This is a genomic window from Tabrizicola soli, from assembly GCF_015999335.1.
Taxonomy (GTDB): domain Bacteria; phylum Pseudomonadota; class Alphaproteobacteria; order Rhodobacterales; family Rhodobacteraceae; genus Tabrizicola; species Tabrizicola soli.
Map to the genome: position 1 here is coordinate 1 of NZ_JAEACP010000024.1, position 57671 is coordinate 57671.

Annotated in this window: 43 protein-coding genes (1 of these 43 running past the window's edge); 13 read left to right on the forward strand and 30 right to left on the reverse strand. The window is 61.8% G+C overall.

Annotated elements, in window-relative coordinates:
* Positions 1–381 precede the first annotated feature (381 nt).
* The 13 genes from I7S92_RS19370 to I7S92_RS19430 form a co-directional block, all read right to left on the reverse strand.
* The gene (locus I7S92_RS19370; protein WP_197647163.1) at positions 382–1647 is read right to left on the reverse strand and encodes a hypothetical protein; all 1266 of its coding nucleotides are present in this window, start codon (positions 1645–1647) and stop codon (positions 382–384) included.
* The gene (locus I7S92_RS19375) at positions 1644–4778 is read right to left on the reverse strand and encodes a type I restriction endonuclease subunit R (protein ID WP_197647164.1); all 3135 of its coding nucleotides are present in this window, start codon (positions 4776–4778) and stop codon (positions 1644–1646) included. Before I7S92_RS19375 ends, I7S92_RS19370 begins: the two co-directional genes overlap by 4 nt.
* A 9-nt stretch (positions 4779–4787) precedes the next feature.
* The gene (locus I7S92_RS19380; RefSeq protein ID WP_197647165.1) at positions 4788–5414 is read right to left on the reverse strand and encodes an NYN domain-containing protein; all 627 of its coding nucleotides are present in this window, start codon (positions 5412–5414) and stop codon (positions 4788–4790) included.
* A 157-nt stretch (positions 5415–5571) separates the two neighbouring features.
* Positions 5572–5727, reverse strand: a complete 156-nt coding sequence (locus I7S92_RS19385; protein ID WP_197647166.1) for a hypothetical protein — start codon at positions 5725–5727, stop codon at positions 5572–5574.
* Positions 5727–6566, reverse strand: coding sequence for a DUF6615 family protein (locus I7S92_RS19390; protein WP_197647167.1), 840 nt, complete (start codon positions 6564–6566; stop codon positions 5727–5729). The genes I7S92_RS19385 and I7S92_RS19390 overlap by 1 nt, the downstream gene beginning before the upstream one ends.
* A 56-nt stretch (positions 6567–6622) precedes the next feature.
* Positions 6623–7024 (reverse strand): hypothetical protein, encoded by a 402-nt coding sequence (locus I7S92_RS19395; RefSeq protein ID WP_197647168.1) that lies wholly within the window; start codon positions 7022–7024, stop codon positions 6623–6625.
* The gene (locus I7S92_RS19400; RefSeq protein WP_197647169.1) at positions 7021–8334 is read right to left on the reverse strand and encodes a restriction endonuclease subunit S; all 1314 of its coding nucleotides are present in this window, start codon (positions 8332–8334) and stop codon (positions 7021–7023) included. The genes I7S92_RS19395 and I7S92_RS19400 overlap by 4 nt, the downstream gene beginning before the upstream one ends.
* A complete protein-coding gene (locus I7S92_RS19405) occupies positions 8327–9871 on the reverse strand; it encodes a class I SAM-dependent DNA methyltransferase (RefSeq protein WP_197647170.1) in 1545 nt (514 codons plus the stop codon). The genes I7S92_RS19400 and I7S92_RS19405 overlap by 8 nt, the downstream gene beginning before the upstream one ends.
* Positions 9872–9936: 65 nt before the next feature.
* Complete coding sequence (locus tag I7S92_RS19410; protein ID WP_197647171.1) at positions 9937–10611, reverse strand: hypothetical protein; 675 nt, start codon at positions 10609–10611, stop codon at positions 9937–9939.
* Entirely contained in the window at positions 10608–11615 is a 1008-nt protein-coding gene (locus tag I7S92_RS19415) for a helix-turn-helix domain-containing protein (protein WP_197647172.1), read from the reverse strand. The genes I7S92_RS19410 and I7S92_RS19415 overlap by 4 nt, the downstream gene beginning before the upstream one ends.
* Complete coding sequence (locus tag I7S92_RS19420) at positions 11612–12007, reverse strand: VRR-NUC domain-containing protein (protein WP_197647173.1); 396 nt, start codon at positions 12005–12007, stop codon at positions 11612–11614. The genes I7S92_RS19415 and I7S92_RS19420 overlap by 4 nt, the downstream gene beginning before the upstream one ends.
* Positions 12004–12243: a hypothetical protein gene (locus I7S92_RS19425; RefSeq protein WP_197647174.1), complete on the reverse strand. Its 240-nt coding sequence runs from the start codon at positions 12241–12243 to the stop codon at positions 12004–12006. The genes I7S92_RS19420 and I7S92_RS19425 overlap by 4 nt, the downstream gene beginning before the upstream one ends.
* A complete protein-coding gene (locus I7S92_RS19430) occupies positions 12243–12500 on the reverse strand; it encodes a helix-turn-helix transcriptional regulator (RefSeq protein ID WP_128515388.1) in 258 nt (85 codons plus the stop codon). Before I7S92_RS19430 ends, I7S92_RS19425 begins: the two co-directional genes overlap by 1 nt.
* A gap of 574 nt (positions 12501–13074) precedes the next feature.
* Here I7S92_RS19430 and I7S92_RS19435 point away from each other — a divergent pair.
* Positions 13075–14340 carry a tyrosine-type recombinase/integrase gene (locus I7S92_RS19435; protein ID WP_197647175.1) on the forward strand — a complete coding sequence of 422 codons (1266 nt, stop codon included), beginning with the start codon at positions 13075–13077 and terminating at the stop codon, positions 14338–14340.
* A 25-nt stretch (positions 14341–14365) separates the two neighbouring features.
* Here I7S92_RS19435 and I7S92_RS19440 read toward each other — a convergent pair whose 3' ends face one another.
* On the reverse strand, positions 14366–14965 hold the full coding sequence (locus I7S92_RS19440; protein WP_197647176.1) for a hypothetical protein: 600 nt from the start codon (positions 14963–14965) through the stop codon (positions 14366–14368).
* 522 nt (positions 14966–15487) lie between these two features.
* On the opposite strand from I7S92_RS19440, the gene I7S92_RS19445 reads away from it, so the two are divergent.
* Genes I7S92_RS19445 through I7S92_RS19455 form a run of 3 tightly spaced genes read left to right on the forward strand, consistent with a single transcriptional unit; the run spans position 15488 to position 20297 of the window.
* Positions 15488–17398 (forward strand): hypothetical protein, encoded by a 1911-nt coding sequence (locus I7S92_RS19445; protein WP_197647177.1) that lies wholly within the window; start codon positions 15488–15490, stop codon positions 17396–17398.
* Between the two features lie 32 nt (positions 17399–17430).
* Complete coding sequence (locus tag I7S92_RS19450) at positions 17431–17778, forward strand: hypothetical protein (protein ID WP_197647178.1); 348 nt, start codon at positions 17431–17433, stop codon at positions 17776–17778.
* Between the two features lie 2 nt (positions 17779–17780).
* A complete protein-coding gene (locus tag I7S92_RS19455; protein ID WP_242070293.1) occupies positions 17781–20297 on the forward strand; it encodes an Hsp70 family protein in 2517 nt (838 codons plus the stop codon).
* A gap of 237 nt (positions 20298–20534) precedes the next feature.
* Here I7S92_RS19455 and I7S92_RS19460 read toward each other — a convergent pair whose 3' ends face one another.
* Positions 20535–22247, reverse strand: a complete 1713-nt coding sequence (locus I7S92_RS19460) for a recombinase family protein (protein WP_197647179.1) — start codon at positions 22245–22247, stop codon at positions 20535–20537.
* Between the two features lie 468 nt (positions 22248–22715).
* Positions 22716–23060, reverse strand: coding sequence for a hypothetical protein (locus I7S92_RS19465; RefSeq protein ID WP_197647180.1), 345 nt, complete (start codon positions 23058–23060; stop codon positions 22716–22718).
* 150 nt (positions 23061–23210) lie between these two features.
* Here I7S92_RS19465 and I7S92_RS19470 point away from each other — a divergent pair, with 150 nt between their 5' ends.
* The gene (locus tag I7S92_RS19470) at positions 23211–23420 is read left to right on the forward strand and encodes a hypothetical protein (protein WP_197647181.1); all 210 of its coding nucleotides are present in this window, start codon (positions 23211–23213) and stop codon (positions 23418–23420) included.
* A 319-nt stretch (positions 23421–23739) separates the two neighbouring features.
* On the opposite strand, the gene I7S92_RS19475 is transcribed toward I7S92_RS19470, so the two are convergent.
* From I7S92_RS19475 to I7S92_RS19485, 3 genes are all read right to left on the reverse strand, one after another.
* Positions 23740–26229, reverse strand: coding sequence for an AAA family ATPase (locus I7S92_RS19475; protein WP_197647182.1), 2490 nt, complete (start codon positions 26227–26229; stop codon positions 23740–23742).
* A gap of 86 nt (positions 26230–26315) precedes the next feature.
* Positions 26316–27347, reverse strand: coding sequence for a hypothetical protein (locus I7S92_RS19480; RefSeq protein ID WP_197647183.1), 1032 nt, complete (start codon positions 27345–27347; stop codon positions 26316–26318).
* An 80-nt stretch (positions 27348–27427) separates the two neighbouring features.
* Positions 27428–27955: a hypothetical protein gene (locus I7S92_RS19485; RefSeq protein ID WP_197647184.1), complete on the reverse strand. Its 528-nt coding sequence runs from the start codon at positions 27953–27955 to the stop codon at positions 27428–27430.
* 120 nt (positions 27956–28075) lie between these two features.
* On the opposite strand from I7S92_RS19485, the gene I7S92_RS19490 reads away from it, so the two are divergent.
* Positions 28076–28267, forward strand: coding sequence for a hypothetical protein (locus tag I7S92_RS19490; RefSeq protein ID WP_242070294.1), 192 nt, complete (start codon positions 28076–28078; stop codon positions 28265–28267).
* A gap of 425 nt (positions 28268–28692) precedes the next feature.
* Here I7S92_RS19490 and I7S92_RS19495 read toward each other — a convergent pair whose 3' ends face one another.
* The 8 genes from I7S92_RS19495 to I7S92_RS19530 all read right to left on the reverse strand — a co-directional run bounded on the left by I7S92_RS19495 (position 28693) and on the right by I7S92_RS19530 (position 42166).
* Positions 28693–29295: a 4Fe-4S single cluster domain-containing protein gene (locus tag I7S92_RS19495; RefSeq protein ID WP_197647185.1), complete on the reverse strand. Its 603-nt coding sequence runs from the start codon at positions 29293–29295 to the stop codon at positions 28693–28695.
* Positions 29292–31124, reverse strand: coding sequence for an AAA family ATPase (locus I7S92_RS23540; RefSeq protein WP_206761126.1), 1833 nt, complete (start codon positions 31122–31124; stop codon positions 29292–29294). Before I7S92_RS23540 ends, I7S92_RS19495 begins: the two co-directional genes overlap by 4 nt.
* A gap of 5 nt (positions 31125–31129) precedes the next feature.
* Positions 31130–32323, reverse strand: a complete 1194-nt coding sequence (locus I7S92_RS19505; protein WP_197647186.1) for a coiled-coil domain-containing protein — start codon at positions 32321–32323, stop codon at positions 31130–31132.
* 3 nt (positions 32324–32326) lie between these two features.
* Complete coding sequence (locus tag I7S92_RS19510; RefSeq protein ID WP_197647187.1) at positions 32327–34201, reverse strand: hypothetical protein; 1875 nt, start codon at positions 34199–34201, stop codon at positions 32327–32329.
* Positions 34198–39090 (reverse strand): AAA domain-containing protein, encoded by a 4893-nt coding sequence (locus tag I7S92_RS23545; protein WP_197647188.1) that lies wholly within the window; start codon positions 39088–39090, stop codon positions 34198–34200. Before I7S92_RS23545 ends, I7S92_RS19510 begins: the two co-directional genes overlap by 4 nt.
* Before the next feature lie 190 nt (positions 39091–39280).
* On the reverse strand, positions 39281–39652 hold the full coding sequence (locus I7S92_RS19520; protein WP_197647189.1) for a hypothetical protein: 372 nt from the start codon (positions 39650–39652) through the stop codon (positions 39281–39283).
* A gap of 57 nt (positions 39653–39709) precedes the next feature.
* Positions 39710–39928: a hypothetical protein gene (locus I7S92_RS19525; RefSeq protein ID WP_242070295.1), complete on the reverse strand. Its 219-nt coding sequence runs from the start codon at positions 39926–39928 to the stop codon at positions 39710–39712.
* A gap of 357 nt (positions 39929–40285) precedes the next feature.
* Positions 40286–42166: a sigma-54-dependent Fis family transcriptional regulator gene (locus tag I7S92_RS19530; protein ID WP_197647190.1), complete on the reverse strand. Its 1881-nt coding sequence runs from the start codon at positions 42164–42166 to the stop codon at positions 40286–40288.
* A 298-nt stretch (positions 42167–42464) separates the two neighbouring features.
* Between I7S92_RS19530 and I7S92_RS19535 the strand changes: the two genes are divergently transcribed.
* From I7S92_RS19535 to I7S92_RS19560, 6 genes are read left to right on the forward strand one after another with little or no spacing between them, the layout of a single operon-like run.
* Positions 42465–43523, forward strand: a complete 1059-nt coding sequence (locus I7S92_RS19535; protein WP_242070296.1) for an NAD(P)-dependent alcohol dehydrogenase — start codon at positions 42465–42467, stop codon at positions 43521–43523.
* Between the two features lie 44 nt (positions 43524–43567).
* Positions 43568–45100, forward strand: a complete 1533-nt coding sequence (locus I7S92_RS19540; protein WP_197647191.1) for an ABC transporter substrate-binding protein — start codon at positions 43568–43570, stop codon at positions 45098–45100.
* 60 nt (positions 45101–45160) lie between these two features.
* The gene (locus I7S92_RS19545) at positions 45161–46027 is read left to right on the forward strand and encodes a carbohydrate ABC transporter permease (protein ID WP_197647192.1); all 867 of its coding nucleotides are present in this window, start codon (positions 45161–45163) and stop codon (positions 46025–46027) included.
* Positions 46024–46866, forward strand: a complete 843-nt coding sequence (locus tag I7S92_RS19550) for a carbohydrate ABC transporter permease (protein WP_197647193.1) — start codon at positions 46024–46026, stop codon at positions 46864–46866. Before I7S92_RS19545 ends, I7S92_RS19550 begins: the two co-directional genes overlap by 4 nt.
* The gene (locus I7S92_RS19555; RefSeq protein ID WP_197647194.1) at positions 46866–47930 is read left to right on the forward strand and encodes an ABC transporter ATP-binding protein; all 1065 of its coding nucleotides are present in this window, start codon (positions 46866–46868) and stop codon (positions 47928–47930) included. Before I7S92_RS19550 ends, I7S92_RS19555 begins: the two co-directional genes overlap by 1 nt.
* On the forward strand, positions 47923–48987 hold the full coding sequence (locus I7S92_RS19560) for an ABC transporter ATP-binding protein (RefSeq protein ID WP_197647195.1): 1065 nt from the start codon (positions 47923–47925) through the stop codon (positions 48985–48987). Before I7S92_RS19555 ends, I7S92_RS19560 begins: the two co-directional genes overlap by 8 nt.
* Positions 48988–49234: 247 nt before the next feature.
* Here I7S92_RS19560 and I7S92_RS19565 read toward each other — a convergent pair whose 3' ends face one another.
* The 3 genes from I7S92_RS19565 to I7S92_RS19575 form a co-directional block, all read right to left on the reverse strand.
* A complete protein-coding gene (locus I7S92_RS19565) occupies positions 49235–49867 on the reverse strand; it encodes a tyrosine-type recombinase/integrase (protein WP_151720936.1) in 633 nt (210 codons plus the stop codon).
* A gap of 177 nt (positions 49868–50044) precedes the next feature.
* Entirely contained in the window at positions 50045–51529 is a 1485-nt protein-coding gene (locus tag I7S92_RS19570; protein ID WP_197647196.1) for an anti-phage deoxyguanosine triphosphatase, read from the reverse strand.
* Between the two features lie 286 nt (positions 51530–51815).
* Entirely contained in the window at positions 51816–54662 is a 2847-nt protein-coding gene (locus tag I7S92_RS19575; RefSeq protein WP_354001350.1) for a DUF3427 domain-containing protein, read from the reverse strand.
* Positions 54663–55337: 675 nt separating this feature from the next.
* Between I7S92_RS19575 and I7S92_RS19580 the strand changes: the two genes are divergently transcribed.
* Positions 55338–57671, forward strand: the 5' portion of a protein-coding gene (locus I7S92_RS19580; RefSeq protein ID WP_197647198.1) for a hypothetical protein. It continues 555 nt past the right edge of the window; the window shows 2334 of its 2889 coding nt (coding positions 1–2334); its start codon is at positions 55338–55340; its stop codon lies off the right edge, out of view.

Genomic DNA, 57671 nt, shown 5'->3' on the forward strand with positions numbered 1-57671 from the left:
CGGCGTCAGCCGCTCCATCTGTTCGTCCGTAAGCCAGAAAAGGTTGCTCATCTTCACCCCCGTCAGTTCGGGAGCTTGAATCATGCAGGCCGGGTCGCCTCAAGCCAATCAATGGGTCCTGACCCTAGCTTCCCCGGAGATGGCTTCCCTGGCTGCCCCAAAAGAATCCAGCGCGCCAAGGTCGTGATTCCGCAAGCCTTTGATAATGAGTCGCTTTTTGCAGGATCGACGGGCAGGTGGCTTCCCGGTGGCTTCCCCGGTGAAAATGCCTCACGCTAGCGAACCGCCGCGCTGCGCCCCCCCGCATACGTTCAGGGCCGGGAAGGAACCAGAGGAGGGGGCCAGAGCGATTGCCATCCATGCTGCATCGGAGGACGCATTTCAGCTTCTTCGACGGACCTCGTAGTAACGTACGAACTCTTCGTCGCTCATCGGCTCGATACTGAATGCATCGCGCAGTTTGTTCCAACCGTCGCACAAGAACTTCAAGCAACGCTCCTGTTGCCAATCGCGATCGGTTTCGTCGAACACCATGTCGGCTTTTCGAGATCGGGCCAGGGCATAGCCACTCTGGATATGCCATACGGCATCCTTGATGCCTTCGATTCCGATGATGACTCGTCGGCGCTTTGAAGCGCCAAGCGCATCGAGGCAGGCCATTCCTTGATCCAGGCCTCGAGCCCAATTTGAAAGAAGGTGTGCGTACGAAATGTGGATCCGATTCTGATGCTCAGTAAGTGCGACACCATCAGACATCCAGACTTCGCCGGTTTCTTCCAAGAATGCGGCAAGGTTTCGTGCTTTGCACGTTCCGTCCTCGTCCTCACCTGCGACCCAGTATGTCACATAACCAAAGGTGCATGAACCGAAGTTGCCTCCGTTACCTGCCCCGACTGGCGCTCGAAGTCGTGCACTGTCTGGAAGTTGGTCAAGCCGAGTTATTGCGGGTCGGCCATTGGGGTAGTTGTCAGGTATGATCCGCAGCCAAGCACGCGATAGGTCGTGAGGGCGAACACGAGCAACTTCGCCGAACCCATCTGAGTGGGTCACGGGCCAATCGGCGCTCCAAAGGCCCGCAGATTTCGAGTCGCTTTTTGCACCTACTATAGGAATTGCAGCAGAGCGCGTATCGCGAACAACTTTGATATTCAGTTGAATGGCGGAAGCGAGCTGCCGGACTAAGCTCTCTCGCACGGCTTTAAATTGGTCCTTTGTGGCGGTGTTTGGCAATTCGTAGGTCAGGATCCGCCTGTGTCTAATGTCGAATGGTAGATTCTCCACGCCATATCCACTAGCAGTGTTTAGGACCGCAATGATACGCTCAAATCCAAGAGCATGCAGCGCGTAGCCAAGTTCTACCAACACGTTAGGATTTGGAATAGCCTTTCCGTCAGAGGTTTCACCAATTGGTGTTACATCTGCGATCATTACAGCAGCTTTGGCGATTTTGGTCAGAATGGTCTGACTTATGTCCGCCATACCTGGTGAAGATTTGGTATCATGGTCGAGCTCTAGTCGCTCGACATCCTCCACATCCAGTTCTGCACTTACGCGGTCGACAGCGATTGCTATCGCTTCGCGGAGGAAACTGCGGTTCGTTCTTGGCACAAAATCATTCTGCCATGACCAGAAAACGGTATCATTCATTGCTCAGCTGTTCCCGAAAGTAGAGCTTCGGCCTGCGCCAGAACACCCTGAACAGCTGCGTTCTCCAGATCTGGTGGATAACCGTACTTCCGCAGGATACGCTTGACGAGGACCCTCAGACGCGCCCGAGCGCTATCGCGGTGCGCCCAGTCGATGCTGACGTTTGCCTTGAGGCCCTTCAGCAGTTCATGGGCGATAATTTTCAGCTGGTCGTTGCCGAGAACGTCAACCGCGCTCTGGTTGTCTGCCAGCGCATCATAAAAGGCGACCTCTTCGGGCGTCAGCCCGCTTTCTTCACCGCGGCTTCGTGCGTCGCGCACATCTTTTGCCAGTGCGATCAGCTCCTGAAGAACCTCGACTGTGCTGATTGCATTGGTGTGGTAGCGCGCAATGGCTTCTTCCAGCCGCTCCGAGAACTTACGGGTCTCGATAACGTTTGATTTGCTGCGCGACCGGATTTCGTCGTTCAACAGCTTCCTGAGAGCTTCTAGCGCGAGGTTCTTCTTTTCCATCTGGCCGACTTCGGCCAGAAAATCGTCTGACAGGATGGAAATGTCGGGCGAAGATAACCCGGCTGCCGACAGTATATCGACGATTTCAGTCGAGGCGACGGCATCATTCACGATCTGACGAATGGCAAGGTCACGGTCGGCTGCCGACCGACCGGACGTGTCGGCCGCCTTGACCATGGCGGCGCGAACCGTCTGGAAGAAGCCGACTTCGTCGCGGACTTCGCGGGCCGTGTCGCTGGCCGAGCAAAGGGCGAACGCTTTCGAGAGCGAAAGAACTGCATCCGGATAGCGGCGATGCGCCGCTTTCTTGGCTTCCTTGTCTGTTTCGCGCTGCGCTGCTTCGTCCTGTCTGGCCAGGATCAAGTTCAGCGCCTCTGCCAGTGCGACCAGTCGTTGGTGCGGGGTGCCGGTCAATCCGGCCGAGTAGTCGAAGCCGTGGAACATGGCGTGCACGACATCCAGGCGTTCCAGAAGGGCTGCGACCGCCTCGCCCTCGTCAATTCCGGCCTGTTCCTGGTCCGCCTTGGAATACTGGCCCAGCGCCGATTTAAGGTTCTGGGCGATCCCGATGTAGTCGACGATCAGCCCGGCAGGCTTGTCGCGGAATACGCGGTTCACCCGGGCGATGGCCTGCATCAGCCCATGGCCCCGCATTGGCTTGTCGATGTACATCGTGTGCATCGACGGACTGTCGAAGCCGGTCAGCCACATGTCCCGCACGATCACCAGCTTCAGCGGGTCTTTCGGGTCCTTCGCGCGCTTGGCCAGCAGGTCGCGCCGGGCCTTGCCGCCGATATGGGGCTGCCAGACCTCGGGGTCCGAGGCTGACCCGGTCATCACGATCTTAACCAGCCCGGCGCTGTCCTCGTCCGAATGCCAGTCGGGACGCAGCGCGACGATCTGGTTGTATAGGTCGACACAGATGCGTCGGCTCATGCAGACGACCATGGCCTTCCCGTCCATCGCCTGCACCCGCGCCTCGAAATGGGCGACGAGGTCCTCTGCGACCATGCGCAGCCGCTTCTCGGCCCCGACCAGCGCCTCGACGGTCGACCACTTCCGCTTGAGCCGTTCCTGCTCGCTGACGGCCTCGTCCTCGGTAAGTTCCTCGATCTCGGCGTCGACCTTCGGCTTTTCCTCGTCGGGCAGCTCGATCCGTGCGAGGCGGCTCTCGTAGTAGATCGGCACCGTCGCCCCGTCCTCGACGGCGCGGCTGATGTCGTAAACGTCGATGTAGTGGCCGAACACGGCGGGCGTGTTCACGTCGTCCTGTTCGATCGGCGTGCCGGTGAAGCCGATGAAGGACGCATTGGGCAGCGCGTCGCGCAGGTGCTTGGCAAAGCCATAGGCGATCTCGCCGGTCTTCTCGATCCGCGCCTTGAAGCCGTACTGGCTGCGGTGGGCCTCGTCCGCGATGACAACGACGTTTCGCCGATCGGTCAGCAGCGGATAGGCCTCGCCCTTCTCGGGCGCGAACTTCTGGATTGTGGTGAACACCACCCCGCCCGAGGCACGGGACAGCGCCTTCTGAAGGTCCTCGCGGCTGTCCGCCTGAACCGGCGTCTGGCGTATCAGGTCGCGGCACATGGAAAACGTGGCAAACAGCTGGTCGTCTAAGTCGTTTCGGTCGGTAATCACCACGATTGTTGGGTTTTCCATCGCTGGGTCACGCACTAGCTGACCCGCATAGAAGGCCATGAGCAGGCTCTTGCCCGACCCTTGCGTATGCCAGATCACTCCCGCCTTGCGGTCGCCGCCTGACCGGCTTGCTTCGACGGTGCTGGCGACCGCGCGCTTCACTGCGTGAAACTGATGATAGCCCGCGAGGATCTTCGAGAGCCCATTTGATGTGTCGCCGAACACCGTGAAGTCCTGCATCAGCGACAAAAGGCGGGGCCGCGCAAAGACACCCTCGATAAGGACCGGCATTTCTGGCGCACCCTTGGGCGCAACTTCGGTGCCATCGGTTGTGCGCCAGGGCATGAAGCGTTCAAGATCGGCGGTCAGCGAGCCGATGCGGGCCTGGATACCGTCGGTCGTCACCAGCACCGCATTGGCCCGGAACAATGACGGGATCTGCGCCTTGTAGGTCTGAAGCTGGTTGAAGGCCGCACTTAGTGTCGCTGTCTCCGCCCCCGGCTTCTTCACCTCGATCACGCCCACCGGCAGCCCGTTCACGAACACCACCACGTCGGGGCGGCGGTTGTTGCCGTTCTCAATGACCGTAAACTGAGCGATGGCCAGCCAGTCGTTCAGCCCGTCCTCCGGGTCCACCAGCCGCACCGCATCGCCGCGGATCGTACCATCGTCTGCCCGGTATTCGACCGGCACGCCTTCGACCATGAAGCGGTGCAGGCGGCGGTTCTCCTCGATCAGCGAAGGTCGGTCGCTGGCAACCACCCGCCGAAGGGCATCCTCGCGCGCGTCCTCGGGGATGTGGGGGTTCAGCCGGGCCATCGCATCCCGCAGCCGCGCAACCAGGATGGTGTCGGAATACGCCTCCCGCTCGGGTGCGCTGCCATCAGGGCCAGAAACCGCGTCGTTCAGGAGAGCGTAACCCAGCCCTCCGAGCTGATCGAGCAGGACGGCTTCAACTTCGGCTTCGGTCAATGTTGCCATTCCAATCCCCTACCAACGCGCCGGTTTGTGAAACTGGCCCGTGGCGTCTTGCATCACGGCCGGAAACTGTGCGTTCGCCAAGGCGCCTGGCCGGATCGGCTTGATGAAATGTGCCAGCGGTTGCAGGGCGCGGCTGACTTTGGCCTGGGGGTTGAGAATGCCGATTGTCTTGCCGAACCGGTTGCGAACCACAGAGATAGGTTCCTTGAGGTCGCTGTCATTGCTGACGATCACGGCCACGTCGAACGCATCATCGAAGGCGTCGATCAACAGATGCGTGGCGATGTTGACGTCCGAGCCCTTCTCCTCGGTCTTCATAACCCGCCGCGGGGTGTATCTTCCCCGTTGCCAGTCGGCGGAATCGGGCATGCTGACCTCGTGGGTCAAGAAATGACCGAGGTGGATGCTGACCTGCGGCAAGGTTCGCAGGGCTCGGAAGTAGGTCTGCTGGCGAGTCGGCTGGTCGGGATCATGCGGGGTGCCGCTGACCTGCGCTGTGAAATAGCGGATGGCGCGGATGTCGTTCTGCGGCATCAGTGCGCTACAAAGCGCGTGCAAATTCAACCACTTGTGCTGAGTCTTCTTGAGGCAGCCGAAATAGAGGTTGTAACCGTCGACATAGACATGGGTTCTCATCCGAACCCCCAAAAAAGCAGCAGCGGCCACTGGGGCCGCCGCGCGCCCCGGCACCGAAGCACCGAGGGAGATATGACCGCATAAGTGGACATTTTCTCTACCAGGTCAAGAGTCCAGTTGCGAAAAACGCAACGCATCGGGGTTAGGGGCGGGCGGGTCACAACACCGCCTCCGACATCTGTTTGGCGTTGGCCATCGGCTCAGGTGTCGAGCGATTAATGCCTGATACCGCGGCATTCACACAGGTGTAGCCCAGCGCCAAGAGTTGATCGATGAGGGCGGATTCAACTTCGGCTTTTGAAAAAGCGGTCATCAGCGCCTCCTGCTCGGTTCATCTTTTACATCGAGGATCAGGAACCGTGGAGCATCAACTCCGTCCCGACGATCCCTAGTGCGAACGCGCTCTAGCTCCTCGGGGTCAGTTTCTCTGATGCCAACCGTGTCCTTGTCGATTGCCATTTCGCCGTTAAGTTGTTCGATGGTTGGAAAGCCATTTGTTGGCGACTTGCCGTCATCAGCTAGGTCAGGCGAAACGGCCATGACACCTTCTGACATCAAGAAACCCAAGGTGCCGTCGCTACCTTCGGCCCATTCTGCAAAAAGGTACCGGGTCTTGAAGCCTATCGGCGCAAAGAAGATGTGCCATGGAACTGATACGTCTTCGACATCCTGAATCGTCTTGATGCTGGTCTTCTTCTTGATATTGGTCGCGTCTGCAATGAGGCACCCATATTCGTAGGGGCGCCAAGGGGCTTTTCCTTCAGCAGACTTCCAGAGCTTTCGCTCCGAATTCTTCGAATAAAAGCAATACACAGGCTTCCAAGTTATTTCGCCAGGCTTGGTTGCAGGACAGTTGTTTATCAGAACGTCGATCTGCTCTTGGATATTGGGTGCCTTGCCGACTTTGTGTTTGATCGTCAAGCTATTGTTCTTCTTCGTGCGCTTGGCTTGTACACGCATGAAAAGGCTGTATTTTCGCCCGACGACAACCCATTCCCAGTCGGCTCCGATCTTGGCTTCCTGACCTTTTGAGATAGCGGTCAATTGCGTACCTCGGTCGGAGTGCCACCGCAGAATTTCCAGCAGATTGGTTTCTGTTACGGTTTCTTCGCCATAGCTTATCTTGCCGTCATTGGCATGTGCGAAGGCCAAGTTCCGCGATACCGCGTCCCCAAGTTCCAAGAATGTGTGAAGCAAGGTCCGCAATTTCAGACCCTGCCATCAGATGAAATGAACGCCACGCCCGTCCAGTCCTGGTCCAGCACAGCCTTGCGGTATGCCGGGGCATTCTTGGCATCGATGCCGCGCCAGTCGTGTTTGCCGGTGCCGTAGGCAATGAAGCCGGTCTTGTCGGTCACGAACAGGGTCAGGCCCCGCAGCGCCTCGGGGGCGTCGGGCGCATGTATGGCGGTCATGACCTCGTCGAGGAAATTGCCGATGCCGACCATGGCGAGCTTCGCACCAGTTTGTTCGACCAGTTGGGTGTAGGTCAGGTAGGGGCGTTGGGGCAGCTTGCCGTGTTTTTTCCGGAACTCCTGCAACGTGCGGACATGGGCGATCAGGCCGTTGCCCAGCAGCATAGCGTTTTTGGTGCGCACCGATAGCTTCATGCGACAGCCTCCTGATCGAATGAGGCGAGGTCGCCCACCCGCAACTCCCCCGACATCAGGCGCGGCAGCAGGAGGTCGCGGGTCTGAGCGAGTGTGCGGGATTCTGTTTGCAACCCGAGAGCTTGACTGAAGATGGGCTCGATCAGGCGGTCAAATGCCTTGTGAACCTCTGGCGACGCTGCGCAGACCATCATGCGCTGCATGTCCGCTTTGGTCACATGGCCTAGACCAGTGGTCTGTTTGTTTCGTGCCAGCTCGGCAAATTCGGGTTTGAGGTGCTTCAGGAGGGTGTGCAGATAAGGCTTAAAGCGTTTGCCGTTCGGGCGCACGGCGAAGATGTGCTGGTTCAGCCAGGCTTTGCCACCCGTCCATAGGAAGGTGTCAATCGAAGTGTCGGGGTTGCCTGACCATGAAAACAGCAGTTCGCCATCGTCGATCAGATAGCGCGCGCCAAGGTCGGTGGCCGTCCACTGCGTGTTTCCGGTCACGCCGTTCTTCAACTCTGCGATCTTGATTACAGGCAGTGCGTCGGGCGCATCCGAGAAGTGCATGTTCTTGTAGGCGGCGCCGTTGACCCATTCCGCTTGATCAAGAAGCGGTTCAAATGCCCACCCCTCCGGCTTGCCCTCGTCGTCTAGCCGGTCGGGGAAGAGGGACCAGAGGTCGGGGGAGAGGTAAGGCGGGCGGCCTTCCATTTTGGCGCGGGTGGGGCCGAAATCGACGAACCAGTCGCGGAAAAGCGCCCGCGCCATGGCCTCGAGCGTGGCGTTCATCTTCCGGTTCAACTCGATCTTGTCATCCAGCGCCCCAAGAGTGGCGGCAATTGCGCGTTGTTCGGGGAGGGTTGGGACCGGAAGAGCGAGTTCTGCCAAATCTCCGCCGGTAATGCCTGCGACCGCGACCTGCCTGCGGATCGTGTCGAGTTTGTGCATTCCGCTTGGAGAGTTGAAGAAGTAGTAATAAAATAGCGAATGTGCTCTTTCTGGTGTGGGCCTCGCGCGGATGATCGAGGACTCAAATACTGTTAGCTCGTCGACGTCCAAGACAACCGTGCACTTGCCCGCCCCTTCAGCCACCAAGGAACGTCGAGCAAAGATCAGGTCGCCTCCTCTGATGGCAAACTTTGCCGCCTCCTTTGGGTCGACATCAATCCGCTTCATTGGGACTGAGCGCATCCGCGGATAGGCAAAAAGCTCCCCCATATTGATGACCTTCGCACCGCGCCCGTGGAACTCCTTTGGCTTATACAAGCCGTTACGAAGAGGCTCAGAAAGCAGGGAGGCAAAGCGCTGTTCAGGCCACTCAGTCATTGACGACCACCCCCGCCAGCCGCGCCCGGATGGTCGCTGTCAACGCCTCGGCCTCGGCGAACTGCGCCTCCAGTTGAGCCTGCAAGCCCGCAAAGCGCTCGGCAAAGGGCGTCTCGTCCTCCTCTGCCGCCTCGGCCCCAACATAGCGCCCCGGGGTCAGGACGTGGCCGTGGGAGCGGATTTCCTCCAAGCTCGCCGATTTGCAAAAGCCCGGAATGTCGGCGTAGCCCTCACCCAGCCGCCAGGCGTGGTAGGTCTCGGCGATCTGGGCGATGTCGGCATCGGAAAACTCTTTGCGCGTGCGGTCTACCATGAAGCCCAGCTTGCGGGCGTCGATGAACAGCACCTCGCCGCGCCGGTCACGCAGCTTGCGGTCACGCGCGATGCCGTTCGACTTGTCCCGCGCCAGAAACCACAGGCAGGCCGGGATCTGGGTGGAATAGAACAGCTGCCCCGGCAGGGCGATCATGCAATCGACCACCTCTCCCTCGATCATCGCGCGGCGCATCTCGCCTTCGCCCGATTGGGTGGAGGACATCGAGCCATTGGCCAGCACCACCCCAGCCGTACCGGTGGGCGACAGGTGGTGCAGGATGTGCTGCAGCCAGGCGAAGTTCGCATTGCCCGCGGGCGGGATGCCATATTTCCAGCGCCCGTCCTCGCGCAGCCGTTCACCGCCCCAATCCGAGATGTTGAAAGGCGGGTTGGCGAGGATCACATCGGCGCGCAGGTCGGGCAGTTCGTTCTTGTGGAAGGTGCCTTCGGAGTTCCAGCGGATGTCGGCGTCGATCCCGCGCACGGCAAGGTTCATCTTGCACAGCCGCCAGGTGGTGTAGTTCGACTCCTGCCCGTAGATGGCGATGTCGCCCAGACGACCGCCATGCGCCTCTACGAACTTTTCCGACTGCACGAACATGCCGCCCGATCCGCAGCAGGGGTCATAGACGCGGCCCCTGTAGGGTTCGAGCATCTCGACCATGGTGCGGACGACCGAGCGAGGGGTGTAGAACTCGCCCCCGCGCTTACCCTCGCTGCCCGCGAACTGGCCAAGAAAATACTCGTAGACGCGGCCCAGCAGGTCGCGCGCCTTGTCCTTGCCCTCGCCCAAGGCGATGCCGGAAATCAAGTCAATCAACTCGCCCAGCATGACGGCGTTGAGGGCGGGGCGGCCGTAGTCCTTGGGCAGGACGCCCTTGAGGGACGGGTTGACCTTTTCGATGGCGATCATCGCCTCGTCGATCAGGCGGCCGATGGTAGGCTGCTTGGCGTTCGCCTGCAGATGCGACCAGCGCGCCTCCGGCGGCACCCAGAAGATGTTGTCGGCAAGGTATTCGTCGGGGTCCTCGGCGCCTTCGGGGTATTCCGCGAGCAGCGTCTGGCGTTTCATCTCGAACCCGTCCGAGATGTGCTTGAGGAAGATCAGGCCAAGGGCAACGTGCTTGTAATCCGACGGCTCCATGTTGCCGCGCAGCTTGTCGGCGGCTTTGAAGAGGGCGGCTTCAATGCCGAGGTCCGAGCCGTTGTCGATTGATGCCATTGGAAAAAGCGTCCTCAGTAATGTCCTTCCAGACGGTATTTCAGCCGGAACGCGAAATCCAGCAGCTAGCAGCGACTTGACGGTGTTCTTTCCCACGGCCGTGCCCTTGGCATCGCCGCCGAGACCTCGATCTCCCGCAGCATCCCACCTGCGATCAGCCCATCCCTGACCCAGCCCAGCGCCTGCCACCAGTCGTCATAGCCGCGTCTGGCCGCCTCGATCTGCTGCGGATGCGGCGAGAAGGTAACCGGGCAGGCCAGAACCTCGACCGTGCGCCACTTGCCGCGGCTCAGGACGCGTTCGGTGCCGACGACGATGGTGGTCGCTCGCTCGCCATGCTGGTTGATCTTGGTTTCGACCGGCACACAGCGCGGCACAGCACCAGGCATCCAGTCCGGGCTCAACCCGGCGCGGGCCAGTTCGGCGACCCGGATTGCCATGCGTTTGCCGCCGAGGCTGTCGGGGATCCCGGCGACGGTGGCGGCGATCACCTCTGCGTCCTCATGGGTGTAGCTGCCGATCTTGTGCTGGCCACCGTCGATCTTGCAGCCCAGCGCGGCGCGTTGCAGCAGGACGTATTCCAGGCCGAAGCCGAAACCTTCGTCTGTCAGGCCCTTGGGAAGCGGCAGTTCCAGCTGCGCCTTCTCGACCCGGAAGGCCCATTCCAACGCCGCCTGCACGCCCAGCGCGCGTTTGACCTTCGTGCAGCCGGCGCGGCTGATCGGTCGCTGCTGGGTCATCGCACACCCCGCAGTCGCAGGCGTTCGGCCGTGACTAGGCCCCGGGCCAGCATGGCATCGCGCATCGTGTTGCTGATCGCGCTGACCGGCAGGAAGCGGTCGGAGTTGACCAGATCGGCGTAGAAGGCGGGCAGGTCGGTGATTGGTTTTGCCGCCGGGGCAGGGGGTGTCTTGGGCTTCCGGCGCTTCCGCCCGGCATCCTCGACCTTGCGCTGGGCGGCGCGTTGCATCGCCCGGTCCAGCGCCTTCGGCCCATCGGGCGGTTCAGGGTGTTCTTGGCGGGTGGCCTCGGCCGCGGCGATGATCTCCGTCTCGGTCAGCCCCAGCTCGTCACGCCAGCGCTGGACGTGCAGCCGAGGCGGCCAGCCTTGCCACCAGCCAGGCAGGGCGGCGGGGTCGAGGCCTAGCGCTGCCAGCAGATCCCCGAAGACCTCATCGGAAATCGCCTCGCGCGCCTGCGCGCCCTCCTCCTCCTTTACTGGTTTACTTAGAGGTTCCCTTACAGGGTTAGTGTCCGAAATCCGGACACGGCTTTCGGCATTTTCCGGACACGGCTCGGCCGGAAAATCGGACACGGGACTCGCCTCATCCCCGTGTCCGAAATCCGGACACGGCAGGGCATCGGACGCGGCTTCCAGAGGCGAACCCTCTGCCATGTCGGCGATTTCCGCGCCCTCATCCTCCCCGTGTCCGATTTCCGGACGCGGCACCACAGCCACAGGTGTGAAGCCCGGCTCGAACCCCAGGGTGTAGCGGGTCGGCAGCTGTCGCTTGGTCACGGGATCGAGCCGCGGCACGCGTCGCAGCAGGCCCACGGCCTCCAACTGGCCGAGGTGATCGTTCAGCGTGGACCGGCTGATCTCGCAGTCATGCGCCAGCCGATCCTGCGAAGGAAAGCAGCCGTAGTCGGGGTTGAACCGGTCGCACAGATGCCAGAGCACGATCTTGGTCGTCGGCTTCAGCCCGCGCTGCTTGATGGCCCAGTTGGTGGCCTCGTGGCTCATGGCGCGGGCCTCCGTGGGGCAGGGGCGATGCGGGTGGTGAAGCCGTGATCGGCGAGCGCGCCCAGCGCGTCATCGAGACTGCGGATGAGCGCCCAGCCGAACCCCTGCGCCAGAACGGCATCGCGGAATGCTTCCTGTTCCGGTCGCAGCCGTCCCTTCGGTGCCTTCAGCTCCAAGAACAGGATGCGGCCGTCGCAGATCACCATCAGGTCGGCGAACCCGGCAAGGACGCCCATGCCGACAAGGATCGCCTGGCGCTTGGCCCCGCGGGGCCCGGCTTCGGTGACCTCATTGGCGCAGTGATGGATGATGGCCGAGCGGGGCAGGGCGATGCGCAGCGCCTGCACGACGGCGCGCTGCAGATCAGCCTCAGGCGTGCCACGGCGCTTCATCGCGCGGCCCTCCCCTGATCCTCGCGCTGGGCGCGGCTGACCGGGCGCCGCGCATCAACGACGAGCAGCAGGCGCTGGGCATCAGCACGCTCGCCCGGGGTCTCGCCATGTTGGACCAGCACATTGCAGGCGAGGCGGATGAGGAGATCGCTGTGATGCGCGACATCGGCGATGACGGCGCGGGCCTCGGCCACGCGGTCGGCGGGCCAGGCGGAACTGTGCGACGGGGTGGTCATCACCGGCGTCCTCCGGCACGACGGCGGCGCGGGGCGGCCTGCTCCTGCTCCTCCAGCCATTCCTCGACGGCGGCACGGCGGTAATAGACCTTCCGCCCAGCGCGCACGCAGGGCGGACCCGTCCGCATGGCCTCCCATCGGCGCAGGGTGTCGACCGAAAGGCCGAGCTCCAGCGCAAGGTCGAGGCGGCTGATCCAGCCGACCAGCAGCGAGCGGGGTTTGTCTTTCGGGTCTGGCATCGATCCGAGATGCGGCATCGGGGTCTCCTGGTCCTGGCCCCGAAGATCGGGGACGTCTTGCAGGGACCAGTGAGCGCAGAGCCCGAGGGGTGGCGGCGAGGCGGAGGGTGGCGGAAAGGATGCCACCCTTGTGCCACCCCTTGTTTTATTGGGGTTTCCGATGGTGGTCGGGCCGAGCGAGGTGATGTGGGGAGGGCCTGCTAGATGGAGGAAACAGACTCCAAGGCCGCAAACAGGTGCGAACACCCCGATTGACCGTGTTTGACTGGCATTGACGGGCAGAAAGGAGGTGGCACCCGGCACGACACCCCTGCCACCCATTGAATTCCTTGAGGATTTGTCGCTCAGCGGCGCGTTGAAGGCTGGATTTGCGGCGTAATCACCGTGCCTACGGCATCAAACGTCCCATTGCGCCCGTCGTCGCCAGTCGCGCATCGATCCGCCCAGCGCCGAAATCCCATGAAAACAAGGGGTGGCGCGGTTCTGGCGTCCTTCCTGCCACCCTCTGCCTCCCCGCCACCCGAGGCGCCATGCTTGCCTTGATAGTCAGGCGAAACCACGCCTCATGTCGGATGCAAGAAGGACCGAAGCCATGCCCGAACGCATCAAGTTGACCGAGAAAGTACTGCGCGACGCCGAGCCGGTACCCGGGCGGGACTATCAGATCTTCGACACCGACGTCCGGGGATTTGCAGCCTGCATCTACCGCGGGGGCGGGCGTGCCTTCACGCTGGATTATCGCCATGCGGGGCGCCAGCGCCGGATGACCTTCGGGCGCTGGCCGGAATGGTCGGTGTCGGCGGCGCGGGAGCGGGCCAAGGAACTGCGGCGCGAGATCGACGCCGGGGCCGATCCCTTGGGCCAGCGCGAAGCAAAGCGCGAAGCCCCGCGCGTGACCGACCTGATCGAACGCTACTGCGCCGAGCATCTCCCGAAACTGTCAGCGCGAAGCGCGGCCGACCAGCGGTCGGCGCTGGCCAAGATGGTGGAACCGGTCTGGGGCCGGAAGCTGGTGACGGAGATCACGCCGACCGACGTCGACAAGCTTCTGACGAAGATCGCCGAGGGCAGGGCGCGGCCACACAAGGAAAAGCCCAACAACCGGGCGCGCAAGCTGCAGGGTGCCAAACCCACGCCGGTGCGTGCCAACCGGATCGGGGAGGTGCTGCGCAAGATGTTCACGCTGGCGGGCCAGTGGGGCTGGCGCGATGAGAACCCCGCCCAGCGCTTCCATCGCCGCACCGAGACGCCGCGCGAGCGGTTTCTCTGCAAGGAGGAAATCTCAAAGCTCGCCGCCGCGCTCGATGCGGCCGATGACCGGCGCGCCGCCGACATCATCCGCATGTGCATGTTGACCGGTGCCCGGCTGGGCGAGGTGCGGCAGTCCCGGTTCGAACAGTTCAACCTTGAGCACATGAGCTGGTCGAAGCCGCCCGCCATGACGAAACAGCGACGCGCCCACCGCGTGCCGATCTCGGACGAGACCGCTGCCATCGTGCGCCAGCGCCAGCTGCTGGTGCCGAAGGGATCACCGTGGCTTTTCCCCGGCGACACCCCCGGCCAGCCGGTGCAGGAGGTGCGCCGTTTCTGGGCGCAGGTCCAGAAGCAATGCGGGCTGCAGGACGTCCGCATCCACGACCTGCGGCACACTTTCGCCTCGCTCCTTGTCAGCGGCGGCGCCTCGCTGGAAATGATCGGCAAGCTGTTGGGTCACAGCCAGATGCAGACGACCCTGCGCTATGCGCACCTCATGGACTCGCCCCTGCGCGCCGGGGTGGACGCCGTGGCCAGCGCCTTTCGGCCGAAGCCCCGGCTGGTCTACGACGCCGATGATCAGGGTGGTCGAAAGACCGCCTGACCCGCGCAAGCGCGGACCCTGATCATCACGCTTCCTCCCGACGCAGCGCCCTCCATATCGGCGTGATCCGTCGCCGGATCGAACGGCTGTCGGGCATCTTCTTGCCGTCCGACCGATCCGCGAACCAGTCCTGCATCTCGGCAACCAGCTCGGCTTGAGTGGCGGGCAAACCATGATCATGGATCCGCACGATCAGAGCGATGTTCATGCCTTCCCAATCGTATGGCGTAGCAGCACCTGGCCCCGCCGCCACCCGCCGCACCATGTCGTTCTCTTCCTCGAAGGCATGTACCTCATCGGCCATGACCATCATGTCCGCGACCGCCACCGTGACCCCGCCGACAGGATCGGTGATGATCTGCCACTGACCCTTCTCGCCCGTCATGATCCGGCGCACGACGCCCTCGGTCGGGCCGGTCCCGCAGCGGCGGAACAACGGCATGAGGTCCATCGGCGAGAGGACCACCCGACCGGCGACGATCTCCTCGCCGCAACGCACCAGGCCGATGCCGGTCATGATATGGAACTTGCCCGCCGCGGCCCAGCCTGCGACGTCGGCGATGTTGCAGCCCCAACGGGCCGTGACTTCCTGAAGGGTGTAGTAAACGCGGGGCGGCAAAGCCATGACAGATCATCCTCACATGAACCGAGGACGGGCCGAACTCATACCGCCTGCAGCCCGTGCCGGGGGCGGCACGGGTTAAGTGATCGGGCGCAACGACACGAGAGGCGCCGGGGCGCCTTCGGTCAGAGCGACGGGTGTTCCGATAGACCTGTTATGCTTTTGGTTGAGGGCTGCTCTCCTCAAGGATGCACCTTTGCGCTGGCCTCGATTCGGAGCAAGGGGGTGGTCCGATTGAAGCTGTGGATAATCACGAACAAGCGCATGGGCGACAGTCCAGCGGCGGGCAGTTGGTCAGCACTTGGATAGCCCCTCGCGTGAGAGGCCCGCAATACCTTCGGCGTGTTCGCCCAAGTTCTGCCATGCAAGGGTGTGATCGATGGGAGCGTCGAGGCTACGCTGCATCGCCGTGATGCCCAGAAAGAGAACCCGTTGTGGAACCTACCTTCTTGTGACCATTGGGAAATGTGTGCCACCTTACCGAAGACAGGAATCAACCCAGCGTAGACCGTGAACAGGGAGCGCATGCCTAACAAAGCCTTTTCCCTGGAGAACAATCCGTTTCGAGTTCTCAAAGCCAATTATAGATCATCGGCAGCCGAGATTTCTGACCTTGTCGAGGATGCTGAACTTGATGGTCTTCACCACGAAGATGAGTTGCAGAAGGCCCGTCAGGCCCTCGTCACTCCGAAGTCACGCCTGCTTTTCGAGCTGTCGTGGTTGCCCGAGCTGAGCCAGCTTCAAAAGAGCAGGCTCGAGGAACTCTTGCGCCAGGCTGACCCGGCCGTCATTCTGACCCAAATTGATCACTTTCCAGATCTGGCGAGAGCGAACATCGCTGCACACCTCTGCTCCAAGGGGAATGCCTCAATTGCGGTTGTGCATTCATTGGCTCAAAGTTGGGACGAACTTGATGAGGCACACCTCCTCAAGTTCTTGAACGAGGAACGTCGCTCATCTGGTTTTCCAGCGGTGGAAGCCAACCAGCTCCGGGACGGATTGAGGGATATCCGCCAGCGCCATGCCACTGCCGCTGCGAACTGGATATGGTCGCTGCCGCTTCCAGGGAAGGGGATGAATGACGTTGTAGAACAGGAGCTGGAGAGGAATCCAGAAGCATCGTTCCTTCGGCACCTTGTCGAAATGTATGACAAGGAGAGTGAACCTCATCTTGCCGTTATCAAGGAATCCGTACTGACTGCGACCGCTGCGGCCAAGAAGGTCTCTGCTGATTTGCCTCAACGTATCAAGGAAATTGAGAAACTCCTCGAAGCGTGGGATTCTATCAATCAGCCAGTCCAAGTCTATTCGCAGTTTCGTGGTCAGGAGGAAGGACGCTCCAAGCAATTATATGAAATCGTCCGCAAGCTGTGCCTTGAGCTTGCCAATGATCACGGTCGCTATGAGGAGGCGTTGAGGCTTTCGAGCGCTCTCCTGACAACGTTTCCAGAGCTTGAGTCGGTAGCGGAGTCGCTCAAAGAGGATATAACCGCCCTCGAGTCCTTGTCCCATCAGAAGAAGATCTCCGACAAACTGGATCCTCTTGTTGAGGCCTGCGAGCGCGCGAAGAAGAACGCATCGAGTTTCGGTCATGCCTTGAGGTCTGATGGCTTTTCTGAGAGCGGTGGCCGAATTCTGAGTGATGTGGTGAAATCCTTTAACGATGCGAGAAAGTCTCTTCCGGAGCCTGGTGTTGCTTACCTCGTAGTGCGGGATTTAGCATTGTCGCTCAATAACGAAAGCAACGATCCGCAGTCGGCATTTCTCTTGGTTGATGGCCTGATTGACCTTGGTATCGGCAAGGGGCCCAAGGAGGTCCTCGAAAAGCTGCGGGAAGAAAGAGCTATCCTGCACAAGAACTGGAAGATGAAAGAACTGGAACGCCAAAGTGGAAATCTGAATGGGATGCTTAAGGTCGTCGATGACATGCTTGTCTTCGCCAACCCTGCGGACCGTCGAGATTTGGAGAAGCTCAAGTCCAAAATTGAAGGTAAGAGGTTTGCCAAGAAAGCAAAATTCGCACTCTTTGCAGGGATCGGTGCCGTCGTTCTCTATTTCGTCCTGATGGATGAATTCAGCAAGCCAGCATCCAGGACGACTTACAGCCCGCCTGTGTCAGAAAGAAGCACTGCTGCAGCGGCGCCGAGCGTTTCAGATCCTTATCAGGAGGATATGCCGCCCGTCGGAACTGGACGGTCATTGACCCGGAACCAAGTACGATACTGCATCTTTCAGGGTGTCCGCTTGGACTACATCCGCCCAATGACCACAAACAACAGCCAGATAGACAGGTTTAATGACCTGGTGGGCGACTTTAACGCCCGCTGTGGGAACTTTCGGTACACATCTGGTGTACTTGAGTCGGTGGAGGGCGAGGTGGCGAGTAGAGCTGCGGCGCTAAGAGCAGACGCGCAAAGGATTGTAGCCTCATGGTAGGGAGTCCGAATACAACCGGTGTCGAACAGGAGTTGGTCGCACGTCTTTGTGTTGAATACTGGAAGCTCGTCAGGGCCAGCCAGCGTGCAGCACAACAGTTGCCGGACAAGGATGGAAGGCGCATGGCGGCCCAAGTGAGGTTTTCGGATCTCCAGCTTGCAACCATCTCTGGGCAGCTTGGTTTGAACCTGGTTTCGTTTGACGGTGAACAATTTTCTGTTGGAATGCCCGCGTCGGCAGATAATGGAGACGACTTCAGTCAGGACGAGGACCTCGTTGTCGCCAAGACGCTCGAGCCTGCGGTCGTGCGAGAGATGAAGGTGGTCCACAAAGGACGGGTTCTCGTTGCGAGGCGCAGCGATGAAGTGCAGGAGGAATAGCTTTGTACCTGGGTATTGATCTCGGAACGTCCAATTCAGCGGTCGTGGGCAACATCAATGGGTCAACGAGGCTCTTCAAGACTTCGGATGGCTCTGATGTCCTTCCAAGCGTGATCTACCTCGACAAGCGTGGGCATCGGTTTGTTGGGAAAGCGGCCCAGGATCGGATCACCTCGGCGCCCGCAAACGTCGCGGCCGGGTTCAAGCGGCTGATGGGCACCAAAAGTCCGGTTCGAATTGGAGACCAAGAGTGGTCTCCCGAGGAATGCAGCGCGGAGATCATCAAGACTCTCATCGGGCAAGCTCTAACCGAGAGCGGCGAGCGAACTATCGAGGCGGCGGTGATTACTATTCCCGCAGCCTTCAACCAAATGCAGAGTGAAGCAACGATCACCGCGGCGAGGATGGCGGGCTTGGAGAGAGTGAGCCTGCTCCAAGAACCGGTGGCTGCGGCGATGGCCTCAATCGCGCACAGCAAGCAGAAGGACGGGGTCTTCCTAGTCTATGACTTGGGTGGCGGAACCTTCGACGTCGCTCTTGTGATGAGTACAGGCGGTGCAGTGACGGTGGTTGCACATGAAGGCATCAACATGCTTGGCGGTCGGGACTTCGATCGCATCGTGTTTGATAGCGTTGTGCGCCCATGGCTGCTCGACAACTTCTCGTTGCCGTCGGACTTCCAGAAAGACGCAACGTACAGGCATCTTTCGACAATCGCACATCGTGCAATCGAGAAAGCAAAGATTCAGCTTTCTGCCTCGGAAACAGCCTCAATTTTCGCAAGTGAAGACGAAGTTCGTGCCGCTGATCAGGATGGAGAGGACATTTACCTGTCCATAGATTTTACCCGCGGACAGCTTGTTTCACTCATAGGGGATCGACTCGAGGATTCGATTGATCTGTGCAGAAAAGTCATAACAGAAAATGGATACAGCCATGGAGACATTTCCCGCATTGTTCCAATTGGCGGCCCTTCAAAGATGCCAATTGTTAGGGAAATGCTTCAGTCCCAACTCGCGATTGAAGTGGAGCAGGGTCTTGATCCCATGACCGCTGTCGCGGTGGGCGCCGCGATATTTGCAGAAAGCAGGCAGTGGGAAGGCGATCAGTCAGCCCGTAAGACGAGTCGTGGACAGGAGACTGTAACCGGTACGATCTCGCTGACCGTGGATTTCAAGTCGAGGATCGCGGAAGACAGTGCCCGGATTAGAGTAACACCTACCTCTGAGGTTCCTAGCGGGTTTGAAATCGAAGTCGTGGACGAAGCTGGCGGTACGACCGGTCGGAAGCCATTTGACGGGGTCGTGAATCTGAGCGTGCCGGTTCGTAAGGATGGGGAAAATCGCTTCGTCCTGACAGTGCATAATGCTGCAGGTCGAATTGTGGAGGACCTTACACGCGAGATCACCATCGTTCGCACTCAGGCGAGCGCTGCCAGCATTCCCATGACATACACGCTCGCAGTAAAGACGCAGACGGGTACGGTTGGCTATGAGCGGAATCGTCTTGAGCCGATCCTGAAGAAGGGGACCGCACTGCCTGCTGAAGGGCGGCATAGGTTTCGCGCTGGCAAACCGCTCAAGGCTGGGGAGGATGACTTCATCACCTTCGAATTCTACGAGATGCGCGAAGGTATCGATGATCCTGAGCGCAATCTTCATATTGGTGATTTCAGGATGAATGGTCGGGAGGACCTGGAGCGAGGAGAGCGCATAAACCGCGGAGACGACCTGATTGTTCACTGGAAGATGAGTGACAATGGCACCCTAAGTTTCGCGGTCGAGTTGCCGCACCTGGGGCGCTTGATCGACTCTCATAATCTGTACCTCGCTCCGGGAGGACACATAAACTTCGACGGGCAACAGGGAGCAGAAGTGGCGTCTATGCTTCTGGAGCGGGCCGAAAACGACCTGGAGGAACTCAACGAGACGCTAGGCGGCAAGGCGGATCCGTCAGGGGATCTCCGGGCGCGCATAGAGCGCCTTGATGCCGCGCTCTCCACCTCTGTTGACGCCGATACGCACAGATCCGTTGCAGAAGAGGCGCGCCGGGTGCGGCAGGAGGTGGCTCTGCTGCGCTTGGCACCGGAAAATGAAGAGCGGGTGCTGACGAAAGAGGTCAACGAGCTCGAAGTTCAGTTTGACGACCTTCGAGACGACGCTAACCCGGTTGATGCAGATCGGCATGAGAAGTTGCTGGCGACAACGCGTCGGGCCATCCGCGAGCGCGATTTTGATACTGCAAGGAATTCACTTGATGAAATGCGGAGTATTCGGCTCAAGGTCTTGGCCGAAAGCCCTGAGTTCTTGCTCGCGATCTTCCAGAGACTCGGAGAAGAGAAATTCCTGGCCATTGATGAACAGCTACATGATCGCCTTGTCGCGGCCGGTATTGCGGCGGTGAAATCGAACGATGTGTGCGGATTGAGAGGCGTTATCGGTCAGATGTTTGCCAACAGGGTATCCGGTGGCGGCGACGCTACCGATATCGTCGAGCTGGCACACATCCTTGGGAGTTGATGAGGCAGTGGCAGCCGCAGTTTGATCGGAATGTCTGGGGGAAAGTGATGGTTCTTTGGTGGGTGACAGTTGATCACCTCAACGCCACATCAACCTGCGACTGCTGGCATCGCGCCGGTCTTGCGTGTGAATCCGTGCGAATGCTGATGTTTGCGAGGACGAAAACCACGCCGGAACAAAGGCTTGCCTCGTAAGTCGTTGGTTTTTCTGATTATTCGGTTTTGCCCTTCCATGGGCTCATAACCTGAAGGCCGCAGGTTCAAATCCTGCCCCCGCAACCATAGTCACTTGCCTCACGCCCGCCGTACCCCGGCGGGCGTTCGCATTTGTGGCCAACCCATCGTCGCACAACGACAAAATCGCCCCCAGTTCGCCGCGAAGTTCGATCAGGTGCCCGTTCGGCGCGTCCGGGTCAGGCGTCAGCGTGACGCTCTCGATCAGGCCACGCAGCAGGTCGGCCGCTTCCGGCCGGGCCTCCGGGTCGTTCAGGGCTTCTGCAAGGTCCGCGACTTTGCGGGCGTAGGTCTCGGCGAGGCCGGGGTGGATGGCCACCGGTTCCGGTTCGGGCAGGACGGCGAGCTTCGCCTCCAGCTCCGCCCGTTCCGCTTCCAGCGCGTCCATCTTCGCCTTCATGCTCGGGTGAAACATCCCTTCCGTGATCGCGGTCACGATGTTCTCGATGTCGCGCAGCACCTTCCCGAGGCGCCGTTCCTGCTCGCCCCGGGCGGCCAGGGTCTCCCGCCGCTCCGCCTGCATCTCCTGCTGCCAGGTCGTGATATATTCCCGGATCAGGTCCGGGTGCATCAGCCGCGTCTGAAGCCCGTTCAGGACGCGGGTCTCGACGTCTTTGCGCGCGATCGTCTTCCTGTTCGCGCAGGTTCCTCGGTTCCGGGCGGCTGAGCAGCCATAGCGCGCGTCGCTGATCATGATGTAACCCGACCCGCAGCAGCCGCAGGTCAAAAGGCCCGACAGCAGGTAGCGCGGGCGGTGGCCGCGTTCGATCTTCGGCGCGCCGGGGTCTTCCGCCCGTTCCGTCAGGATATCCTCCCGGATCGCGCCCTGGCGCTGTTTGACCCGGGTCCACAAGGCGTCGTCGATGATCCGCAGGTGCGGGACCTCTTCGGTGATCCAGTCGGAGGCCGGGTTCATCCGGGCCTGCCGTTTGCCGCTGTCCGGATCCTTGATGAAATGCTGCCGGTTCCAGACCAGGCGACCCCGGTACAGGTCATTGTTGAGGATCCCTGTCCCGCGCTGCCAGTTCCCCGAGATCGTCGAGAAGCTCCACGTCCCCGAACCCTTCCCGCCCGAGCGGGGCGGGGCGATGCCGTCCCGGTTCAGCCCCATGGCGATCGACCGCGCGCTCAGCCCCCGGTCATACTCCGTGAAAATCCGCCGAACTATGGCCGCTTCGGCCTCGTCGATGACTCGGTCCCCGGTCGTATGCGTCCCGTCCGGCAAGGGCTGACGGTCCAGCCGGTAGCCGTAGCTGATCCCCCCGGCGGACTTCCCTTGCTTCACGCGGCCTTCCAAGCCTCGGTGAGTCTTCTCCGCGAGATGCCGCAGGAAAATCGCGGACATCGTTCCGCCCAGCCCAACATGCATCTCGCTGATCGGGCCCTCCCCCTTGGTAAAGATCTCCACGCCCAAAAACCGCATGCGCTTGTGCAGCCCCGCGATGTGTTCCTGATCCCGGCTCAGGCGGTCCAGCGCTTCGGCCACCAGCACGTCGAACCGGCCCGTCATCGCCGCCTGCTGCATCGCCTGAAATCCGGTGCGCAAATGCGTCGCCCCACTGATCGCCTCGTCCGCGAAGACCTCCACCACCTGCCAGCCCCGCTCCTCCGCAAGCCGGCGGCAAATCCGGACCTGGTCGGTGATCGAGGCCGACGACTGCATGTCCGACGAATAGCGCGCGTAGATCGCCGCCCGCAGGCCCGTCTTCTCTCTCATCACCGCGTCCCTCTCTCTTCCGACCGCGCCCGCCGCGCATCCACCCGCGCCAGCAGCCGCACCAACTCAACCAGCGCCGGGTGCGGCGGGGGCAGCGGCGCTCCCGGTCCCGGTGCTTCATGCACAGGCCCGGGCTCAGGCGTCGTCGCCTCAGCCCCGGGGGCCGTCGTCTTCGGGGCAGGGCGCTGCGCGCGTCCTGCCTGAACTTCCGTCTCTCCCGTCCGGGCCAAGCCCGGCTCATGCTGCGTCCGCGCAGCTCCTTTCCGTGTCATCCATCGTTGTCCTGCCTTTCCGGCCCCCGGTTCTGCGAAGCGTTCAAGAACAAGCGTGAATGGAGCTTCTGCCCCCTCGGGCCACCCGGCCCGCATCACAAGAATAGTCTACGTCCCCTGCCGGCGTCCCGGCCGAAACAGGTTGGCCACCTCGAAAGATGTGGACAACCGCCTGCTGTCGCCCGCCCGGACCCGTTCACACGGGACCGAAGAGATCCAGCTGCCGCGCATCGCACGGCATCGTCTTCCGCTTCCTACGCGGCCGGGGCGGGATGGAACCGCGACCGCCGATCTTTCCGTGTCCGGCCTGAGCGCGCCCGATATCATCGGGCACGCTCCCCTCGCACAGGCGCTTCGCGAACCGCTTCAAGATGTCTTCCGCCCAAGACGGCACCCAAACCGAAACCCTACACATACCCGCCGCCTTCTTGCGTTCCGCCGAGGCCGCGCTGTAAACGCGATGCTTGGTCCTGAAGGACGCGCTGCTTTGCTTCGATTTACCGCTCTTCCGCTTCGAGCCCGTGATAATGTCCTTGGCCATTTTGGCCTCCGCTTTGGTGAAAACCAAGCGTTCTGCTGCTGATGACGCCTTCTGCGCCTGACCGGAAAAATAGCGATAACAAAGATCTCACGCCATGCTGCCGCCGCCCGCCGTGTGTGAAAGATGTGGATTACGCGCTCACAACGACGGTTGACGCCAAACCGCATCCGACCCACAGCCTCGGCGCTGACCTCGGCGCTGACCTCGGCGCTGACCTCGGCGCTGACCTCGGCGCTGACCTCGGCGCTGACCTCGGCGCTGACCTCGGCGCTGACCTCGACGCTGAGGGGGCTGAGAAGCCGAAAGTGCAGGCGCCCCCGGGCGCAGGTGCCTTCGGCCGTGGCAAGACCAGTTGTGTGACACGACTCTTCTCCGGCCTGTCCCTGATCCGGGGCCGCCCGCATCACGGATCGGGCGGGGTGCCTGCGGCGCTGTGTTTGGTTTTTTTGGATGGGTGGGGTTTGGGGAGGCTTGGTTGTTTGGTCTTTGGGTCCGAGGAAAGAAAAAGGAAAAGGAGAACCGCCACCGCTATCACCTGAGCAGGGTGCCTGCGGCACCTGTGTCGGGTTCTTTTGGGCAATGGGGTATTTGGGTTCTTTTGTTTGAAATGATCCTGTCGGTCTCCCGCCGCTGTTCCTGCGTCATCGCGCGAACAGCGGCGGGAGCTATGGCGCGTGGATCACCGGGTTCCGTCCTCGGCCAGGTCAGGATCGCTTATGTCCGGCATTTGGTCGTGTCCACCTGCGTGCCCGGTGTCGCGTCCCTGTCCGAAAGACTTTCCCCCGAGTACCGATTGCCGCGCTGTCAGCACGGGATTGTGGGATTCGGGCATCACGCCTTCGGGTGCGCGGCTGGCGGCAGGTTCCAGAACAACGCGGTCGAGGAGCGCCGCGAGGGCGGGTCCGGACAGCACGCCGGTGGCCTCAAGGGTCGCCGACATCTCCGCGAGGAGCTTCCTATTTGCGGTCAGGATCCGTGTCGCGCGTGCTTCGGCGTTGCGCAGGTGGGTCTCGACCCGTGCCCGAAGACCGGGATCGTTGCGCAGGTGGCTCTCGCCCCCGTCGACCGGGCCAAGCCAGATCAGCGATTCCCCGAGTCCCCACGAGCTCTCCAGCGCCGTCGCCAGCCGGGTCGCCTTTGCGAGATCGCTTTCCGGAGCGCCTCCCGCGCCGGTCGTGATGCGACCGAAGATCAGCTGCTCGGCGGCCCTGCCCGCGAGGTTGATGGCCAGATGGGCCTCAACCAACGGCCGATCTTCTGCATGGTCGGCCAGGCTGGCGGCGGTGAAACCGCCATCGGACGCGAGCGCCACGGTGGACACCCGGGCACGCCCGGTCGCGGCCCCGACAATGGCATGTCCGGCCTCGTGCGCCGCGACGATCCGGCGCAGCTCCGGGTGCAGCGGGGGCCGCGCCTCCGTGATCGCGGCGGCGAGATCATCGAGCGTGAGGTCGCGCCGGTCCCGCCGCGCCGCGCCCCGGGCGCTGCGCACCGCTGCCGCGATATCGGCCCCTGACATGCCGAGGGCGGCCTGAGACGCCGCGGAGAGGTCAGCATCGGGGAGGTCGGCACCGAGCTGCCAGCGGATCGCTTTGGGCAAAAGCGTGAAGTCCGGATGGGGCAGCGTCAGGATCCGGTCGAATCGACCGCGCCGCACGATGGCCCTGTCGAGCTTCTCCGGGTGGTTCGTCGCCGCCATGACGATGACGCCTTCATGCCCCTCATAGCCGTCGAGCAGGTCGATCAGCGCGGTGACGATGTAGTCGGTGTAGGCGGAATTGTGGTCTCGGGGTCGAGCCCTGTCCCCGAAAGCATCGACTTCATCCAGAAACAGCAGCGCGGGCGCTTGCTCGGCCGCGGTGGCAAAAGCGGCCCTCATCGCCCGGATCATGTCACCGGAGCGGCTGCTTTCGCTCGACCACTTCGCCACCGACCCCGCGACCACGGCAATCCCCGCTTCTTGCCCGATGAGCCGGGCGAGCTGCGTCTTGCCCGAGCCCGGCGGCCCGACCAGAAGCGGTCCGCGCGCGACGTCGCGCCAGCCGATCTGGCCCTCCTGCCAATCACGCAGATCGCGGATCATGGCCTCAAGAGGGTCGCGGACAGACTTTGGCAGGGGGAATTCCGCCCAGCCCGCGCCTTCGGACGGGGGCGGGCAGAGCGCTTCGGTGATCGCCCGCACCGCGGCCTCCGGATTGGCCGCGCGCAGGGCGAGGGTGGCCCGGTCCGGATCGAGGCGTGAGACCCGCGCAGAGACCGGAAGGGCCGCGAGGGCCGAATCCGCTCGCTGGCCGGGGTAGACCATGTCGAGCAGGACCGAAAGCATCGTCCGGTCCAGCGGCGCCAGCACGCATACCCGCGGATGAAGGGCGCGGACTTCACGCGGCGCCGTGCCGGCGACAGCGGTGACCAGCACCAGCGCCCTGCCTTTCTCGAGCGCCTCGCCTGCCTTGTCCGTCAGGCCGCCCAGAGGACGGTGGCGCTCGGGGCTGCCGGTCCGGACGGCATCCAGCGCGTACAAGAGTTCGGGGGTGTGGGCGACGTCCGGCCAGAGCGCAGGTTCGGCCACGATCTGCTCCAGCGTCTTCTTGACGGCATAGTCGAGGGTGGCGCTGCCGGTGGCCAGAAGGGTGACCGCCCCGCGCTCGCCGAAGGCGGCGGCCAGCGCCTCTGCGTTGCCGAAGGTCGCGGCGATCCGGACCGCCGAAAGCAAGGTCCCAGCCTTGGGGCGCCAGAGAGTGGCAGGCTCTTTCGCCGTCGGCGGGCAGGGCGGCAGCAGCGGACCAAGATCCGCCGCCGCGGCTTCGATCTGGTCGAGCAGGTCATCGACGGAAAGGGTATCGTCGGCGTCGGCGTCGGGAACGGTCGCGGCGTTGGCCCCGGCAGGTTCTGCCGACCCAGACTTGCTGGCCTGCGCGGTGGTGCGGGCAGCATCCTGATCGGGCGTTGCCGGGGCGGCGCCCGGCTTGGCGGGGGCCGAGACGCGCCAGCCGGCCCAGCCGCAGCCTTCGACCGCGGCGAGGATGGCCTCGGCGAAGGGCCGCCAGTCCGGCGTCAGGAGCGTCGTCTCCGGCGCGGTGGCGGTGGGATTAACGCCCATGGGCGTCTGCGAGGCAGGCATGGCTGCGGAGGACATCAGCGCATGGGAGCGGGATACGGGTGCCGTCATGACAGTCTCCTGTGACAAGAGAAAAGAGGGAGGCGACCCGCCGCCAAGGGCGGGAGGCAGGCTTGAAAAGGCAGGGGAAGCAGGGGTCAGGCGGGACGCTTATCCGCCTCGATCTGGTCCAACAGGCCCATGATCAGGTCGAAACCCCACGCCTCATATATCTCGCTCTTGACGTTCAAGACCCCCGCATAGACCTCCGGCGGGACGACGACGTCGAGATGATGCCGCCGCAGAGTCGCATGGGCGGCGGATTCCTGAGCGCAGGCGTCATGGCCGGTCGCCATGGGCAGCACCCGGACCAGCTCGACTCTGGCGCTGCGCGGCAGGCCCAACTGATGGCGGTGCCGCTTGACCGGGGTCTTCGAGAAGCCGAGCTTCAGAACATGAAGTCCCATCTGCGGCACCTCGATCCGAAGCAAATAGATGAAGGAGTTCCGAGCGTTCCAGGCGCCCCCGCAGGCGGCACATTTGACCTGGCCCCAGCTCATGTTGACCCGGGCCACCCTCTGAACATGTCCACAGCTGTGCTGGTAGACCCGATAGCCGGGGTTCCCCTTCGGATCCCGGCTCAGGCGTGTCCAGCCCTGACGCGCGGCCTCGACCTGCTCGCGCGCGCGGAGACAGCGTTCGCAACGTACATCCGTCCGCTTTGCGGCAACCCGTTCGACGAACTCGCGCTGACGGCGGACGACATGGCCGCATCCGGCCCGGTAAAGGCCGTAGTGACGATGCACAGTGTCGCGGCGCAGGAAGATGAGACCCGCAGCCCGGGCGGCATCGGACAGGTCGGCCTCCGCACAGGCGCCACAGCGCGGCTGCGCGGTCCGCAGGGTATAGGCCTTGTGCGCCGTCAGCCCCCCGCAGGCCGTGCATTCCAGCGCGACGTGGAAGCGGTCGCGCAGCCGGGCATGGACCCGGAAGCCCTTCTCTCGCGCGAAATCGTGCCAGGTGGCGGGAACCCGGCCGGGGAAGTCCACCCAGTCGCTAGCGGGAACATGCCGCGAGCGGTGCGGCACATGCAGGCGGCGCTGGCGGCTGGTGACGACCTCATAGGGGACACCGCGGACAGAGGGGCGCGTGGGGCGGGGTGCGTGGGGCTGTGTCTTGGTCTTGGGCATGGGATGCTCCTGAAACGGCATGACGGGGGAGGGCGCGGGAAGGCCCCGCGCCGGTCGCTGTCTCGAAAAGGGAGAAAGGGTCAGGCGAAGGCGGCCGGACCCGCGTCACAGTCGAGGCCCGGGTCCGCCCACGCCTCGGCGCGCGCGTCGAAGGGATCCTCGAGCGCCAGCCAGGACTCGAGCCCATCCAGCGCTGCATCGATCTGCACGTTGACCTGGTGCGCCCCGGCGATCTTACCCGGCACCCGATAGGCCCAGCGGCGCAATCGCGCATTCGCACGCAGGTCCGCGACCTCCTCGGGATCAGGCGACTCGCTCACATCCATGAACAGCCGTGCCACCCGCTGCACGCTGCGGTCAGCCTCACCCTCCGCCGGGGTCGCCAGAACCGCCGCGCAGGCCGCCTTCGTCGCCGCCAGCGACGCATCCGCCGCCGCGATCCATTGATCAACGGCCGGGTCCTGACCCGAGTACCCGCACAGGTCCCGCTCGTCCTCAATCAGGCGGGGAAGCGTGCCGAGGAAGGCGGTGAAAAGGGCCAGAACGGAAACCGACGAGGTCGGGGCTTTTCCATCACACTTTTTGACGCTATAAAGAGAAGTAGTCATTCCAGTCTCCTTGCATGAGGGTCTGTGTCTGGCCAGGACGGGGTGCGAGGTTCCAGCTCTGCCCCGTCCGTCCATGAACACTAAATAACTACATAAAGTCGTAAAGTCAAGAAGTGTGCCATGAAAAAAATGGGGCGTCCGCCCGTCGATACTGAAGCTGTGACCGTGCGTCTGCCTCGCGAACTGATCGCCGCGCTCGATGACGCGCGTCGTGAGGATCCGGAAATGCCGACGCGGCAAGAAGTTATCAGGCGGGTTCTGGTCGCATGGCAGGCTGGTCGCTCGGCCCATGACGACGCTGGCGCATCCTGAGCGCCGGTGCCTCTGGCAGGTGCATGTGAAGAGCCGCTCTTTCGCCTAAGGATTGAAGCGCCGCTGACGGATCGTGAAGTTCGCCTTCCTCGACCGTCGCGTGCCAGGCAAGCCTGCTCCTTGGTGTCAGGCCCGTTCGTCGATCGCGCGGGACGCCGCGGCGCATCTGGACCGGCTCTTCGATCTCTTGCAGGTCCAGGATCTACTCAAGCAGGGGGGAGGGGATATCAGTTCAAGCTCCCCAACCGGGTCCCCGGCAGGCCGAGGGCATGCACCGGCTGTCGTGCTATATCTTGCGCTCTGCGGCCGTCGGATAGGGGGCGGACAACGGACGTTCGTCGCAGTGAGCAGTTCCGTGACTTCGTCCCGAAAGCAGCCATTCGATGAAGTGGACGGGCCTGTCGTCGAACCTTCTCTGGCTTACTTTACCTGCAAAGCCGGTCATCGGAATGAATAAGGGGAAAGCCATTGATACCCAAACGCTCATCCAGTTCGATGCGAACCTCTATTGCCGGACGGTCATCAGAAGACGTTTCGATCGACGCGTCATATCTCTGGGAAAGATAGTGAAATCTCTGGTTCGCTGACCCCACCCAATTTCGGCTTGAGTCCCGCCGGGCAGCAACGAATGGTCCATCGACAAGTACATCTGTATGACTCAGCAATTGCTGGACTCCGGGGAGGTTACGTTGGCGCAGCTGTTCCAACCGAAAGCCAGTGAACACCATCACCGATAGTCGCCGCAACTGGCAGAAGGCGGCGACTTCCGCCAACCCCTTTGCCTGGTAGGTCGGCTCACCTCCAAGGAAAGTTACGCCTTCGATCCCGTAGATGTCACTGGCCTGTTCGATTTCCAAAGCGATCTCGGACGTCGACATCACCTGCCGACGCACGAAGGGCAACAGTTCTTGGTTGCAGCAGCCGGGGCAATCTATGTCGCAGCCCTGGACCCAAAGTGCATACCGCAACCCTGGGCCCTCAACGGATGTGTAAGGGATTCGATTTGCGATATTTAGGTAGCTGGTCATGCTGCCTCGAGCACCACTCGAACCGAGTCATCCGGAGTCAGCACGACGACGAGGGTCTTGCCGATACACATGCTTCGCTCCGAAACCTGTGTGAACAAGAAATTCGACACCGGGTCGATCAACCACTTTGTCAATGCTGTTATGGCACCACGCCCCCCCATAGTCGGTTCGATGTCGCGGGCGACCCTGTCAAGAAATGTACGCTCGTCCGCGATCCGAACAGCCCGGATGCCATACTTGTCTTGGAGCTGCGCCCGAAGCGGGCCGAGTTTGCTGCGCATGATTTCGGCCAGAAAACCTCTGTCCCGAACGAAATTGAACGCGACGATATTGTCACCAATGCGGTTCAGAAGCTCGGGTCGGCCCATGTCTCGGACGAAATGGTCCCGCACTCTGCGTTGAAATGCGTCCCTCGCCTCTTCGTCACTGGATGCCGGATCGATTTCTGCTGCGCCAATATTCGATGTGAAGATGATGATTGCTTCAGAAAAACTTACAGTTTGTCCGCGTCCATCCGTTAGTCGACCGTCCTCGAGTATCTGAAGGAACTTATCGAGAATCCGCAGGTGAGCTTTTTCAATCTCATCGAAGAGTAGGACGCAGAATGGGCGTTTCCGGATGGCATTTGTAAGTTGTCCGCCCTCCTCATAGCCAACATATCCTGGAGGCGCGCCAACAAGTCTTTGATCGCTGTGTTCGTGGTTGAACTCGGACATGTCAAAGCGAATGAAGGCTTCCTCATCGCCGAAAAGGAATTCTGCAAGGGCCTTTGCCAGCTCCGTTTTTCCGACCCCCGTGGGCCCGACGAAGAAAAGTGTTCCCTTCGGCATTCGTTGCCTTCTGGAATGCTGCAGTCCTGCAAGTCCGGTATATGCTCGGATCGTTACTGAGGTTACCTTTTCAATGGCGTGTGATTGCCCCTTCACCCGCTCCGCCAAAACCTCAGGCATCGTTAGGAGTTTATCGCGACTGAGCGCCTCCCAAGCGCTTGTTTGGATGCCGTGGCGATAGAGGCTCAGAAGCTGGTCGGCAGTCAGCTCCGCAGTTTCGGCAGACCGGCGGGACAGCTCTTCGATGTTGAGAATATCCTGACACGACATCCCGTCCAGAGCATCGACGAGATCGTCGTAAGCCACCTGGCCTCGCTTGGGCTGGTTCTTCAGTTTCCACTGATGGAGGCGATCTCCTAGAAGCGTCGTCCGCTCCTCTCGATCCGGCAGCGGCACCACTACCTCGCGGACATGGGCAGGTCCAGGCAGCATGGAGAGGGGAAGCGCATGAGCGGTAGGCGAGATCAAGACCAGAAGATTTCTGGGGCCCGTTGCCTCCGTCGTGTCCCGTCCGATGATTGCCTTGGCAAGTCGAGCAAGTAGGTCCCGCTCAGTTTGCGAAGGCTGTTGGCCGAACGAGAAAGCGAAGTTAGCTAGATCGACGACAAAGGCTGTTGGTCGGTCTGTACCATCTACCATTGCGGCAAGCATAACTGCGACAAAGTCCTCTGTGGTCACAGAAGCCCCTTGCGGGCCGCTATCGAAATGCGCCTCAGGTGCGACAGCATAGGCCGCGCCACTCGCCTCCCTGGGCCCTACCGCTCTTGCAAGATCCTCCCATCTCGCGGCGTCGCGACCTTGAATCCCTGTCACCGGATCCCATTCGATCACCGTCTTGAAGGTCCCTTCCCGAATAGCGTCGGCAACCAGTTGCGGCACACGTTGATACTCCATCGTCCAAGGATTTCGACGCAGATCATGGACTTCTCCGTGAACGACGATGCAGGAAATTAACCCGGCGTTGGCTTCCAGGCTGAGCAACCAGGTTGGGCGATGCACGGAAGTCACTTCCTTCGTTCCCCAGAGCTATCCGGCAAGCGCTTCTCCGACTTGCCGATCATGTCTGGATTTCGCCAAGATACCTTCTCATCTTCGAGATCGATCCCATAGATGTCCTGCAGCCGAGGCATAACTTTGTCGGCATCTTCAAGGCAGGCTTGGCCTTGGTAGTGGTCGAACTTGTAGCTCATCCCGTCCAGATTCACACGAAAGGCCGCCTGTGCTCCCGAGGGGCGCTGCGCCTTGATCACAACAGCAGAGGCCTCGCCGCCTTCGAGCTTCGGTTCGGAAACGATGAAACCCGCGTTGCGCAGTTCACGCAGCAGGCCGCCGACCACGTGCCGCCGTGCCGCCTCCCGAAGTGCGCGGTCATCGGCGTCCTGTCGAATGGTTGCTAGGCTGTCATCCAAGCTTTGCATGGTGGACCGCGCGTCGGCCAGACTGGATTGCAGATTCCTGATCATCGACTGCGCAAAATCGTCGCCCAGCCGCCTGTAAACTGCCAGCGCGTCCTCCAGAACGGCCGACATTTCACTCCGTTCCTCGTCGCGTTGCTCTGCAAGCTTCAGTGATTCCGCCTTCGTCCGTGCGTTTCCCGTTACCTCGACAATTCGCCCCTCCAGATCGAGGCGGACCTGCGCGATGTCGTCAAGACTGAACCTGATACTCTCAATCTCGTCACTTAGCGCCTTGAAATCCGGCTGGCAGAGGTCGCGTTCAATGGCTCCCGGCAAGGATTGACGGGCCTTGCGGATCATTCCAAGCAAATCCTCGCGCGCAGCCTGTTCCTGCGAAACTCTGTCGGCGCGCTCATCACGTTTGGCGGCAATGCGCTCGCGCGCGGCGTCACGTTCCGATTCGACTGCGGCCTGGGCCGCTTCCCTCTCGGCCGCTTGGGCTGCTCGACGGTTCTCTCGGGCACGGCCGCCCAAGGAGCGCATCAAGGCGGACAGGCGGATGTTTTCCTCTCTCGCCTGCTCCGGATCTTGGGAGAGGAGACGCTCGACCCGCTCAAGGGATGCGCGACATCTACGGTAATCCTCGGGGACGTAGGCGTCCAAACCCTGTGCAACCAAGGAGTCTAAGCGCTCCCGATTCCTTAAAGCATAACCCTCTGTCACCTCTCTGATGCGGCCGAGATACATCTCTCTCCGCCTACGTGCCTCGATCCGCCAGGCTCGTTCCGCGACAAAACTCATGGGTCAGCGCCTTTTCTTTGTGTTTTTGGAAGAACTCATGAAAATTTCTGCTGTCATCGTTTCTATACCGTAGGGTTTGCATCTGGCTACAAAATCGCCGTCCTGCGCGACAAGAATTACTTTGTTGCCAGCTTGGCGGTATGGAATCAGAGTTGCAATGATCTGCCCATCCTCGTTCGGCGTATCACCCGGTGCGAGAAAGCTGAAATCATGAAAAGGCGCCGCCCACCGGTCTCCTGGCAGTTGGCGAACTGAACGCAAATTCCTTCGGCTTATCATGCGAAAGTCATCCCGCTGCCCTTTCTTTCGCTCGACTTCGCCAGCAACTGTCTGTGGAAAAACAAGGAAGTCGGTGGGCAAGAGATGGTCTACAAGATCATCAAATTCGATAAAGGACGAAGTGTCGAAAGCGATAACTCTGTCACAGGACTGCGGAACCGATACCAATTCATGAGTGGTCTTCTGTTTGCTTGACGCCAGTTCCTTTGCTGAAGGGTCGAGATCCGCGAGTTCCGGATGAGTTTTGCGGAACTTCTCCAATCGGAGGTCGCGGGACAATGTTTCCAGCAAAGACTCCAGAACTGGATATGGAAGCTTCTTCAGAGCCTGGACGATTTCTACCATCCATTTACGCTCGGCGGTTTGGCTACCTGACTGTTCGTACAGCCGGCGCCAGAAGTCTGCCGGGTCCAGCCAGTAGGCTGGCAAGACAACAATCTCTGGGGTATCGGAAAATCGACATTCCGTTTCGAGCGCTGCGATCACATCGCGCCAGGCTGACCCCTCAGAGAGAAATCCGGGTACTGCGCGATAGACACCTATTTCAGCGTGCACGCCTTCCCAAATTACCGGAAGCCGAGAAAACTCACGCCCCTCGCTCGCCCAAAAGACACCAGAAATTCCTGGATTGTCATTGCGCGGATAAGCAACCTGCATAGCCTGTTTCTCCGAAGACATCGATATAGTCGTCGGTTCCTTGATGTGGGCCGCAGGATCAAGTTCCACCAGAACAACAGACTGTGCCAGGGCAAGTCCCGCCCGAACCGACTCGGGAAGGCCGCGGGTCAAGAACAGACCGCCCAGACTTTCTGGTAACTGGCAGTCGATGGAGTACTCTACTCCTTCTGCAACTGGCTTCCGCAAAGATCCGTCCAAGCTGTTCGGCAGCAGCCACGAACGTCGCACGATCTGACTCAGACCGCGCAAATACTCGCTTTCTCGAGGATCTCCACAATCGACGGAAAGTTCACCGTCGCGGAGGACGAGTTCTGCCGTGCTGCGTCGCCATCGGTGGCCGACCAGTTCTGATGCGGCTGTGTATAGCTGCACGTCGTCGTGCAACTCGGTCCTAAGTTCACGCTCGACCCAATGTGTCGGCGGGTGCCGGAGGAAGGGTTCGGCAGGAACGCAAAAGCGCTGGTCATCCTCCACCTCAGGTGCGAGATCGTTGCCGCCGACGATTTCTTCCAGAACCGGGTCAAAGAATCGCTCGATCTTCCGAGTTTGAGCCGCTTGCTTTTCTGTCTCCGACATATTGGACCGATGTCCCAAATTTGTTGTACTTCGTCCGGGCGCGAGGTCGATAATTCGAAGCAATAGAGGATCGACATCGCCTTCCCCAACTCGATGCACACGGCCGCGATCAATCAAGTCGGAAAGCACGTCAGGCAGGATCTCTTGGGAACCAGATATTCCAAAGAGCTGACGGAAAAGCTCGGTAATGGGAACTGCGGCCAATGGGTTGCTGCTGGTCGCGAACTCTTTCACTGCAGCTTCCAGCGCCCGATGCAAAGGCGTCAGTTCTGGAAGGAGACGATAGGCAACCTCTGCACGAAGGTGCAGCACCGGAAACCAGACTGATACGGACCCGAGCCTCATGTATGGCGATTCCCGGACCGGGTCGTACTTTCCCCAAGGATGTCTTTGGCCTGCCATAGGCCACCGATAGCCTTGATGTCGTCTATGATTTGGCCATACACGCAGACCCGCTGTGATGGACCACCATCAACAGGTTCGATCGCGACATCGAACCTCTCGAATGTCTTTCGCGCACCGACAACGATCAACAGGTCGCGCGCACGTGAAAAGGCGACGTTTATCCTTTCAAATTTCGCCGGGTTTGAATTGCTGCCAAGACGCCGTGATCTGTTACGGACCATGCTCACGATCACAATGTCCGCTTCCTTTCCTTGGAACCTGTCGACCGTTTCGACGTCAATCTGCTGATCGTTGAATCGCCGCCCGAGCTTTGCCTTCAGCGCGTCTCGGATCAGATTTTTTTGGCGATTATAAAAGGTTGCGACCGCGATGGCCTTTTTTCGCTGTTCCCTTTCGCACCCGTCAAGGATGTCTTCGACCATTTGGGCCACAAGGCGTGCTTCAAGCTTGTTGCCGATGCCCTTACCGTCGCTGTCTTCATAGGCGGGCCGCCCTGCTTCGTCATCTGAACTGTCGATCCAGAGCGCATGCAGGTGCGGGACCAGATACTTCCCTCCCGTGCGAGAATTCAGGGTGAGACCATGCATCCGCCATGACCACCCGGAACTATGATCAGACCCATCCGGATCGATCAATCCTGACTCCAATCGGCCGTCGTAGAAACGATTTACAAGGTTCATAATTTGAGGATGCATTCGATATTGGGTCTGCAACGCGGCTTTTGCCCCGGCATCAATCTCTGCGAATCCGTCTCGAAACAGAGATGCGGTAGTCAGGCGTTCATACTTGCGAAGTAATTCGGCCTCACGCTCGAGGGCATCCTGGTCCTCATCTTCCGTCGGCGACTTGTCTGACGATCCGAAAGACGCAAACTCGAAGGTCGGAGGAAGTTGGCGATGATCCCCGACAAGGATGGTCTTTGGCGCTAGGAGCATGGGGCGTAGAAGTTCCAGTGGCGTCGCCTTGCTGACTTCATCGATGATGACCACATCAAATCGGGGAAAGCCGCTATCGGATAGTATTTTGAAGTCAGAATTACAGGTTACGCCGATGACATTCGCACTGCGGACGTAGCGCTCTCCCATTCGATCGGAGGCAGGGGGATTCTCTGCTTGCCGCCTAAGGTCGATGACCCACCGATCCAATTGAGGCAACCACTCCCCGAGTGGCTCAGTGTCGTCCAACCGCACCCTTTGTAAATCGGCATGACGTTCGACGACGTTGATCCCAGAAGCCAGATCTGTCGGCGCCCCCGGCAGATCGATAATGCTGCTCATTTCGGACAACAGATTCTGGCTCTTCGCATGTATCTCGCTCGCACGGCTTTGCGCGTCCTCAAACGACTGCCGCGCCCGCTGAACGGCCGCCTCGAGATGAGCAGGAGTCAATGAAGAAGTATTCTCTCCATCGAGGAGCTCTGGCGGAGGGAAGACCACACTGGGCCATGAGGCGAGTATCTTCCGCCTGATCTCCTCGGCTTCCAGCGAACCAGCCCCGTCTGCACTCAGCAGAGCCTGGATGCCCCGAACACGCTCCTGAGTTTGGCTGTGTAACGCACGTGGCGAGACGTCAAGGCGCGGGGGCTTGCCGTCAACAGAAGCAAATAGCCTGAGCAGTTCAGTCGCGTCAGAAGCAAGCGCCGGAGAGAAGCAGGAAGGATCCCATTCGGACAATGTAGCGAGGGCATCATGCGCCATCTCCCACCAAGCAGCGCGTGCTCGGGCTTCCGAACTCATCGCTTGAAGGCGCCGGACCTCCGCAAGCCTTACTTCCAAACGGCGCAAGTTGTCTTCGCCCTTCTTCAACTCTGAAGCGGCTTGGCCTCGATCAAGTTCGAGCTTGCGGGCACGTTTCAGCCAGCTCTCCATGCGCCCGACTTCATCCGTTAGCGTCCGAAAAGGATTGCATACTTCTTCCACATGCTTTGCGGCCATACGATACCAGTCTGCAACGGCAAGCGACTTCTTCTGTTCACCCTCGCTCTTGCTGATCCAAAGAGGTCGGACCTCAGGATCACCGATCAGGCGCTCAAGTGCGTTCTCGACAGCGAGGTTCGTCTGCGATGCAATCAGTACCCGTAGTCCGGATCGCACGAAATGTGCACAAGCCGCAGCAATCATCGTTGTTTTTCCGGTCCCGGGCGGGCCTTGGACGTATGCGATTTCCGGTGCCGCGAGCATGACTTCAACCGCTGCTCCCTGGTCCTCATTGAGCCTGTAGAGTTTGGCGATCTCTTTATTCAGGAGCCGACCTGGTTTTGCGGTCGCGACTGCTGCCTGCGCCACATTGAACAGGGTTGCCATCAAATACGGTGCGGCGGGCAGACGATTGCCTTGACGGTATTCCGTCGCTCCGAGTTGAAGTTGCGCCAAGGCACTTCTGTATCGGGATAGCTGAACCTCTGAGCCAATTGCCTCCGTCATATCACGAAGTCCTAGCGGTGTGCCGCTTGGTAGGTCGCTGAGTTCGGAGGCATCCCGGCGCGAAAATTTCATGCTCACCCGGTAGGGAAGTGAACTCGTCCACGGGCAATCTTGCATGCCAACAGGCTGCGGCTGCGCAGGACCAATCACCTTGTAGTCAATGCAACGATAGGCTTTGGGGTTGTCTTCACGGCCTTTCCGGTGCCATGCCTCCTTCAGCATATACACTTCGAGACTTTGGCGTGCGTCTCCTCGTGCCCCTTCACCCGAGAAGCTGCGGACTGTGTTCTTGTCCTCACAATAGACTTCGCCTTCCCATGTGTCGTTCGTCCATGTCCTTGGACCCAGCGCGGCCCAAGGAGCTTTTTGCAGGATCAGGTCGCTCGCCCAACTAAGGTAACCTTGCCAATCGCTCAAACGACCTTGAAGTTCATCCAACAATGTTGGGGACGACGCATTGGCCTGGTCCAGAAGCTCGTCCAGTGGCGAGGCCACTAGCGGCAGCGAGGTCCGTGACGAATGGCGCACTAATGCTACGGTCCGCTCGAACGGACGCGGCTCACAATCTGGAACCAAAGCTGCGTCAAGAATGAAGAGTGTCGTGTTGTCAGGCGTTTTCTTTGAGCTGTAATCAAGACGACAGAGCACACAAGCTGACATGGCGTCTGGAAGCCGTTCCCGAAGTTGAGGCAACACCAGTGCAGGTCTAACCAATAAAAGGAGGCTTTTGTCTGCTTTCGATATAATCGAGATGAAGAATTGACGTTCATCTTCATCATCGCCAAACACGATATCGCAAAAGCGGTCTATAAGTGCTGCACGCTCGTCCTCGGCCGGCGTGGTTTCACCAAGAATGGACGCCAGAACAGTTGCGAGCCTTTCATCGTCCTTTCCTTCGTACCCAGTTTGCACGCGACGCTGAAGCAAGATCGGTTGTGTGGCTTTAGGAGATGGCCCATCGCCCTTCCGCCTATATGACAAGCGTACATGATGTGTCTGGCTCTGGAGGTTATCTTGCTCCCGAAAGGAGTTCTTGGTTGAATCATAGACCATTCCGGCACGTTCTGCGCGATCCAGAAGTCTGAGACGGAGTCTGCGTTGCTCGCGTTCAAGATGCTCAAGTTGGCCTTCTTCCTGTCGTCGCCAATCAAGGAGGTCCGCGTCGAGCCTTGTCCGCCGTCTTTCAATCACCTGCGCAAGCCGTGTAAGATTCTTCTTTGCACGTACTTGTTGCGCAGTCGCAGCAGCGATTTCCTTCTCAATCCCAGCAATTTGGCTTTCCGCCTGACGGATCGTGGTCGCCAAGTTTGCCTCGAGTTGGCTCTGACAGTCATTGTCATAACGCGTCTGCAACGTCAAAAAATCAGACCGCTGCGCGTCCAGTGTGACGGAAAGCTCCCCAGCCAATCGCTCGATTTCAGCGATGCGCGTCGAGGCATCACTGATGTTCTGCCGAGCTTCTTCAATCAGCTTTCGGCGAACGGCTTCGGGCAGCAAGCCCAGTTCTCGTGTATGTTCCCGACCCAGTTCATCAAGCTTTGCCTTGAAATTTTCTGCCGCCGCCCGAGCAATGTCCAGACGCTCCTGTTGCGCGGCGATGTCCGTCAGGATTTCATTCTCCCCTCGCCACAAAAGGTTCCGAGGGTCAAGACGGCGCGCAAGCCAGCCAAGATGTCGCGCTGCGTCCAACTGTGACGCGCGATCGCGTGCCGCATCTAGCTCCTTTCCTAGCTTCTCCAGTTCGGTCTCAGCAGAAGAGAACTCATTGCGCCTGTCCGCAATCGTTTTAGCTATTGCCTCTGCGGAGCGTTGAAATTCAGCAGTAATGTTGTGCTTCTCTCTTGCAAGGGCGTCTTGGTATTTTTCCGGTTCGCCACCCGAAGCCAGGATCAACACGATTTCGTCGCTGTCATTCCTGAGCGCTGCACATTCCTGCCCCTCTAGAAAGAGCTTCTCGGCGCGATCCCTGAGAATTTTGATCTGCTTATCACGTTTCTCTATTTCATGAGCCGTATCTGACAAAGCTGCTTCGACAATAGATTTAGCCGCTGCAATCTCTAATTCGGTCCACTGGTTTGACTTCCATCTATCGGCGAGCGATTGAATGCGGATACGATCGTCTTCAAGTTTCCGAATCTGGGCAGTTGCTGTCTCGTAACCTGCTTCTGCGCTTGTACGGTATGCCTGCAACCGTTCAAGCCTAGTCATTGCGCTTTTTTCTAGCAAGGACTTCGCAACGAGGAAGTCTTCCCGGACTCGATTAGATTTATGGATAGATGATTGCAAATTCACTTCGTCTTGGCGAAACGCGATGCGCACATGATCAATCAGGAGGCCTGCAACACCTTCGGAGAATCGTTTCGAAGATGTACCCTTTGGTATTCCGTCCAAGTTCGTCGCTTTCACTCTACGGATGCATGTTGAACATGCTTTTTGTTGAAACTGATCCGTTCCTGGCAATCCCTTGCGCCAAGATTCGATGCGCCACCGTTCTTTAGTCTGGGTATTTCTTGGGGACGTATAAATCTGAAACTTCCAAGAACAACGGCACAACTATGCTGCAAGTTGCGATGCTCATTGAAACTGGCAAACATACTCAAACTGCACCACCTTTTTGGTTCAGCATCATCGTGTCAATTTCTGGTTCATCCCAGCGCCCAGAAACTGCCATCCACTTTTCGATCTCAGCTTTCAGTCCCGGCTCGTCAGCGCACAAATGAAACGTGTAGAGCCGGTTCACGATATCTCGCATCAGGTCGTGCATTTCCTTGTCACTGATACGCGAGACATCTGTCCACGCGATGTGTTGTCCATAGGCGTCGACGACGGTCACGTCGCTCCAGTCGCCGGCCTTTGTTTCCGGCGTCTTGCCTGCATGGAGGGTTTCAAGGTGCGTATTGCGCACGCACAGCATCGCCATGGTCTTGGCAAGTTTGGCCGCGATACGCTTTTCGGCTTCATTGTTCATTGGCACAGGTTAATGCCAAGCGTATCATCGTGCCATAGGGTTCAGGATGTGCTTGGCTCAAAAATCCGTCTCGACGCAGACCCCCGCACAATCGTAGGCGGAGGCGGTCGCGCCGGTTTTCATGAACAGCCGCTGCGACAGGAACTGCGTGGCCGCTGGCAGGTCGGCGGCGATTTCCTGCTCGAACACCGCGCCGGAAACCTCGTCGACGACGCGCACCCAGACGGATGATCCGTTCGGTGGGGCAGCGATGAAGAGGGTGAGAACGCCGCCCAAGGCGATGGCGAAGGACCCGCCAATGTCGGTCAGCGTCGATGCGACCGTGCCGTCGCTTGCGACAAGCTGTAAAGTGAGCTCGGGTCTAGACCTTCGAACGACCGCTTACGAGTGTGCCGCTTAATGAGCCCGACCGACAGTTATGGGCCGCGAGCGACGCCTCGTTCGATAAGGGCGGAAAGCGGACATTCAAGGCGTGCCTCGATCTTTAGACCGTCCAGGCAAGACTTCGGGCTGTACGCCGGGCATGCCATGCCCGTCGTGTTCAGTCACTGCAGGTCTCTACGGACCCGTCCGGCTCGTCCAACACAGCCATCACGGCCACCGGTCCCGCCGACCCATGACCCGCTGTCCTTGTCAGGATTCCGCTAGCAAGTGCTTGTAGATGGTTGTCCGCGAAATGCCGAGTGTTCTCGCCGCCTGCGCGATCCCACCATGCTGGCGCACTGCATCGCGGATAACCCGGCACTGGCTTTCCTTCCACGGCACCCCCGAACATTGCGGACACGCTTGGATGGACTGCTGTGGCGAATGACTTATTGGCAGGAAGGGCGCGAAATTTTCGGCGCGCAGCTTGGGCCCTGACGCCTGTATCACGGCGTTCGCGATGATCGACCGCAGTTCATGCAGATTTCCCGGCCAATCATGGCGCGCAAGTAGGGTAAGGGCAGAAGGATCAATGTCGAAGCCCTCTCCCTGCGCGCGCACGAAGCGGCGTGCCAAAGCATCCAGATCGCTGCGGTCCCGCAGGGGCGGCAATAGGATCGAGAAGCCTTCGATCCTGTAGCGGAGGGCGGGCAGCAGGCGGCTTGCCGCGACCTCGGCGGTCAGGCTGACGGTCGCGGTGCTGACGAAGAGGACGGGGCACCGAACTTCGCGCCCGTCCGCCGGATGCCTGAAAGATCCGTGATCCAGCACATGCAACAGCGTCGCCTGCGCGGAATGTCCCAGCGCCGAGACCTCGTCGATGCAAAGCGTCCCATGCGCGGCCTGTTCGATAAGCCCCGGCGCACCTTTGGGCCTACCGAGAAGGGCAGCTTCCGCATCGGGGCCGAGGGTTCGGGCGTCCACCGACACGAAAGGCCCGGAGCGGCCGGACGCAGCGTGTGCGAGGCGGGCGATGATTTCCTTGCCGGTGCCCGTTTCGCCCTGGATGAAGATGGACTGTCCGACGGTGGCGACCTTGGGCAGGGGACGAAGGCGGCGGATGAGCTCCTCATCCTCGATCACCACGTCGCGGAAGAGGTTCCTGATTTCTGGGGCGGGTGTCTCGCTTCGCCGCGCCTGCTGCGGATTGGCCGCAGAAAACAGGCGGACCGCAAGCGCAAAGCTCGCCCGGTTGGCAACGCAGCGCACCGATACGGCAGAGCCCATGCGGTCCCGCACGCGCAGCGTTTCCCCCTGCGCCAGACGCAGGGCCACATCCTCGAACCGCTGTTCGAAGATGGAGTCGAAACTCGTGCCGATCAGGTTGCGGATTCCGGCCAGAAACATCTCGCCCTTGCGGTTCACGGCATGGACCGAGAAATCATCCTCGAGCACCAGCATACCCACCGACAGGGTGCCAAGATATTCGGGGCGCGGGTGAAATTGTAGGACGATGCGTCGGTCATGGGCCGACCGGATCAGGCAGTTCTCGATATTGCTGGCCGACATCTGGACAAGAGCAGCCGTGTGCTGCTGCCGCACCGTCGAGCGCGAGGAGGCATCCAGAATGCCCGCAAGGCCACCCCGCCCGTCGAAGATCGGCGCGCTGATGCAGGACACGTCCGAATGCGCCCGCAGGAAATGCTCTCCCCCGTAGACCTGTGCCGGTCGTCGGGTCGAGATGCACAGACCCAGCGCATTCGTTCCGCGCAACTCCTCGGTCCAGACGGAGGCGGGAACGACCGCCTTGCCGGCATCGCTTTCCGCGAATTCCGTGTCCACGAGCGTTTCCAGCACCACCCCTTCAGGCGAGCCGAGCGCGATCATGAAGTTAGACCCCGCGATCTGGTCGAACAGCAGTTCCAGTTCGGGTCGCGCGAAACGCACCAGATCGGCGTGGTGGTCCTGCGTCAGCTTGAACTCGGTATCGCTCAGAATCAGCTTTTCATGGCGCGCTAGGGGATCAATCCCGAGGTGCAGACTGCGCAACCAGCTATCCGAGATGTCACCCGGAAGCGCGCCGCCCGGAAACCTTCCCTGGCTTTCGAGCATGTGGCGTGCGCGCGCGAGCGCGGTCGTGCGGATTTCCATCGCCAAGTCACCTCCCGCTCCTCGGCACAGGCGAAATGGTGGATGTTCGGGCCGCAGAGTCAACCACGGCACATGATTCGCCGCCGGAATGTCCATTTTCTGGACGGTCGAAGGGGGCGCGGTTCCCGCCCCTTGAAGGGCTGTCCCGTCTCTGTCCGCAAAATGAACAGGCCGGACGGCCACCTGTAAAGGAGCTGTGCGCACCCTGCCCATGCTGCGCCGCAGCGTTTGTGACAGCCGCGACATGCACCACTGCTCTTGCCGTGCCGCCGGTATCGGGGCGGTCTTTCCAAGGCGCATGACGATGAAAGCACAGGTTCTTCACCAATACGATCCCGCCCTGACGGCACCGACATGGGTGACGATGCAGGATGTTCCCGACCCAAAGATCCAGAAGTCGAACGACGTGATCGTCCGCATCGGTGGCGCGGGCGTCTGCCGCACCGACCTGCACATCATCGAAGGCATCTGGCGGCCGCATACCGACCCGACCGGCACCGGCCTCTTGCCCCTCATCATGGGCCACGAAAACGCAGGCTGGATCGAAGAGGTCGGCCCCGAGGTCGAGGGCTTCAAGAAGGGCGATCCAGTCATCGTCCATCCCAAGGTCACGGGCGGCACCTGCATCGCCTGCCGCCGCGGCCATGACATGCATGGGGAGGGCAAGTTTCCGGGGCTCGACTCCAACGGTGGCTATGCCGAATTCCTGCACACCTCGGCGCGCAACCTGATCGCCCTGCCCAAGACGCTGGCACCGAAGGATGTCGCCCCCTATGCCGATGCGGGTCTGACGGCCTATCGCGCGGCGAAGAAGGCCGCGCAGCAGCTTCTGCCGGACCAGTCGGTCGTGGTCATCGGCGCGGGCGGTCTGGGCCACATCGGCATCCAGGTGCTGCGGGCCATGTGCGCGGCGCGGATCATCGTGGTCGACATTTCCGACCGGTCGCTGGAACTCGCCGCGCAGGGCGGTGCCGACCATCTGGTCAAGGCCGATGGCGGCGAGGTCGAGGCGGTCAAGGCGCTGACCGGCGGCAAGGGTGCCGAAGCGGTGCTGGATTTCGTGGGCGAGAAGGGCACCACGAAGAAGGGCATCGACATGACCCGCCCGGCAGGCAGCTACTACGTGATCGGCTATGGCGAGAACATAGTCGTCCCGACTGTGGACATGGTGATCACCGAGAAAAACATTATCGGCAACCTCGTCGGCACATGGGCCGAACTGACCGAGCTGATGGCGCTGGCCGACCGCGGCCTCGTGGAACTGCACACCAAGCACTACGCGCTGGCCGACGCGAACCAGGCGCTTCAGGACCTGAATAATGGGCTGATCAAGGGTCGCGCCGTCCTCGTTCCCTGAGGGCGGTCGCATCCATGACGGAAAACACTGGGAGGAGAGACGACATGACCACCAAGACCACCCTTCGGGGGGCACTGCTTGCCACGTCCGCGCTGATGATCTCGGCCGGACTGGCGGCAGCACAGGACTATTCGAAATACGGGATCAAGGAAGACGTGCCGGGCGCATGTTCCTTCGCCTCGATCGATGCCAAGGATTACTCCGGCCGCACGCTGAACATCATCACCCACGCCATCCCCGTGATCGGCGAGCCGACCGCGCTGCACGCCCAGCAGTTCCAGGAACTGACCGGGGCCACGGTCAACGTGGTGCATGTGCCCTTCGGCGACCTGTTCCAGCGCATCATGATCCCGTTCCAGACCGGGCAGCAGGCCTATGACGTGCTGTTCTTCGCCTCGCTCTGGCTGGGCGACTTCAACCCCTACCTTGCCGAAGTGCCGCAGGCCTATCAGGAAGTCTCGGGGATGCAGTCGGTGACGCCGACCTACAAGGGCGTTGCCACGTGGAACGGCAAGATGCTGAACTACACGATGGACGGCGACCGGCATTACCTGAAGTACCGTTCCGACGTCTTCTCGAACCCCGAGATGCAGGCGCTGTTCAAGGAAAAGACCGGGCGTGACCTGACCGTCCCCGCCACGTGGGAGGAATACAACGAGGTCGCCGCCGTCTTCAACAACATGGACTGGGACGGCGACGGCGCGCCGAACTTCGGTACGGCCGAAGTGACCAAGCGCGACGACCTGATGTTCTCGGCCTTCATCAGCCGCGTCGCGGCCTATGCCAAGCATCCCGACGTCAAGGGCGGCTTCTTCTTCGACCTCGCAACGATGGAGCCGCTGGTCAACACCCCCGGCTGGGTCAAGGGGCTCGAGATGTTCGTGGCGGCGCAGGCCTCGATGCCTCCGGGCGGCACTTCCTTCGGTCTGGGCGACGAGATCTTCTCCTTCGGTGGCGGTCAGGCACTGATGTCCTATTCGTGGGACGACGCCTTCATCCAGGCGATGCAGGAAGACAGCCCGATCCGCAACAAGGTGGCCGCAGCCCCGCTTCCGGGCGCGACCGAGGTCTGGAACCGCACCACAGGACAGTGGGACAAGTTCGACACCCCGAACACCGCGCCCTACGTGACCTGGGGTTGGTCCTCGGCCGTCGCATCCGCGTCGGAAAATCAGGACATGGCCTTTGACTACCTCTGCTTCTTCGGCAACGAGGCAAACACGCTGGCCGATCTGCAGATCGGCCGCTTCGGTGTGAACCCCTACCGCGAGGCGCATTTCGACCCGGCCTTCTATGAAACCGAACTCGGCTGGGACGTGAACACCGCCACGACCTATACCGACACGCTCAAGGCCATCGACGGCGGCCAGAATCAGGTCTTCGACCTGCGCGTACCCGGTGTAGGCGAGTTCATGTCCTCGCTCGCCGCAGGCGTTGCCCGCGCCCAGTCGGGCGAGGCCACCGCGCAAGAGGCGCTGGACGGCGTGGCCGCCGAATGGAAGGCGATCGTCGACCGCATCGGCGTCGACCGCGTCCGCGAGGCCTATGCCAACGTCGTCGCGCTCGAAGACAAGTAAGCTCCGACACGACCGGGGGGGCCGCGGCAGTGCGGCCCCCCTTTCCCTGAGGGTGACCCCATGTACCGCCAGAAATACATCTTCCTGCTGCCCGGGCTTCTGGTCCTCGTGGCGATCATCCTCTTTCCGCTGCTCTTCACGATCCGCGTCAGCTTTTCGTCCTGGGATGTTTACAACCCGGGCCTGAACTGGATCGGCGGCGAGAACTATGCGCGGCTCTGGGAAGACGCCCGCTACTGGGAGGCGCTGACACGCCTTTCCGTCCTCACGGTGGGCACCGTACTACTGCAATACACGCTGGGCTTCGCGCTCGCCCTGCTGGTCTGGCGCGACATCATCGCCCGCCGCTTCTTCCGCGTCCTCTTCCTCGTCCCGATGATGACGACGCCCGTGGTCATGTCGGTGATTTGGCGAACCATCTTCCACGAAAGCCTCGGCCCCCTGAACCCGATCCTCGACGCCATCGGCATCGGTGCGCAGCCCTGGCTTTCGCAGGCAGGGCACGCCTTCGCCGCCGTGATGATCGTCGAAGTCTGGCAATGGACGCCCTTCATGTTCCTGCTGCTGCTCGCGGGCCTTCTGTCCCTGCCCAACGAACCCTTCCTTGCCGCAAGGATCGACGGCGCGGGGCCGATCCGCACCTTCCTGTCCGTGACCTTCCCGATGATGGGCGCGATCTCGGTCGGTGCCATCCTGATCCGGCTGATCGAGGCGTCGAAACTGATGGAGACGGTCTATGTCCTGACCTCGGGCGGACCCGGCACTTCGACCGAAACGACCAGCTACTACATCTACATCCGCGGGATGCGCGACTTCCAGATCGGCTACTCGGCCTCGCTCTCGCTCACCTACCTGATCGTCATGAGCGTGGCACTCACGCTGATCGCCAAGGCGCTGATCCGCCTGATGGTGAAGGACCGGACATGAGAACCCTCTACCTCGCCCTCAAATACCTTGCCGTCCTCTTGTGGTCGGCCTTCGTGATCTTCCCCTTCCTGTGGATGATCTCGACCAGCTTCAAGACCGCCAATGCCGTGACCGGCGGGGCGAAATGGCTGCCCTGGCTGCAGTTCGAGCCGTCCCTGTCGGGCTGGCAGTCGCTCTTCGGCGGGGTGGGCGGGATCAACATACTGAAGCCTTACGCCAATTCCGCCATCGTCACGCTGTCGGGCTCGGCCATCGCGCTCGTCCTCGGGACGCTGGCGGCTTATGGCCTGTCTCGCTTCACCTTCAAGGCGGGCCCGTTGAAGAACGGGGACATCACCTTCTTCTTCATCAGCCAGCGCATCATGCCACCCATCGTCCTCGCGATCCCCTTCTTCCTGATGCTGCGCTTCCTCGGCCTTCTGGACACGCTGCCGGGCCTCATCCTCATCTATGTAGCGATGCTGATGCCCATCGCGGTCTGGGTCATGGTGGACTTCTTCAACTCCGTCCCCCGCGGGCTGGACGAGATGGCCTGGATGGACGGCTGCACGCCCGTCACCACCTTCCTGCGGGTGATCCTGCCCAATGCCCTGCCCGGCCTTGTCGTCGCGGCCATGTTCTGCCTGATCTTCGGCTGGAACGACTTCTTCTTCGCCTTCACCATGACCTTCACCGAAGTGCAGCTCCTGCCCGTGTCGATCGTGGCCCTCAACTCCTCCGTCACGCCGTGGTGGTCGCTGTCCGCCGCAGCCATCGTCTCGGTCGCGCCGCTGGCCGTGCTGGCCTTCGTGGTGGAACGGTTCCTTTCTCGCGGCGGTCTTGCCGGGGCGGTGCGCTGATGCTCGAACTTTCCAACCTCACATTGGCCGAAGGCCGCGTGGCGCATCTCGACGATGTGACCGTCAGCTTCCGCAAGGGCCGACTGACCACGCTTCTGGGCCGTACGGGCGCAGGCAAGACCACGCTGATGCGGGCAATCGCCGGTCTGGCCGAACCCGACCGCGGCAGGATTGCGCTGGACGGCAAGGACTGGTCGCGCCTTGCCCCGTGGCAGCGCCCCGTCGCGATGGTGACGCAGCAGTTCATCAACTACCCGCACCTGTCGGTCCTCGACAACGTGGCCTTCCCGCTGGTCCGCCGCAAGGTACCGCAAGACAAGGCGCACGAGGCCGCCCGCGACATGCTGGGGCGCGTCGGCCTCGGCACCATGATCGACCGCCGCCCGAGCCAGCTTTCGGGGGGCCAGCAGCAGCGCGTCGCCATCGCCCGCGCCCTGGTCAAGAAGGCTCCTGTCGTCCTTCTGGACGAACCCTTCGTGAACCTTGACTACAAGCTGCGCGAGGGACTGCGCGAGGAACTGGTCGATCTTCTGAAGGCCGAACGCGAAACCATCGTCATCTACGCCTCCACCGACCCGCGCGAGGCGTTGCAGATGGGCGACGACGTCATCCTGATGGCCGAAGGCCGCGCCATCCAGTCCGGGGAGCCGCAGAACGTCTATGCCCGTCCCGGCACCACCCGCGCCGCAGAGGTGGTCAGCGACCCGCCCATCAACCTGATCGGGATGGAGGTGTCGGGCGGCCAGTTGCGGCTGGACCGTCTGGCCGATCTGCCCGCCCATGCGCTTGGGCGCGACCTGCCTGCCGGGCGCTACACGCTGGGCCTGCGCGCCCATTCGATCCGGCAGGGGGGCGATCTCTCAGCCCGCGTGTCGCTGACCGAGGTGTCGGGGTCGGAAACCGTAACACATCTGCAGGCCGCCGGTCAGGCGCTGGTCATGCTGGAACGCACTGTGACGAACCACGCCCTCGGCACCACCATCACCCTGTCGCTCGATCTGGGCGAGGCGCTCGTCTTCGGCGCGCAGGGCCGGCTGATCGAGAAGGAACCGGTCCATGGCTGAGATCATCCTCGAAAACCTCGCCCATGCCTACGCACCCGGCGCGCCCTACGCGCTCAAGCCACTGCACATGACATGGCGCAACGGCGGCACCTATGCGCTGCTCGGCCCGTCGGGCTGCGGCAAGTCGACCATGCTCAACATCATCTCGGGACTCCTGTGCCCGTCCGAGGGGCGCGTCCTCTTTGACGGGCAGGATGTGACAGCGCTCGACACCGGCAAGCGCAACATCGCGCAGGTCTTCCAGGTGCCGGTCATCTACAAGTCGATGACGGTGGGCGAAAACCTCGGCTTTCCGCTGGTCTGCCGCGGGGCGTCGCCGCAGAAAATCAAGGCGCGGGTGGAAACCGTGGCCGAACGGCTGGGCCTGACCCAGTGGCTGAAGCGTCCGGCTAATGCATTGACGGCAGACATGAAGCAGCTCGTCTCCCTCGGCCGCGGATTGGTGCGCGAGGATGTTGCAGCAATCCTCCTGGATGAACCGCTGACGGTGATCGACCCGCAACTGAAATTCGACCTGCGCCGCATCCTCAAAGAGATCAACGAGGAATTCCGCGTCACCATGGTCCTCGTGACCCATGACCAGACAGAGGCGCTGACCTTTGCCGAAGAGATTGTGGTGATGAATCATGGCGAGGTCGTCCAGATGGGCAGCCCGACGGAACTGTTCGAACGGCCCGCCACAGAACATGTCGGCTGGTTCATCGGATCCCCCGCGATGAACTTCCTGCCCGCAGTGCGCGATTCAGACAGGATTGTCGTGCCGGGTACGGCCCTGTCGGTCACGGTCCCCGCCGCCCTTCCCGACGGCGAACTCAAGATCGGGTTCCGACCTGAACATGCGACGCTGGCACCTTCGGGTGGGGATCTGGAGGGAACGGTCGGCAGGATCTGGTTCGAAGGCATGGATGAAGTGGTCGGGATCGATCAGGGCGCGCATCGCGTAAAGGTGCGTGTCAGCGGCACCAGCCCCGCCCGTATGGGCGCAACGGTCGCGGTCAGCGTGCCGGGCGACCGTCTTTGTGTCTTTGTCGACGGAAAGCGACTGCCGTCGGACTAGCCGAAGAACATAGGTCGACCTGACGGCACGATGTAGGACGTTTAACTTCGAGCGGCCGGCAGGCTTTCGTCGAAGTGGTAATCCATCGCATTCGTGACGAGGTTCAACTTGGCACGACACCGAGCATAGAAGCATTCTCGTTAGAATGCTTTAAGGGCACGTTCTAAGGGCACGTTTTTTGCGGCGTGTTCGGCTCGATCGTCCGCTAAGGGCCGACCGACGCAAGCTGTGCCGGTCGGCGGGATGTCTACAGGTCTATCCCCTCTGACAGGGACAACGCATCCTCGATGTCGACGCCGAGGTAGCGCACCGTGCTGTCCATCTTGGTGTGGCCCAGCAGTAGCTGGACTGCACGCAGGTTGCCGGTCTTCTTGTATATCTGCGCGACTTTGGTGCGTCGCATGGAATGCGTGCCGTAGGCGCTCGGTTCGAGGCCCAGCGACATCACCCAACCTCGGACGATCCGCGCATACTGTCGCGTGGACAGGTGCGGGCTGCCATGGATCCGGCTGGGCCACAGGAAATCGAGTCCAATCATTTCAGGGTCGCGGATCCAACGATCGAGCGACAGCCGGGTAGTTTCAGTGATCTCAAAGCGGACCGGCTTGCCGGTCTTACTCTGGATCATTGAGGCACGTTCCTTGACCCGTCCAGCGGCAAACACGTCCCGGACCCGCAGCGCGACGAGGTCGCATCCGCGAAGCTTGCTGTCTACGGCCATGTTGAACAGCGCGAGGTCGCGCTGGTTGTCGGCCATTTCGAGGCGGACCCGGATGGACCAGACATGCCGCGGCAAGAGCGGGCGCTTCTGACCAATGATGCGGCCCTTGTTCCAGGCGACGCGAGCAGGACGAAGGGCGGGGAGAAGATCGTTGGGCATGAGTATACCTCCAGTCCACCGGGCCCACCCTTCTTCGGTCATGCCGACCACCTCAAGATACCACGTCTCGGACCGGGAGTGGGAGCGTCGGGCGGGAAGCGGCCGTTGAACCCTTCGAGTCAATCTCTGCATGACGGATCTGGCATCTGCGTGTGCGTCGGTGGGTTGGGTTATCACTTACAACTTGTCAAAAACTGAGCCAACACGCGGCGCGAACAGTTGTTGGTAGCGCCTCGTCGCATATTCGTCCGTCATGCCAGCGATGTAATCGCAGATCACGCGAGGCGTCGGGATATCTCCACCTCCCTGCCGCGTAAGTGCATAATCGCGCGTATCAAGCAGGCGCTTTGGGTCTGTCGCAAAGGCTTCGAAAAGCTCAGTGACGATCTTCTGACCCTTGAATTCTAGTTGCTGGACCTGTGTTGTCTTGACCACCAACTCCGCAACCATCGTCTTGAGAATTCCCAGCGCCTTCTCGTGATCAACTGGAAGAACGGCTTTCCACCGGAAAATTGGCTCTTTGAAAACAGGCAGGCTGCGCGCTTTCGTGTGGTCATCCAATTCTAGGCGGGCAGCGTCGACGAAGAAGCCAACAAGACTAGAAATCTCAGTCTTTCGTTCATGCGACTTGGTAGAAAAAAGCGCCTTGATCATCTTGGACAACTGCCCTCCGTGCCTCACCGATAGGTAGGGTGCCAGAAGTTCCTTGCGCTTGACACTGGTCTTGGCGTCTTCTTGCTCTAGCCAAGCGCTGAATGCCTTCTCATCGATTAGATGCAGCCCGATTGCGTCCTCGAGGTCATGGACGCCATAAGCAATATCATCTGCAAGCTCCATGATGGATGTGTCGACTGACATGAATTTGGGCTTTGGGTGTTTCTTCCCCGGGTCGTCATCATAGACTCTACTAAGTTGAGCCCAATCATCCTCGAGACCTTGCCGCACCCAACCCATGACGACATCATCATGTTCGTCGTCCAGATAGCATTTCGGCGGTTTGAAATGTTCCGCCACGAAGATGGAGTTTCTTGGAACGCGCGTTAGAAAGGGTTTCCCCTTCATCTCGACCTCGGACGTTTCCGGCCGTCCGCCCAGACCCCGAATCGACCAATTGACTGCATCTGAAAAGCGCGCGGGATATTTGATTGTTCCCAGAACCGTCCTTTTCGTTAGATTCATGCCGCCATTTTCGTGATAGCGGTCGAGCTTCGTGATTATGCGAAGTGTCTGTCCATTGCCTTCAAACCCGCCGTAAGGCAGCATGCAACGGTTGAGTGCAACCTCACCGCCATGCCCGAAAGGTGGGTGTCCAATGTCATGGGCCAAGCAGATACTGGACATGAGCATCGGATCAGGAAGGATAGCCAACTTTGCATCCAGCAGGTGCATCTCTTCGCTGTTGACCATCCCGCTCTGCTTGCGTTTTTCGGCCTCACGGTAGAGCTTCTTGGTGATCGAGACGCCGATCTGGCTAACCTCCAGCGTGTGTGTCAACCGGGTGCGGTAAAAGTCGCCGTCGCCAACACCAAGCACCTGGGTCTTGGCCTGAAGGCGTCGGAAGGAGGCCGAGTGAACGATGCGGGCGTAGTCCCGCTCATAGTCGGTGCGATAGTCGCCCGGTCTGTCCGGATACCGCCGTGCTGTCCAATTCACAGACATCATTAACCTTTTGAAAGCTGATACTTGTCGAAATTGATTGTATGAACGATCCGGAAGGCTCGCCAAGAGGAAAAGACAGTGTAGTGAAGGACCGTCCGATCTGCTTGTCGTCGATCCGTGCCTCATGCCTGCCATCGGGGAACCCGTCCGACTGACTTCCCGTCTGAACGCAATCCAGCGGACTGGACTTACACTCCGCTTGAAAAAACTGCGCGATCTCCGACCCCAGTGTGGTTGAATGCTACTCTACCGACAACGACCGGCGGCTACGGGCCGTTCACGTTCCCCCTCACCCCGCGATCCCCAACCCCGGGCGCAGGTGTTCCGGCACCGGGACTGGCAGGCGCCATGTCACCGTGATCGGACCCTCGCCCTCCCAGCCCTCGAACACGGGTCGACCACAGTAGAGGAAAGGCGCTGCTTTCCCGTTCCGCAGCTTGCCGTTCCGGACGAAGAGGTGAACGCGGGCCTTGTCGTCTGCCCCCGAGAGCATGCGGCCGATCTGGCTGTCGCGGCGGGTCTGGGTCTGGCTTTGCCACTGCATCCGGTCGGGGCCGAGGAAATGGTCCTCGTAATGGCTGCCCGCGGTCAGCCCGCCCTTCTTCAGGGTGGTCAGGAGGATCAGGGTGTTGTTCAGCCGGACGATCCCGGCGTTCCAGTTCCCGGGGCTAAACCGCGCACCGAAAAGGGGCGGGATCTCTTCGCGCAGGTATTCGCGCCACAGGTCCGGTCCGGAAGTAGTGAAGGGCACAGGGGCCTCGGCCGCCTGTTGTCCGGGCTGTGTCGCGAGCCGCCAGTCGGCCAGTTCGGCCAGCATCGCGGCAGCCTTTCCGTCCGGATCGGGCCGGGTCAGGCGGAGGCGGACGCCCTCGACCGAGAGGAGCGGTTCGAAGGCCCAGAAGGTGCGCCCCTCCTCGGGCGTCGGCGTACCGTCACGCAAGTGGCGCAGCGCCTCCAGCGCGGGCGGGCTGAGGGACCGGTCCCGCTCCACCCGCCGCAGCAGGTCGGCGACCGTAACCAGCGCCCGGCCATCCACCGGATCGCCCATGTCGCGGACGAAGTCGAACCAGCCCCCATGCCCGGTGCGCGCGGGGTCAAAGCCCATGGCCGCCACCTCGGCCGCGCAGGGGCGGCGCCCGTGGCGCAGGCGGAAGTCGCGGTATTGCGCCTCCAGATCCTCCATCCCGGACTTCGGGCGCAGCAGATCGCGCAGGATCTCGACCACTCTCAGGTCGTAGGTCACCGAACAGCCCGGCGGCAGGGCCATCTGCCCGGCGACAGCCTGTTCCAGCCGCAGGGCCAGCGACCGGTCACCCGGGCCGGCATTCAGCAGCGCGCGCAGTTTCGTCAGGAACACCCGGTGGTTCCCGATGTAGTCGATGACGCGCAGCACCTTGCCCTCGACCCGGCGCAGGCCGCGGCCCAGCTGTTGCAGCCACAGGATCACGCTTTCCGTCGGGCGGAGCATCATCACCGTGCCGATGGCGGGCACGTCCACGCCTTCGTTGAACATGTCGACGGCAAAGAGGATGTCGATCTCGCCCCGACCCAGCTGGTCCAGCGAGGTGGCCCGCGGGGCCGAGCCGGGTCCGGAATGCACCGCAACGGCACGAAGGCCCCGGTCACGGAAGAAGGCGGCCATGAACTCCGCGTGCCGGACCGAACAGCAAAAGCCGATCGCCGGGCCGTCGCGGTGGCGATGGAACTGGTCCAGCGCGTTTTGTGCACGCCCCTCGGTCGCGAGCGCCGCCTCCAGCGCCTCGGGGTCGAACTGGGTGGAGCGCCACGGGATCTGCGCGTAATCCACCTCGTCCGGCACGCCCATGTAGCGGAAGGGCGAGAGAAGCCCGGCCTCGATCCCGTCGAAGAGGTCGCAGTGATAGACGAGGTTGTCGCCGCACAGAGCCAGCAGGTCGGCCCCGTCCGACCGGTCCGGCGTCGCGGTCAGCCCCAGCAGGAAGCGCGGGGTAAAGTGGTCGAGCAGCCCGCGATAACTGGCGGCGCTGGCGTGGTGGAACTCATCGACGACAATGTAGTCGAAGGCGTCCGGTGCGAAGCGGCGCAGGTGGCCGACCCGGCCGATGGTCTGGATCGACGCGAAGAGGATGTCGGCGCCTTCGTCCTTCTCCGCGCCGTCAAACCGGCCGAACCGGGCCTCGGGTCGGATCCGGCGGAAGGCGGCCATCGCCTGAGTCAGGATCTCGTCCCGGTGCGCCACGAACAGGACCCGGGCGAAGGCGCGGCTGTCAAAGGCGGCGAGCCAGGTCTTGCCGAGGCCGGTTGCCAGCACGACCAGCCCGGCTCGGCGCCCGGCGGCGCGTGTGGCGGTCAGCGCCGCCAGCGCGGCGCGCTGGATCGCGTGGGGTTCGGGCGGCGGGGCAGGGGGCTCGTCCGCGACGATCTTCTGCGCCAGATCGGTCAGGGGCGCGCCCTGCCGCCTGGCGGCATAAGCGGCGATCCAGTCCGGGGTCAGCGGGCAGGTCCGGGGATGGGTCCAGAGATCTTCGAACGCGCGCGCCACCATATCGGCGGCTCCCTCGGCATGCAGGTTCCATTCGACCCCGCTGGTCAGCGCGGTTCGGGACAGGTTCGAGCTGCCGACAATCGCCGCGCCCTGCCGGTCGGCCGCCCGGAACAGCCAGGCCTTGGGGTGGAAACTCCCCGAACCGGCTTCGAAGACGCGGACCTGTGCGCCGTCCAGGTCCGCCAGCCGATGGAGCGCGGCGGGTTCGGTCACGTCCATGTAATCGCCGACCACGACCCGGAGCCACCCGCCCCGGTCGAGCAGGTCCCGTAACCAGGGCATGATTACTTGCACGCCCGAGTCCATCGCGAAGGCCACGGCCAGATCGACGCTCTCGGCGCCATCGATGCCTTGCGCGATCAATGGCAACAAGGGATCGGTCCCCCCGGTGGTCAAGCGCAGGGCCTGCGCGCCGCCCGGTCGCAGGTGGAAATGCCCGTGGTCCGCGGCCACCGTGAACCCCGCCGCCCCGGCGGCCAAGGCTTCACCCAGCCGGGCCAGCAGTGTGAACTGCTCGGCTGCCGTCAGATCAGCCCAGGCCGCCACATGCCGCGGCGCGGCCAGCGGGCCGGGAGCGCGACAGATCGGGCAATCAGGGCATGGGTCGGACACGGGGCCTCCGGGAAAGTCCCGCCAGGCTAAGCGTTTCCGGGGACATGTCCAGGAGGGCCGGGTGACAATTGCCGGGTCCTGCATGGCAAACCGCCCCTATCCGGTCCGGGCAGAACGTCAGCCAGGACCGGATCGGGCGGCGCGGCGGCAAACCTGACCAACACGACGAGGATGATGTTCTGGTGAAGGAAGCAGGGACAGCCTATCGGAGCGTCAGGGCGGCGCAATGGGGAAGGTGACCGGGGTACAGGTGACGGACCCCGGGATGACGATGGGCGGGTGCGGAGGATGGCCGGGTCGGCCAGCCTCTGCGCCCGCGTCGGCAGCCCGGCACGCGGCAGAGGTGATCCGGGGGATCAGCCGACGCGCGTTCCGGCAAGCAAAAGGCCCACCGGACCCGCTGAAAAAGAACAGGAAAAACAAATCAAGAAACGGGGTGTGAGGGTCCAGCAAGCTGCTGGTCGCAGCGATCGATCGGCCTCCGGGCCGGTCGACTCGCGAGAAGGGGTCGAGGGGGTATCCCCCTCGCGAACGGGTTTTTGTGATGTCGGGGGCCCCCCGACAGCGCAAAAACGTTAGTGAGTAACAGACCGGACATTCCCACGGATTTTTCGCTGCGGTTTTTCACGCCCCTCGCGGAGGCTTGGACCAGCGAAATCTGCCCGGAACCTGATCATGTCCATCCACGCCCATTTTGACAAGGCCGATCGTATCGAGCGGCTTGATGAGGCCCCGATTGTCCTCCGGTTCGAGCCGATGTTCCCGCGTGATCTGAAACGCCGGGAGATGCACGGGAACCGGCGCGGGGGGGATCTCACCCATATCCGCGCGCATCTGTCCCATCTCAACTGGCAGGAGATCGGCGGACCGGATTGGATCGACAGACTGAACGCACGCATTGCGCAAGCGGCTCAGGAGAACCTCCAGGAGGAGATTGACGCGAGGACGCGCAAGGGGCGCCACAAGGAGGCGCGAGAGGTCAGCCGTCGTGGCCTGGTCGATCCATGGAAATATACCCGGCTCGGCCCGCTTCGCGAAGGCGTCCTTACCGTCAACAAGCGGTGGCTGGGGGGTACGGGGTTGGAGGAGTGGGACCTGCGCCGTGTCTTCGATTTTCTCGATAGCGCCATGGACTTCCTGACCGAGAACTTTCCCGGTGATCAGTTGTTGGAAGTGCATGCCGATGTCGACGAGGAAGCCTTCCATCTGCACTTCGTGGCCGGCGTCTGGGTTGAAAAGGTCAGCGAAAACAGGGGACGCCAGCGCCTTCTTCAGCCCTCGGCCAACCCGCTGATCGCGCGCTATGAGCATGCGCAGGACGTCGCTGGGGAGGCGTTTCTGGCTCTCGGGATTCATCGCGGGGAACGTCGGGCCGAAGCTGTCCGGCAGGCGCTTGCCGCAGGACTGGAAGTGCCTGAACCGCGTCGGCATATCCCGCCGTCTGAATGGCGCCGGGAACAGCGGCGGCTCGCACTGGAGGACCGGGACCGGATCCGGGAAGCAGCCCGGGCCGAGGCTGCGGCCACCGTCGCGGATGGCGTGGCGCTGGCGAAGTCCGCGGTGAAGAAGTCCCGCAAGCGGTCTATCGCCGAGGCGAAGGCCCGGAAGGCGGAGACCGATCGGGAGGTCGCCGCCGCTGAACGTGACCGGGCCCGCGCGGAAGCGCAGGCCGAGGTTGCGCGACGCGCGAGCCTGGAGGCCGAGGCGGCCCGGAAGGAGGCGGATCGGCAGGCTGAAGCGGCGAGGGAGGAGGCCGCCCGGGTCGCGCAGGCCGCGCAGGACAGGGCCGGGGTGATTGTTGCCGATGCGACGGCGCTCGCGACCGTGACAGTGCGGAAATCGCGCAAGCGCGCCATCGCCGAGGCCCGGGCCCGGCGCGCCGAAGCGGACCGGGCGGTTGCCGCCGCGGAACGCGCGCGGGCCGATGCCGAGGCATCGGCCGCGGTCGCCCACGCAGCCCGGGAAGCGGCCGACGACGCCCGTCGCGAGGCGGATCGGCAGGCTGAAGCGGCGCGCGCGCAGTCCGTCCGGATCATAGGCTCCGCCAACGACCGCGCCGGCGTGATCCTCTCCGACGCGAAACTGCTAGGGACCAAGGCTCTCAAAAAGGCGCGCAAGCGCGCCGCCCGGGAAACCCAGGCCCAGCACGACGAGGTCCGGCGCATGAAGGCAAAGACCGCCATCGAATTGCGCCGCGGTCAGCTGGCTGCGGCTTTTGTCCGGGGGCGGACCTTCCGTCTCCAGGAACGGGCGAACAGCCTCAGCCGCGACATCGAGACGAAGGCCAAGATCTGGGCGGAGCGGGAACGCCAGCACCGGGAGGCGGAGCTGCGGCTGGCCCGGATCGAACAGGAGCGTACGGCAGCGGAGGCTGCGATCCCGCAGGCGCAAGATGCCGCCGCCGGGATCCTTGCGACGGCTGAGGCGCGGGTCGAAGAGGCCCGGCAGGCTCTGGCGAAGGCCGATGCGGACCGGATCGAAGCCGAAGGACTTGTCTCGGCGGCCCGGGAAAAGGCCTCTCGGATCACAGAGGCCGCGGAGGACCGGGCCGGGGTGATCGTCGCAGACGCGACGGCGCTCGCGACCGTGACGGTGCGGAAATCGCGCAAGCGCGCCATCGCGGAGGCCCGGACCCGGCGGGCTGAAACGGACCGGGCGGCTGCCGTTGCCGAACGCGAGCGGGAGGCCGCGGAGACACGGGCTGAACAAGCCCGGCAGGCGCAGGCGCGGGCCGAGGCCGAACGCGAAGCGGCCGAGGAGGCTGCGGTGGCGGCGCGGGCAGAAGCCGCCCGTATCCAGCAGGCGGCCGAAGCAGCGGCGGACCGGATCCGGACCGAGGCGGTTGCGGCCGCCGAAGCGGAGCAGGCGCGGGCCGATGCCGCGCGTCGGGCCCGGGACGAGGCTGAGGCCGCCCGCCTCGCGGCGGATCAGGCGGCTGCTGAAGCGACCCGCAAGGCCGCAGTGGAACGGACCGAGGCCGCACGGGCGTTGGACCGGGCCAAGGTGGTC

Bases quoted from the DNA above. Each gene is read 5' to 3' on its own strand.
- I7S92_RS19475 (WP_197647182.1), bottom strand. From the start codon at position 26,229: ATGACGGCACCCGTATCCCGCTCCCATGCGCTGATGTCCTCCGCAGCC.
- I7S92_RS19435 (WP_197647175.1), top strand. From the start codon at position 13,075: ATGCCCGAACGCATCAAGTTGACCGAGAAAGTACTGCGCGACGCCGAG.
- I7S92_RS19530 (WP_197647190.1), bottom strand. From the start codon at position 42,166: ATGGAAATCCGCACGACCGCGCTCGCGCGCGCACGCCACATGCTCGAA.
- I7S92_RS19550 (WP_197647193.1), top strand. From the start codon at position 46,024: ATGAGAACCCTCTACCTCGCCCTCAAATACCTTGCCGTCCTCTTGTGG.
- I7S92_RS19395 (WP_197647168.1), bottom strand. From the start codon at position 7,024: ATGAAGCTATCGGTGCGCACCAAAAACGCTATGCTGCTGGGCAACGGC.
- I7S92_RS19565 (WP_151720936.1), bottom strand. From the start codon at position 49,867: ATGCCCAACGATCTTCTCCCCGCCCTTCGTCCTGCTCGCGTCGCCTGG.
- I7S92_RS19460 (WP_197647179.1), bottom strand. From the start codon at position 22,247: ATGAGAGAGAAGACGGGCCTGCGGGCGGCGATCTACGCGCGCTATTCG.
- I7S92_RS19555 (WP_197647194.1), top strand. From the start codon at position 46,866: ATGCTCGAACTTTCCAACCTCACATTGGCCGAAGGCCGCGTGGCGCAT.
- I7S92_RS19415 (WP_197647172.1), bottom strand. From the start codon at position 11,615: ATGAGCCACGAGGCCACCAACTGGGCCATCAAGCAGCGCGGGCTGAAG.
- I7S92_RS19445 (WP_197647177.1), top strand. From the start codon at position 15,488: ATGCCTAACAAAGCCTTTTCCCTGGAGAACAATCCGTTTCGAGTTCTC.
- I7S92_RS19410 (WP_197647171.1), bottom strand. From the start codon at position 10,611: ATGACCCAGCAGCGACCGATCAGCCGCGCCGGCTGCACGAAGGTCAAA.
- I7S92_RS19420 (WP_197647173.1), bottom strand. From the start codon at position 12,007: ATGAAGCGCCGTGGCACGCCTGAGGCTGATCTGCAGCGCGCCGTCGTG.
- I7S92_RS19535 (WP_242070296.1), top strand. From the start codon at position 42,465: ATGACGATGAAAGCACAGGTTCTTCACCAATACGATCCCGCCCTGACG.
- I7S92_RS19570 (WP_197647196.1), bottom strand. From the start codon at position 51,529: ATGATGTCTGTGAATTGGACAGCACGGCGGTATCCGGACAGACCGGGC.
- I7S92_RS19505 (WP_197647186.1), bottom strand. From the start codon at position 32,323: ATGAGTTTTGTCGCGGAACGAGCCTGGCGGATCGAGGCACGTAGGCGG.
- I7S92_RS19545 (WP_197647192.1), top strand. From the start codon at position 45,161: ATGTACCGCCAGAAATACATCTTCCTGCTGCCCGGGCTTCTGGTCCTC.
- I7S92_RS19560 (WP_197647195.1), top strand. From the start codon at position 47,923: ATGGCTGAGATCATCCTCGAAAACCTCGCCCATGCCTACGCACCCGGC.
- I7S92_RS19380 (WP_197647165.1), bottom strand. From the start codon at position 5,414: ATGAGAACCCATGTCTATGTCGACGGTTACAACCTCTATTTCGGCTGC.
- I7S92_RS19400 (WP_197647169.1), bottom strand. From the start codon at position 8,334: ATGACTGAGTGGCCTGAACAGCGCTTTGCCTCCCTGCTTTCTGAGCCT.
- I7S92_RS19495 (WP_197647185.1), bottom strand. From the start codon at position 29,295: ATGACCAGCTACCTAAATATCGCAAATCGAATCCCTTACACATCCGTT.
- I7S92_RS19405 (WP_197647170.1), bottom strand. From the start codon at position 9,871: ATGGCATCAATCGACAACGGCTCGGACCTCGGCATTGAAGCCGCCCTC.
- I7S92_RS19385 (WP_197647166.1), bottom strand. From the start codon at position 5,727: ATGACCGCTTTTTCAAAAGCCGAAGTTGAATCCGCCCTCATCGATCAA.
- I7S92_RS19540 (WP_197647191.1), top strand. From the start codon at position 43,568: ATGACCACCAAGACCACCCTTCGGGGGGCACTGCTTGCCACGTCCGCG.
- I7S92_RS19375 (WP_197647164.1), bottom strand. From the start codon at position 4,778: ATGGCAACATTGACCGAAGCCGAAGTTGAAGCCGTCCTGCTCGATCAG.
- I7S92_RS19490 (WP_242070294.1), top strand. From the start codon at position 28,076: ATGAAAAAAATGGGGCGTCCGCCCGTCGATACTGAAGCTGTGACCGTG.
- I7S92_RS19465 (WP_197647180.1), bottom strand. From the start codon at position 23,060: ATGGCCAAGGACATTATCACGGGCTCGAAGCGGAAGAGCGGTAAATCG.
- I7S92_RS19425 (WP_197647174.1), bottom strand. From the start codon at position 12,243: ATGACCACCCCGTCGCACAGTTCCGCCTGGCCCGCCGACCGCGTGGCC.
- I7S92_RS19440 (WP_197647176.1), bottom strand. From the start codon at position 14,965: ATGGCTTTGCCGCCCCGCGTTTACTACACCCTTCAGGAAGTCACGGCC.
- I7S92_RS19485 (WP_197647184.1), bottom strand. From the start codon at position 27,955: ATGACTACTTCTCTTTATAGCGTCAAAAAGTGTGATGGAAAAGCCCCG.
- I7S92_RS19510 (WP_197647187.1), bottom strand. From the start codon at position 34,201: ATGAGGCTCGGGTCCGTATCAGTCTGGTTTCCGGTGCTGCACCTTCGT.
- I7S92_RS19370 (WP_197647163.1), bottom strand. From the start codon at position 1,647: ATGAATGATACCGTTTTCTGGTCATGGCAGAATGATTTTGTGCCAAGA.
- I7S92_RS19520 (WP_197647189.1), bottom strand. From the start codon at position 39,652: ATGAACAATGAAGCCGAAAAGCGTATCGCGGCCAAACTTGCCAAGACC.
- I7S92_RS19480 (WP_197647183.1), bottom strand. From the start codon at position 27,347: ATGCCCAAGACCAAGACACAGCCCCACGCACCCCGCCCCACGCGCCCC.
- I7S92_RS19430 (WP_128515388.1), bottom strand. From the start codon at position 12,500: ATGCCGCATCTCGGATCGATGCCAGACCCGAAAGACAAACCCCGCTCG.